Raw genomic sequence first — 57671 nt, 5'->3', positions numbered from 1 at the left:
AAGTCCTGCAAGGATTGTATCTTGTCCTGCTGTTTGCGGTTTGTCACCGCCTGCTCGTAAGCCTTTTGCTTGTCGGCTATAATCCCGTCCTCTGCGGGCAAGGGTATGTCGGCATTGAAGCCGCCCACGCTTTCCACATTCACGTCCTCTTTGCCGGAGGGTGCGAATATCAGGTACATGCACCCTGCAAAGGCAAGGAACATCAGCGGGAAGACTATCATTTTCCTGCGCTGCTGCACCTGCTGCGGGGTAAGTTCCCGTTTGGGTTTATCTTCCTTTTTCGGCTTCCCGTCCGCCTGCGGTACGGTCGTGCCGTTCTCATTCTTCTGTACTTCTTCCATATTGCGGTCTGTTTAACGGGTTGATACTTTGGGTTGTGTCATTGCCGTGCAACGGCAGTTGTCTGATGTGTTCTATTTGCAGCCTTTGCCCGTCCCGTTTCCCGATATTGTAGATTGATGAAACGGTGATGTAGATAGACAAGCCGCCGAAAAAGAAGAACATCAGGAGGATAACCGCCAGCCTTTTGCCCGGCGTAATCCGTCCGCACATTCGGCGCAGGCGGTCGTCCGCCCAGTCCCGCACCTTTTCGATGTGGTTTCGTTTTCTCTCCATAAGGCTATCTTTTAATGGTCTGCAAATCCTTGTTCTCGGTAATGGTGAACGCTTCGATGATGAAGCCGTGCGGGTTGTTGTCGCTTCGTGTGGCGTTAAGCAACCGGCACGAGGTCACAAGGCTTCGCACTGTCAGGCTGCTTTCCCGGACAATCAACTGGCGGGCATACGTGTTCACCTTGTAGGGGTACTGGTCGAAGTCGCACTTCACGCTGTCAATCTCCACCGTCTGCGTGACGTTTCCGGAAATCACCCGGTTGTAGTAGCCCTTTTCCGCCAAGTCCTTGTAATAGTTGAAAGCGGTCTTGTCGGCGAGAAACAACGAGCGTTTGATGTTGCTTTCGATAGCCCCCTTTTCGGGTGATAAGGTGAAGAAAAGTTCGTGGAAACGCCGCACGTGCGACTTCGCTTCCACGGGTCTGTTCTGCGCCATGTCCTGCGAGAGTGCCAGCATCAGGCTTTTGCCGTTGTCGAGGACGTATATCTTCTGCCGCTGCTTTTCGGCGAAGCTGTACGAGTTCCACACGGCAAAGCCCGTCACCAGTGCGCACAGGCAGATGAATACCAGCGCAAAGAGCCTGATTTGCCGGAAACTCGTTTCGATGTTCGTTAATGACTTAAATTCCATATACTAAATATTGATGTTGGTTATTTGAGTAGTTTCCCGGTTACTTTCCCGCTTGCCGCACCGACCGCAGCCCCGGCGATTGAACCAGCCCGTGCCACGTTGCGGTTATAGGCAGACGTACCGCCAGCCGACACTATCCAGCTTGCCACCGTTGGAATGGTGAAGTAGCCCACGATGCCGATAATCATAAAGATTATATACACGGTGCTGCTCCCGTCCGGGATGAAATCCGGGTCTGAAAGCTGCTCGATGTCTTTTTGGAGCATCAGGGTTTGTATGCGTGCCAGCACGCTGCTGAACAAGTCCGACACGGGCAGCCACAGGAAAATGGAGATATAGCGTGAAATCCACCGGGTCAGCGTGCTTTGGAAACCGTCATAGACGGAAATCGCAAACGCCAGCGGACCCAGTATGCTTAACACGATTAGGAAGAACGTGCGCAGCGTGTCTATAATCAGCCCCGCCGCCTGAAAGAGCATTTCCAATAACTCCCTGAACCAGTCCCGGACGGACTTCTTTATATTATAAGCCGTCCTGTCCATGTACATGCCCGTCATAGTCACCATGTCGGAGGGCGACCAGCCCAGTTCTTCCAGTTGTCGGTCAAATTCCTCGTCCGATGCGAGGTAAGCCGTTTCGGGGCTTCGCATCAGGGCTTCATATTCCAGTCGGTCTTTCTGCGCCCGGTACTCGTTCATGTCGAAAGTCTGCGTTTCCATAAGCTGGTTGCACCCTTTTACCACTGGCGACAGCACCGTGTTGATAGTCCCCAGCACGAACGTGGGAAAGAACATGATGCACAGCCCCAACGCAAAGGGACGCAGGAGCGGGTACACGTCTATGGGTTCGGCACGTGCGAGCGACTGCCACACTTTGGCGGCTACATAGAACAAAGCTCCCAGCCCGGCTATCCCTTTGGCTACCCCCGTCATGTTGCTGCACAAGGGCATCATTTCATCGTACAGCACCCGCAACACTTGGTGCAGGTTGTCAAAATCCACCGTTGCTAATAACATAGGCATACCGATTTATATGTTACCAGTAGCGTTCATCCGCCGAGCCGTAGAGAGCCAGCACCCGGTCGGTGTCGTTCTTCTTCTTCGCCCGCAGGTAGGACACGGATATGTTCTTTCGGGTGTAGTAGTTCACGAGGTTGCGGTAGTTGAGCAGGCTTTTATAGGCGTTGTTGATTACCGCCAGCCTTTCGGCATCCGTCAGCGACATGCCCGTCACGTTCACTACATTCTTCAAGTCCTGCAACACGTCCGCACTTTCGGAGAGCAGCTTGGCGTACCCGGCTGAAATGGCGGTGAGTTCATCCGGCGTGTAGTTCGGATCTGCCAGCATGTTCTGATAGTTTCGCACGTAGATTTCGGATATTTCCGCCACCAGTTCAATGGACTTCTTCACCTTGATGCCGCCCTTGACAACATCGTGTACCGCTTTGAGTGCATCGTAATAGACTTTTCCCTGCTGGAAAATCTTCTGCGCTTCCATGAAGCCGTCCAGCGTGTTTTTGGCTGTGGTGGAAGTCTGCACTATCTGCTTGGTGGTGTTGATGATGCCCTGCGCCAAGTTGCCGGGGTCTGACACCACCCACTGTGCGGATGCCTTGCCGATGAAGCAAAGGCACACCGCCATAAGGAGAATTGTTCTTTTCATTATCTTTTGTTTTCAGGGTTTGTAACTCGTTTGTATTCGCCGCCGGGCATGAGCGTTATCCGGTCGGTCTTTTTGTCATAGGTGAACTGTATGCGGAAGCCCGTTTCGATGAACAGGCAGCCGTTCCGTTCTGTTACCGGGTAAGCCGTTTCCAGTATTCTGCCCCTGACATTCGCTTTCCGGGTGACGGTGTATCTGCCGCCCGTTTCCGAGAGTGTGAAAGCCGGGTGTCCCCTGACGTGTACCCAATAGCCCTGCATCCTTTCCAGCTCCTTGCTTCCGCTGTCCTCGCAGCCCGCCAGCAGGCAGGCGGACAATAGCGTGTATATCAGATTGTCAATCCATTTCATGTTCCTAATTTTTAAGTTGTTGATGATTGGGGATTTCTTTTGCTTTCTGCAAGCCGCTTGATAGCCAGTTCAAGGTTGCCGCCCAGCTTGTCGGCGAGGGCGAACAGTTCCATTTTCTCGCTTTCCTCGGTCGTGTACGTGTAATATTCTTCCAACGAAACTTCCGTGGCATATACCGCCGATTGTGTGCCGCCCAGCGAGAAGAACACTTCCTTGTACTTCCGTCCGGGGTGGTTCGCCATGTTGATAGACAATATCTGCGAACGCTCCTTGTCGGTCAGTCCCAAGAGGTTCTATATGCTGTCAAACTTGTTGAGATATTTTCGCTGGTCTAACAAAATCTTGCAGTCCGAGTTATTGATGATACTTTCTTTCACGATAGGGGAAGAAATAATATCCTCTACCTCTTGCGTGACTACAATCGCTTCCCCGAAATACTTTCGGACTGTTTTGTAGAGGTAGCGGATATAGTCCGCCATGTTCGCCGATGCAATCGCTTTCCACGCTTCTTCAATTAGTATTAACTTCCTTATCCCCTTTAACTTGCGCATTTTGTTTATAAAGGCTTCCATGATGATGATAGTCGTTATCGGGAATAAAATCTTGTGGTCTTTGATATTGTCCAATTCAAAGACAATGAAGCGTTTATGCAGCAAATCCAGCTCCTTGTCGGAGTTCAGCAGGTAGTCGTACTCACCGCCACGATAGTACGGTTCAAGCACGTTCAGGAAATTGTCAATGTCAAAATCCTTTTCCCTGACATTCTTCCGTTCAAGCTGTCGGCGGTATTCGTCCCGGACAAACTCGTAGAACGTGTTGAAGCAGGGTGTTACCGACCTGTCGCCCGTGATACGTTCGATATAGGCACTTACCGCATTGGACAACGCCACTTCTTCCGACCGTTTGGGGGCTTCATCGTCCCGCTTCCACAGGGTGAGTATCAGGGTCTTGATACTCTCTTTCTTCTCGATGTCAAATACCCCGTCCTCGACATAGAACGGGTTGAACGCTATCGGGTTCTCGTTGGTGTAGGTGAAATAAATCCCGTCCTCGCCGTGCGTGCGGTTGTGGATAAGCCGGGACAGCCCCAAGTAACTGTTACCCGTATCGACCAGCAGCACGTGCGCACCCTGTTCGTAATACTGGCGCACCATGTGGTTGGTAAAGAAGGACTTACCCGACCCGCTCGGTCCAAGTATGAACTTGTTTCTGTTGGTCGTGATGCCTTTCTTCATGGGCAAATCCGATATGTCGATGTGCAGCGGGCGACCGCTTACCCTGTCCACCATTTTGATGCCGAACGGCGAAAGCGAACTCTTGTAGTTCGTTTCTTCCACGAACAGGCAGAGAGCCTGCCCCAAGAACGTGTAGAAACTTTCCTCTGCGGGGAAGTCGGCTTCGTTGCCGGGTATGCCCGCCCAAAAGAGCGTGGGCGTGTCGGTGGTGTTGTGGCGTGGCTTGCACTCCATTAATGCAAGCTGGCTTCCCACATCGTTGCGTATGCGTTTGAGTTCTTCCCGGTCATTGCTCCATGCCATGACGTTGCAGTGGCAACGCACCGAGATAAGCCCCTTGCTGTGCGCTTCGTTCAGGTACTCGTCTATCCACTCCTTGTTCACTTGGTTGGCACGGGAGTAGCGGGAGAGCGATTGCATATTCCGGGCGGTCTGCTCGAAGTTCTTCAGGTTTTCGGCGTGGTCGTCTATGAAGATGAACTGGTTATAGACGTGGTTACACGACAACAGCACGCCCACCGGGGCGGCAAAACTTAACCTGCAATCGCTCCGGTCAGTGGACAGTTTCTCAAATCGGCAGTCCGTCCCGACCTTTCCGGGCAAATCTTCCACGTCCGAAAGCGTGTGCAGGCACAGTATATCGTCCCCGACCCGCATTTCTTCCGGGTACAGCCCGATGTCTTTCAGGCAGGTGGTATCTGTCTGCGAGAGCGAGAAGTATTTCTCGATGATGCCCGCCTTTCCGTCCTGCCCGGTGATTTCCGATGCCGCCAGCCGGGTAAGGGTGACAAAACCGCTGTCGTTCATAATCCTTTCAAACTGCCCGACCGCTTCGATGAACTTTGCCGCCGCTTCCTTGTCGGCTATCTCCTGCGGAACAATCCTTCCCCGGCAAAGGGTGGAGAAGTCGCTCTGTCGGCGGCTTCTCTCCCTTGTCGTTTTCGTCAGGAACAGGTAGCAGTAATGGTTCAGGAACGGGCGTTCATTGAAGTGCCGTTCAAAGGAGCGGCTTAAAAAACTAAGCTCGTCCCTTTCCGTGTCGGGCTGGTAGTTCTCCTTGATGAAGAAGTCCTGCTTGTGTACTATGGAGTAGTCGGGCAGCACCTTGATTGCCTTATACCATGCCGAATGTATGGCTTCGTACTCGGCACTGGTGACGGTGAACAGTTCGGGCAGTTCCACCCTGAAAGCCACCGTTATGTCCGCATCCTTTGAAATGATGCAACCGTTCTCCACCGCCAAAAGTGGAAATTTCCTTTCCAGCGTGGTAGCCTTTAACATATTCCTCATGTTCTTTCTTCCTTTCTTCTTTTGTAGTTGAACAGCCGGGGTATCTCCTTTCGGCTAATAATGAAGCGTGGGTGTCTTTTGCGTGCGGCAGCTTTCATCAGCCCGTGCGTGCCGTACTTGGCGTTGAGCCGGAACGTCTGCCACACGAGCAGCAGCGAAGCCGACACGATGAAACCGATACATAGCCACTGGTTCACGCCTGCCATGAACAGGACGATGAACACCACGAAGACGGCGAGCAAGCCGCCGCAAAAGATAAAGAGGTACTGGCTTTTCAGCCCCTTGAACTCCACTGGCTTCCCGATACCCCTGTTTACCGGATATTCAGACATTGCCGCCTTTTTAGAGGAAGAACGAACGCAGGATAGTGGCGGCGACAATCAGGAAGATGCACGCCCCGAACCAACTGGCGGCAGTCTTTGAGGTATCGGGGTCGCCGCTTGAAAACTTGTTATATACTTTTACCCCGCCAATCAAGCCGCAGACCGCCCCGATTGCGTACACCAGTTTTGTTCCGGGGTCAAAATACCCGGTGATTAGGTTCGTGGCTTCGGTGATGCCCGCCTGCCCGTTTCCTTGTGCGTAGGCACTTACCACGGCGGCAAGTATAGCCGCCGACAAGAAGATTTTCTTTCTCATTGTGATTTGTTTTTAATACCGGGCGGCGGGTGGATAGTCCGCCTTTCCCGGCTGGTGAATAATTTGAAATTTTAGTGGTCGGGGATAGTCCCGTTTGTCTGTTTGTTTTCAGGTTGCCAATCAACCGTAATCCCGTTGTTTCATGCTGTCAGGCTTATAATTATTATATTATAGGAAATCGTTCATGTCGAACGCTTCGTGTTCCTCGCTTGTATCGACAGTTCCGGCAGGGACAGCAGCCGCAGCCAGTTCCGCTTCGTTGCGTCCCAGCAGTTCCGCCACCTTTGCCAGCCCGCCGTTGATGTTCTCCACCACCGCATCGTAGAGGTTCGTCCCCTCAATGCTTGCCAGTGTCCCGGCGGTTTGCCGTTTCTCCGCTTCGGTGGGGTTGTCGGCGTTCGCCGTGCGTACCGCTTCGCCCAGTTCATCGAAGCTCACGCCCGTAGCCCGCCCGGTATCATCGTCACCGTCCATGTACCCGGCTATTTCCTCGTCCTCGTAGTCGGGTTCGTCATTCTCGTAACCGGGCGTTTCTTCCGCTTCGGCTGCTGTTTCCGGAATGTTTTCTTCCGGCTGTCCGTCAGCCTGCGGCGCAAAAATAGTATCATTTTCAGCCGCTTGCGGGAGGTGTCCCGATTTGTCCTGCGCTGTCCCGATTAGTCCGCCCTTGTATCGGCTTTCACCTATCAGCGTGTAGCCTGAAACCCCGTTTCGTGGGAGTGGCGCATCATCCGTTCTGCCCGTTGATGTCCGGCTGTCCGTGTAGCGATACCACAGCCATAGGGCGATATAGTACACCAAAAGCCCGGTAAGTATGCAATAGATTATCATAGTCAGACAGGCTTTTGGAAGTGGCTTTCGTACAGGGTGTTTATCTCGTCTTGGTACTGCTCGAAGTGCCGCAGCAGAATGTTTTCCACGTAGCTGCTTACCGTCACCTTGCGCCCGCCTATCACCGTCACGATACGCATCAGCTTCTCGTGCGTGGTACGGCTCACGTACAAGGGCTGTCGGTCTGCCAGTTCCACTTTCTGAAAGTAAGTTTCCTGGTAGTCGCCCGAACCGCCCTTGCGCCTGCGGGGTGTCGGTTTCTCTACTTGCACCGTTTCTGTTTGTGTTTCTTGCGGTACATCATTCGTCTTATTATTATCTTGTTTACTGGGAACACCCTGCGAGATAAGCTCTTTCATGAAATCCTCGTCTATCTTCGGCATCCCGCCGCTTTGCTTTGCCATATCATTTTAATTTGATGTAGTACACTATTTCGGTTATCAGTTCTTCCAAGTTGCTTCCCCTTACCAGCGAGCGGCTGGCGGGAAAGAGCGTGGAGCGGAACACTGCCTTTTTATCCGCCACCAGTTCCTTTTTGTAGCGTTTGGTATCGGGGATAAAGGTTTTCATCAGCGGCAGTTCCAGTTCCTTAATGGTCTTGTCGTAGGCGGTGTAAAGGTCTGTTTTCTCCCTACCGTCCACCATGTTCCAAAAGAGGTACAGCCCGGCAAGTCGGCAGGCTTCATTCCTTACCAATAGCTTTTGGATAGCCATTGCGAACGACAGGCTGCTTTCCAGCACCACCTTGTCGGCGGAAATGGGTGTGAAAATGTAGTCCATGCCTGCAAGGGAGTTTATCACGCCCTCGCTGTTCACCGTGCCGGGCAGGTCGAAAAACACAATATCCGGCACGTGTCCGGCGGCTATATGTTCGTCAGCCGTTGCAATCGCCTTTTCAGGTGAACTGCACAATACCGGGTAGGCTTTCTTCCCCAGTCGGGTAAACTGTTCATACGCCATTCGCTTGTAATCTTCATCCGCCCCGACCTGCTCGGCATCCCGCTTTCGCATCCCGGCAATGGAGTGTTGCGGGTAGTCGCAATCGACCACCGCCACATCGTAGCCTTTGAGGTAGTAGAGGTAACTCGCCGCCAGCACGGTAAAGGTGGTTTTGCCGACTCCGCCCTTTTGGGTGGAAAAGGCGACATAAAGGGGTGTTTTCTCGTTTTCCATATTGCTTTCGTTCATTATTGGTTGATAGATTTATTTATTGCTTTCAATCAATCCAGCCATATAGCTTTCTTTGTTTCCATATTGCAATCTTGAAATATTGAAAGACTGTTTTATTTCAATCTTGTTTTCCAGCTTTCATTCTTTCTTGAAATATTGAAATCCTGCAATCACGTTTTCTTGAAATCCTGCTTTCTATCCTGCTTTCTTGCTTGAAATATGGCTTTCAACCTTGAAATCTTCTGCAAATAAAAGGAGAAAAAACGTTCGTTTTTAGATGTGTCCCGATTTGTCCTGCGCTGTCCCGATTTGTCCACCAACCGCCTATTTTACAGCATTATAAATCACCGTTACTTTGCAGCGGAGTAACGAACCGCAGGGGGCAAAGGTGTAAAACCGGGCTGGTGAACGGCAGGGCTTGCCGTTCCACGCTAACCCCAATCCGTCCGTGACGGATTTCGATTTTCGTCAGAAAATAGCAAGGTGTGTTTTGTATGCTACAAAACCGTTTTCCGTGCCTGAAAACGCCTTGCCCCTTGCGGGGGTAAAAATCACTCCGAAGTCGTAATTTTTTAATTGAAAGAAGCATGGAAACAAGAAAACCTAACAAGGGCGGTCGCCCCGCCCTCGCAGACCCGGCGAAGCATCGCCATGTCCTTTACCTGAACGACCGGGAGAATGCCCGCTTCCTCTCGCAATGGGAGCAGTCGGGCGTTACGAGCAAGTCCCGTTTCATCGCCGCCCGGCTGTTCGGCGAGCCGTTCCGGGTGGTGAAAGTGGACAAATCGGCAGTAGAATATTGCGCCCGGCTGACCGAATTTTACGCCCAGTTCCGGGCGGTTGCAGTCAATTACAACCAAGTCGTAAAGGCGTTGCACAGCAACTTTTCGGAGAAAAAGGCACTGGCTTTTCTCTATAAACTGGAGAAAGCGACCACCGAACTGGCGATGTTGAACCGTCAGGTTATCGACCTGACAAACGAGTGCAGGGAACTATGGTTGCCAAAATAAGCACGGGCGGCAATATGTTCGGCGCACTGGCTTACAACCAAAACAAGGTGGACAGCGGGGAAGCAAAGGTGCTTTTCTCCAACCGGATGCTGTTGAGCGAGGACGGGAATTTCTCTATCGGCGAGTGTATGCGCAGCTTTGAAATGCAGATGCCCGTCCAGCTATCCACCAAGAAGCCGATACTTCATATTTCCATAAACCCGCACCCGGAAGACGTGCTGACCGACCAGCTGCTTTCCGACATTGCCAAAGAGTATATGCGGAAATTGGGCTATGGCGACCAGCCCTATTTGGTGTACAAGCATACCGACATCGACCGCCACCACATCCACATCGTGGGGTTGCGAGTGGACGAGAACGGCAAGCCGCTGAATGACAGGTTCGAGCATCGGCGCAGCAAGCAAATCACCCGTGAGCTGGAAAAGAAATACGGGCTGCACCCGGCAGAGCGAAAGGAACGTGCCGAACGCCCGGAACTTAAAAAGGTGGACTATGCCGCCGGGGACGTGAAGCACCAAATCGGCAATACCGTGAAAGCGGCTTGCTATGGCTACCGCTTCCAGTCGTTCGGGGAGTACAAGGCTTTGCTTGCCGCTTACAACGTGTGCGCCGAGGAAGTCAAGGGTGAAGTGAACGGCAAGCCCTATCAGGGCATTGTCTATTCCGCCATGAACGACAAGGGAGAAAAGGCGGGCAACCCGGTAAAGGCTTCCCGCATCGGCAAGTCGGTGGGTTATGAAGCGGTGCAGCGCAGAATGGAGAAATCGGGCGAAGCAATCAGGAACGGGAAACTGAAAGAGCGCACCCGGAAGATTGTAGCCACTGCCATGCAGACTACCCGCAGCCGCAAGGAACTGGAACAACAGCTAAAGAAGCAGGGCATTGACGTGGTATTCCGTCAGAATGACAGCGGGCGCATCTATGGCGTTACGTTCATCGACGACGACAGCCGGGTGGTGCTGAACGGTTCACGCTTGGGCAAGGAGTATTCGGCGAACGTGTTCAACGAACGTTTTTCGGGCGAAACCGGAAAGATGCACCAGCCCGAAGTGTCAGCACCGCAGCAAGACCAGCCCACGCATCAGGAACAACCGGGCTTCACGCCGAAATCCGACATCGTTTCGGGCATGGCTTCCGTGCTGGGTGCTTTCGGCGGTTTGCTGGGCGGCGGTGCATCTGGCGGTGACGAGCCGCAGGACACCGCCCGCCAAAAGAGAAAGAAGAAAAAGAAGCGCACAAGGCGCATTGACTAACTTAAAAACATACAATTATGCAGCAAGAGGATGATTTGAGAGGGCTTGCAAGGGTCATGGACTTTATGCGGGCTGTCAGTATTCTATTCGTGGGAATAAACGTGTACTGGTTCTGTTACTCCACCCTGAAAGAATGGGGAGTGACGTTTGAAGTGATAGACAAGATACTGTGGAACTTCCAGCGCACCACCGGGCTGTTCTCGTCCGTCCTTTGGACGAAACTTTTTGCGGTGGTGTTCCTCGCCCTGTCGTGCATCGGCACTAAGGGCGTGAAAGAGGAAAAGATAACGTGGGCGAAGATACATTGCAGCCTTGTGGCGGGTGTCGTGTTGTTTTTCCTGAACTGGTGGCTGCTGGAACTTCCGCTGCCACATACGGCGGACACTGTGTTTTATATCGCCACGCTATCGGCGGGCTATATCTGTATGCTCATGGCGGGTACATGGATGTCCCGGTTGTTGAAGAACAACCTAATGGATGATGTCTTTAATACAGAGAACGAGAGTTTCATGCAGGAAACAAGGCTTATCGAGAACGAGTATTCGGTAAATCTGCCTACCCGGTTCTACTATAAGAAGAAATGGAATAACGGCTGGATAAATGTTGTGAACCCGTTCCGTGCCAGCCTTGTGTTGGGTACGCCGGGCAGCGGCAAATCGTATGCAGTGGTAAATAGTTACATAAAACAGCAAATCGAGAAAGGTTTTGCGCTCTACTGCTATGATTATAAGTTTCCCGATTTATCGGAAATCACTTATAATCATTTGCTTAACCACTTGGACGGGTATAAGGTAAAGCCCAAATTCTACATTATCAATTTTGACGACCCACGCAAGAGCCACCGATGCAACCCGATAAACGCCAGTTTCATGTCGGACATTGCGGATGCCTACGAAGCAAGCTACACGATAATGCTTAACCTCAATCGAAGTTGGATAAGCAAGCAGGGCGACTTCTTCGTGGAAAGCCCGATTATCCTGCTTGCAGCCATTATTTGGTACTTGCGCATTTATCAGGGCGGCAGGTATTGCACGTTCCCGCACGCCATAGAGTTGTTGAACAAGAAATACGCCGATGTTTTCACGATTTTGCGCAGTTATCCCGAACTGGAAAACTATCTTTCCCCGTTCGTGGATGCTTGGGAAAGTTCGGCAGTTGAACAGTTGCAGGGGCAGATTGCCAGTGCGAAAATCCCGCTTTCAAGGATGATTTCACCCGCCCTTTACTGGGTAATGACGGGCGATGATTTTTCACTTGACATCAACAACCCGAAAGAGCCTAAAATCTTGGTTGTCGGTAACAATCCTGACCGCCAAAATATCTACTCGGCGGCACTGGGATTATATAATTCCCGTATCGTGAAGCTGATAAACAAGAAAGGTCAGCTTAAAAGTTCGGTGATAATAGATGAATTACCGACTATATATTTTCGTGGGCTTGATAATTTGATTGCCACCGCCCGAAGCAACAAGGTTGCGGTTCTGTTGGGCTTTCAGGATTACAGCCAGCTTACCCGTGACTATGGGGACAAGGAAAGCCGTGTAATCCAAAATACGGTGGGCAACGTGTTCAGCGGTCAGGTAGTCGGTGAAACGGCAAAAATACTGTCCGAGCGTTTCGGAAAGGTGTTGCAGAAACGGCAGAGCATGACAATCAACCAGCGGGAAAAATCCACCTCGATAAGCACCCAAATGGACAGCCTGATACCCGCCAGCAAAATATCCAACCTCACGCAAGGTATGTTCGTGGGTGCTGTGGCGGACAACTTCGATGAACGGATAGAGCAGAAGATTTTCCACTGTGAAATCGTGGTGGACAATGAAAAGGTGAAGCGGGAAACCGCCCGTTACGTGAAGTTGCCGCAGATAATCGACTTCACCGACAAGGACGGCAACGACCGGATGCAGGAGGAGATACAAGCCAACTATGACCGCATCCGTCAGGAAGTCCGGCAGATTGTCGAGGACGAGATAACCCGGATTAAGAACGACCCGGAGCTATGCCACCTTATAAAAGAGGAAGAATAACCGATATTCTTTCCTGACAGACAGTATTTTTACTAATTTTGCAGACAAAGAAATGATTATGAATGAAAACCAAAATACGGAATGGAAAGAAAGCTGGCGTGACGAGTATCTGAAATGGATATGCGGCTTTGCCAACGCCACAGGCGGCAAGATATATATAGGTATGAATGACAACGGTAAGGTAGTCGGCGTTGCCGATGCCGACAAACTGCTGGAGGATATACCGAACAAAGTGCGTGACGTGCTGGGTATCATCGTGGACGTGAACCTGCTGGAAGAAAACGGGCTGAAATATATCGAGATTGACGTACCGCCTTATTCCAATCCTATCAATTACAAAGGTCAGTACCACTATCGCAGCGGCAGCACGAAACAGGAGTTGAAAGGTGCGGCGTTGAACCGTTTTATCCTGCAACGTACTGGCAGGCATTGGGACGAGTTTCCCATAGAGTGGGCAGGCATAGAGGAACTTTCCCCCGGCGCATTGAACCGTTTCCGCAAGGAAGCGGCGAGAAGCGGGCGTGTGGACGAAGATGTGTTGAAAGATACTACCGAAAATTTGCTGCACGATTTGCGGCTGATTGACACCCAAACCAACCGTCCGACCCGTGCCGCCTTGCTGTTGTTCCACCCCGACCCGGAACGCTTTGTAACCGGGGCTTATATCAAGATAGGTTTCTTCCGGGATGATAAGGGTAACTTGGAGTTTCAGGACGAGGTTCACGGCTCTTTAATGGAGCAGGTGGATAAGGCAATGGATTTGATAAAGACCAAATACCTGATTTATCATATATCATACGAGGGAATTTCCCGGCGTGAAACACCGCAGTTCCCGGTGGAAGCTATCAGGGAGTCACTGATGAATTGTGTGGCACATAAAGACTATGCCAGTGCCGTACCCATTCAGATTAGCGTGTTCCCCGACCATATCACCTTTTGGAACGCCGGACAGTTACCGGAAAGCTGGACGACCGAAAAACTTTTTGAAAGCCACCCGTCCTCTCCCTATAACCCGCTAATCGCCAACGCCTTTTTCAGAAGCGGGGATATTGAAAGCTGGGGACGTGGCTACAAGCGTATCTTGGAAGCTGTCAGCGCATACAAGTTGTTGCCACCCAAACTTGAAATGTTAAGCGGTCTGATGATTACCTATTATACCGATATACGTTCGCAGCTATTGGCGCAGCGAGTGGATGAAAGGTATATACCCATTATTGAGTATGCCGCCCAAAATGGGAGTATAAATAATTCAGATGTGCAGAATTTGTTAAATACCAGTAAAACTACTGCTTATCGAATTTTGTCGCAACTGGATAACTGGCTGGAAATACAAGGAACAACAGGAAAAGGCACTCATTATACACTTAAAGGGTTCACAAAGGGTTCATAATTGAATGTTTTTGCTTTTATGAAATGCTGAACTTCCTGTTTAACAAGCATTTGAAAACCATTAAAAGGGTTCACAAAGGGTTCATCGAAAGAGAGTGATTGATTTCACTCTCTTTTTTATGCTTAATTTCGCAACCATTGGTTGAATATTTTATCTTAATTGCGTTTTTCTTGTTTTATAATCCAAGTTGAACCGTGTCGTGGGAAGAATGGTCTTTGCCATTTCTGTTTGCAATACGGTTTGTCTGATGTCGCCCAGTATGTCCGCCACCACCTTTCTGACACGTGGCGGGTAACTTTTCGCCAAAGATACGATTTTTTCCAGTTCCAGCAGGCTATACCCGTTGAAATATTGGCTCTTGACCCGGTTGTAGATGTCCTGCCCGGTTGTTCCGGGTATGCGCTTCATGTCCTTTATCGCATCGAGCAGCCGCAAGTACGGGACAAGGCTTTCATCCGGGTAGTCCATGCAGTAGGCTTTCACGCACTCTATATCCAAGTTCTTGAAACGGAAACGGCGAACCGGGTTAGGAGTGGCTATCGTTATGGTTGTGGCTACCTGTTCGGTCAGCCCCATTTTGTTATAGACGTAAGCACCCGTGATATAGCCGTTCAGTTTTTCAGTCAGATAGCGGAACTGTTCATCCTGATAGACAGGCAGCTTTCCCAGTCCCAGCACTGATTTCTTGGGACGATAGTACGCCCCCTTTTCAACCCGTACCAGTACCCCTTTGCGGCTCTGTTCGGAAAGTAGCACCGCAACATTGGCGGTCTTTTCCGTTTCAAACGACAAATCCCGGAACGTGAATATACGCCCGGTATCTATCCGTTCAATCTGCCCAAGTATCTCTTTCCTGAATGAAGCCATATTTATGTACTTTGTTTCTATGAAGCAAAGATAGTATATTATGTAATCACCTGAAAAAACATAACAAATATTTTGCCGAAGATGTTTTTTATTTCTCCAACTATTGGTTGGATATTTTTTTATTCACTCGGACAAATTGGGACAGTACCGGACAAATTCGGACAGTCCTTGCCGCCCGTCCAAATATAGCATATTTAGTCGCTACCTTTGGGCGGGACTATTCCCGTAACCACTAAAATTCCAATTATTTATGGCAAACAGAATGACCCCGCCCGCAGAGGGGCAGGAAAAAGACGTGCTGCTGGTCTTGGATAAACAGCAGGGAAAGGTGAGTGCCGTTAAGGGTATCGACAAGGACGGCAATTTGCAGACCGTGCCACCCACTACCGGACACGGCGGCGAGTTCATGCAGGTGGACAAGAACAGCGATGTGTTCAGCAACTTCATTTCCAACTTCTACCGCAAGTATCAGGACACTTCCGGGCTGGAACTGTTCAGCGTCAAGGCTTCCGAAGCGGAGCGGGACGCAAAGGCAATCGAGGACAACCACCGCAACCCTACACCGGAGGGTGACAAGCGGGCTGAAATGCTTCGAGTTCCGAAGCCCGACTTCCACGAGTTCAAGCAGGGCTACCGCTTCGACCCGTCAAAAATCGACTGGGAGAACCTGAAAAAAGTCGGCATCACCGCCGACACCCTGAAAAACACGAGGGACTTCGACCGGGTGATGCGTGGCTACAAGTCCCGCAACACTTACACTGTTTCGGGGACGGTGGGCGGCTTCTATCTCAAACCTACCGATGTCAAGATCTCTTTCTATCAGGCAAAGGACGGCACGGTAGTACCCAAGCTACACGGCGTGCAGCAGGACGAAAAACTGTTGCAACGCCCGTTCCATGAACACGAGTTCACCAAGCAGGAACAGGGCAACTTGCAAGGCACTGGCAACTTGGGCGGCATCGCTGAAATCAAAGACCCGAAAAGCGGCGAGCAAATCCCCGTGTTCGTCAGCCGGGACAGGTACACGCACGAACTGGAGTATATGCGGGCTGACAAGTGGAAATGCCCCGATACAATCTGTAACGTGCAAGTCAGCCCGGAACAGAAAGCCGCCTTTGAAGCCGGGCAAGCGGTGAAAATGGAAAACCTGCAATTCAGGGACGGCACGCAGCGCAGTGCCTATTTGCAGGTCAGTGCGGTGGAGCGTGGCTTGGAGTTCCTGCCCCGTGCCGCCGTCCAGTTCTTGCAGCAGTGGCAGCAGCCCGCAGAGCGGCAGGTCGCCGGGCTAAAGGACGGCAAGGGCGTTGAGTTCAACGGTCATGTACAGCCCGGCGCACAGGGCAAATCCCCCGACAAGGTGCAGCCGAAAGACGTTACCCCCACCGCCGAGAGCCGGACGCAGGTAGCGGTCAATTCGGGGGGCAAGACCAACGAAGCCACCAAGCAGGGCAAAGAGCCGTTGAAACAGGGTCAGGACAAGCCCACCGCCAAGCAGAAAGAGAAGCAGGAGAAAGCGCAGGACAAGAGCCTGAAAGCTGACAAGCCCAAGAAGTCCAGAGGAATGAAAATGTAATATCCACCATTAAAAAGTAAAGAATTATGATTGCATTGATAGCAGAGAAGCCCAGCGTGGCAAAGGACATCGCCCGCATCATCGGGGCGACCGGGCGTAATGACGGTTATCTTTCCGGTAACGGGTATATGGTGACATGGGCGTTCGGCCACTTAATCCAGCTTGCCATGCCGGAAGCCTACGGCGTGGCGAACTTCCGCAGGGAGAGCCTGCCCATACTGCCGCCCGATTTTCAATTAATCCCCCGTCAGGTGAAAGCGGAGAAAGGTTACAAGGCAGACCCCGGCGTGCTGAAACAGTTGAAAGTGATAAAGGAAGTGTTCGACCAGTGCGACCGGATTATTGTCGCCACCGATGCCGGGCGTGAGGGTGAGTTAATCTTCCGCTATATCTTCCATTACCTGAACTGCCGGAAACCATTTGTGCGCCTGTGGATAAGCAGCCTTACCGACAAGGCAATCCGTGAGGGGCTGGATAACTTGCAGCCGGGAGAGCGTTACGATAACCTCTATTTCTCTGCCAAGTCCCGCAGCGAAGCGGACTGGCTGATAGGGATAAACGCCACCCAAGCGTTGAGCGTTGCCGCCGGGCAGGGGGTGTTCTCGCTGGGCAGGGTGCAGACACCCACGCTCGTGATGATATGCAGCCGCTATTTGGAGAACAAGAATTTCGTACCCGCCAAGTTTTGGCAACTCAAAGCGGCGACTGCCAGCGGGGGAATAAATTTTACCGCCCAATCGACCGCCAAGTGGGAACAGCAGCCCGAAGCCATAGCCGCCCTGCAACGGGTAAAGGATGCCGGGCAACTTGTGGTTAAATCCGTTGAGAGGAAAGAAGCCTGCCAAGAACCGCCGCTTTTGTACGACCTTACCACGCTGCAAAAGGAAGCGAACACGAAGCTGAACTTCTCGGCTGACAAGACGCTTTCCATAGCGCAAAGCCTGTATGAAAAGAAAGTGATGTCCTACCCAAGAACCGGAAGCCGCTATATTCCGGAGGACGTTTTCGATGAAATGCCGGAACGTGTCGCCCTGCTGGGGCAATACTCCCGCTTTGCCGGGTATGCCGCCGGGCTGGACGGCACACCCCTGAACCGCCGCAGCGTGAATGACGGCAAAGTGACCGACCACCACGCCTTAATCATTACCGAGAACCTGCCCGGCGAACTTTCCAAAGACGAGCGGGCGGTTTACGAGCTGGTAGCCGGGCGTATGCTGGAAGCCTTTTCGGGCAAGTGCGTGAAAGACGTTACCACCGCCTTGCTGTCAGGGGGAGATACCGACTTCACGGTGAAAGGGTCTGTGATGAAAGAAGCCGGGTGGCGTGCCGTGTTCGGCGAGCAGGAAACGGGCGGGGATGAAGAAGCCGCCAGCCTGCCGCCACTCCAAGAGGGAGAATGTTTGCCACTCTCCGGCGTGGATCTGCTCGAAAAGCAGACCAAGCCGAAACCGCTGCACACGGAAAGCAGCCTGTTGGCGGCAATGGAGAACGCAGGCAGGGAACTGGAAGATGCCGAACTGAAAGCCAGCCTGAAAGATGCCGGGATAGGCACGCCCGCCACCCGTGCGGCGATTATCGAAACGCTGTTCGCCCGCCAGTACATCGTGCGTGAGAAGAAGAACCTTGTGCCTACCGACAAGGGGCTTGCCGTTTATGGGATTGTCAAGGACAAGAAGATTGCCGATGTCGAAATGACGGGCATGTGGGAAACCGCCCTTGCCAAGATAGAAGCGGGCAGCATGGATGCCGACACGTTCCGGAAGGGCATCGAGGTGTACGCAACGCAAATCACCGCAGAACTGCTATCGGTGCAGCTATCTGTCGCTACTGGTGAAACCTGCCCCTGCCCGAAATGCGGCAGCGGGCGCATCCTGTTCTACCCGAAAGTGGCGAAGTGTTCCAACGTGGACTGCACGCTTACCATATTCCGCAACAAGTGCGACAAACAGCTTTCCGACAAGCAGATTGTCGAGCTGGTGACGAAACACAAGACCGGGCTAATCAAGGGCTTCAAGGGCAAGAACGGCAAGGCTTTCGATGCTTCGCTGGTACTGGACGAGCAGTTCAATGTCGGTTTTTCATTCCCCGAAAAGAAAGCGAAACCGAAGAAATAGCCTATCTTTGCCGCTGAAATTTCATTGTGATAGGTTTTACAGCTTATAATAATTGAAATTTTAGTGGTTGCGCCCGGAGGGAAACCGGGCGCATTTTTTATATGTTCCCGCCAAACAGGTAGGTCGAACAGACCACCCCGTTATCCAGCACCCTGCTTTCCGAGAGCTTCCACAGCGAGCCGGATGTTTCCCCGACAAAACCGATGCCTTTGCCCGCCATGACCGGGACGGTGTAGATTGTCAGGCTGTCCAGCAGTCCGGCTTTAATCAATGAAGTAAGCAGCTTGCCGCCACCCACCACCAGCATGTCGGTTTCCTGTTTCAGTTCATAAACCCTTTGCAGCGGTTCTTCGGTCAGGAACTCCACCCCGCAGTCCGGTGTAACGTTGGTGTCGTAGTGTGACACCACAAAAGACCGTTTGCTTTTGTGCGGCCACCCGCCCCAGTGTTCAAAGATGTAGTTGTAGGTGTTCGCCCCCATAAGCAGGCAGCTTGCGGCGGCGTGTTCCCTTGCCGCCAGTTCCTTGACCTCACGGGGCATCCAGTCCAGTTCATAGTCCGGCGTGGCGGTATGCCCGTCCAGCGATACGGCGATGTGCGCTTTGATTTGTTCCATATTATCAGGTATTAAAGTGATATAAATCCCTACTGTCTTGGCACGTTAGCCGCAACCCCAAAAAAGAAAGCGTGGCATGACGCTGTTTCGATGCGAGGTACTGGCATACCCAAATGTGGAAACAGTGCAGCCACGCTATGACAAACGCATAGCATATCCTGCGCTGAATATCCCCACATTTTGAAAAGTGCCAGTTTTCGCATCGGGACGTTCGGCGAACGTATATGTTATATATAAAGGCAATATTCCGGCAACCGCCGTCCAACTGCCGTTACTTTTCCGTGTAACTTCTGCAAAGTTAAGCAAATACCCTGAAAAATCACGTGCAAACAGAAAAAATCCTGCCGTGTTATCACAACAGGGCAGGACACAAGCACCTAAAAATACACAAGTTCAGCCCATACGCCTACGGGCAGCTTGCGTTCCTTTGAAGATGATATGAACCGATGACAAAACAGCTTTGGTTCGCCGTGTCTTTGGTGATGATGTCCCTTTCCCGCATGAAGCGGATATAGCTCTTTGCGGTGCGCTCCTTGATGTCCAATACCTGCTGCAACTGCTCGCAAAGGTCTATGTAGGTGATGCGTGTCTGCCGCCCGAAGATGTCACGTGCGACATTCACCAGTTCCCTTTCCTTGCGCTTCTCCTTTTCCTCACGGGGCTTCTCGCCCTTGTACACGTGCATCCCCGCTTCCTTGTCCCATGCAAAGAGCATCAAAGGAACGTCCAACGGGCTTCCGTCCCTTACTTTCAAGGCTTTCACGACCGACTGGGCGGGTTCTTCGTCTTTCTCTATCGAAAGGATTGTAGCCGCCTTACGCTGCAACTCACTACCCAAATGTCCCCGCAGTTTCAATCCGTTGGGGACGAAGTGCAGCACGCACAGAATACACGTGTTGTAGATACCCGCCAGCCGATAAAGTTCATCTATCACCGCCACGCTTTCCGCTTCATCGTTGGCACTCTTAACAAGGTCTGCGATGCCGTCAATGACGACCAACTGGATGCCGCCGTACTGGTAGTAGAACTTGTCCATGCTTTGTACAATGGCGTTCAGGCGTTCTTTGCGTGACATGCCGGTAAGACAAAACGCTTTCAGTTCATCGGGTTTGTCCGGCTGTTTGGCACGTGCCAGCAGGTTGCTTACATTCTTGAACAGTTGCACTTCCGACTGTTCGGTGTCGTAGAGCAAGACCGCCTTGTGTTTGCCGTTGGCGGTTATCTGTATGCCCAGCGTATCTACTTCCGCACCAGCCGGGCAGATGCAGCCCGCCACGATTGCGGCTATATAATTGCTCTTTCCCGTTCCCTCGCCCCCGGTGATGCCGAACAGGTTGCCTTGTGTCCCCAGCGGAACGTCACCCGCCGAAATAATCTCTTGCGCTTTGGCGGGCGGGTTGTTGAAATCTATTTCGCATGATTTAAGCATAATCAATGTGTCGCTATACAGGTTGTCTAAAAATTCGATAAACAGTTTCAGGAAATCTTCACGGGTGTTCCCGGCTTTGAAGTAGTCGGATATGTCCTTTTCCTCTTTCGTTCCCGGAAGCGGGAGCAGCAGGCGTTTCACTCCAAATTCTTCCAGTAGTTTTTCCTGTTTGCATGAACTTTCCCTGCCCGTCTTGTCCATGTCAAAGAGCAGGACGATGTGCTTGAACCGGAATGTCAGCCGATAAACCAGCGTGGGCGGTATTGTCACCGTTTCGCTGTTGAAGCAGATAGCGTGAAAACCGTGCGCCGCCAGCGAAAGCACGTCTTTCTCGCCGCCCGTGATGAATAGCGTGTCGCCTTTGGCTGGCAGTTGTTCCAGCCCGAAACAGTAGTTCTCACCGAAGCTGCCGCCGTAGAGGAAACGGGGCGTGGAGAACGGGCGGTACAGCTTGATGTGCTGTTTGCCCTTGTAGCCGTACATGGGTTCTGCCACCGATGAAGTGTAGGTGTACGGTTTGCCCTCTGCCGTTTCACTGTTGTATTCCCGGAGCGAACAGACCTTGTAACGTTCCAGCAGTTCGGGCGTGATGCCGTACTGTTGCCAGTACACCAGTTCGGCAAGCGGGAACTTCTGTTCCCGGAACTGGTAGGGCTTGACGGGCTTTTCGGGCGTTTCTTCGGGTTTGTCCGGCACTGCCCGGCAGACGGTTGCCGGGGGAACGGAAACCGGAATGCCGGAAGCCAGCCCCAAGCCCAAATCCCGGTCGATGATTTCCAGTATCTCCACGAAGTCAGCCGCCCGGTTGCAGTCCAGCCCCTTTAACTGCCCCACGAGGAAGAAACAGTCGCCGCTGTAACTGTCGTTGCCGAAGTCTTTCATCTTGTAGATACCGCCCCGGCGGTCGAAATAGATGTTGCAGGAAGCCTTGCTGTCCTCGTACAGCGGGTTAAGGAAGTTGCGACCTATGCGCCAATTGCCGGGCAGGTAGTGTTTGAACACCGCCAGCCCGTTACTTGTTCTTTCTAAGATTTCCTCTTTCCTTAGCATACAACTGGTGGTTGGTTATCAGGTTGTCGATGTTCTCCTTGTTGCTCCTTATCAGGCGTTCTTCCAGCATCCGGCGTATCTCGCTGACCTTGTAGAAGTAGCGTCCCCTGATGTTGGAATAGGCGATAGTTCCCGACACCCGCAGGCGTTGCAGGGTCTTTTCGCTTATTTTCAGGAACGTGCAGACCTCGTAGCTGTCCACCCACATGTCTTCCTCGCTTTGCCTTGCCGTTTCCATGTGGTTGAAGATGTAGTCGGCAATGGCGGTAATCTTGTTGTCCAGTTCCTTGTAGGCTTTGGACTCGAATGTTATTATTTCCATAACGGTAACTGATTGATTTGCCGCAAAGTTCGGGTGTCCTGAAAAATAAAACGCCACAGATGTACCCACCTGTGGCGAAATAAATTTTGTTAAAGCACGGTTGCCTAATCCTGCTCCCTCATGCGCATCAGCAACCTGTCTTTCAGGGTGGAGAGGAAGCCCGTTCGGTCTTTGGTCTTGGCTTTTAGTTCCATGTAGGTGTGGTAGAAGTCGCCGAGGTCGATGTCGAACACGTATTCAAAGTAGGCTACAATCTCCTTAATATCAACCGTCCCCTTGTTCAGACAGCCGCAGGCGTCCAGTGCGTAGATAAGTTCCACCAACGCCCTTTTCGTCCCCGTCCAGCGCAACACCTTTCCCATGAAGCCGTTCTTCACCCGCTTGCGTTGTTCCCGGCGTTCCAGCTCGTGCAGACGGTTGGTGAGGTATATTTCCAGCAGTTCGTTGGCTAAAATCTTGGCTACCTTGAAATCGTGACTGGTGCTGAACTGTGGGTCTGTTTCGTAATAGAAACTGTCCACGATGATTTGTATGTCAGGCTTCCCACGCATGAAATACTGCCTGTCCAAGTAGGTGGCTTTCGTTCGGTGGTACTGGTAGAACGCCAAGTTCCGCTGGAACGACTTTGAAATCCGGTCGGTTTCCGACAGCAGGTAGTCCCTTTGCACTTCCTCGCTGCCGCTGGGGAAGCGCACCTCTATCTTGTAAACGGTGTTGTAATAGATGATTTTGCTCGCTAAAAGCGGTTTCAGTTCCTTGAAGAAGTGTATTTCCTCTTCCGTGCTGGCGAACGGGTAGGAGATTATAAAGTTTTTGAGTTCGCCCAGTATCTCTTGCAGGTAGTCCACGCACAGGCGGCAGAGCGTCAGCGTGTCCGCTGCGGTGTCCTCGTATTCCTGTATCTGCCATTCCACTTTTTGAAGCAGTCCGGCGAAGTATGTTTCCAACGGTATCTTATGTTCCATAACCTTGTGCTTATCTTTTATGAAGCACAAAGTTACGGGCATAAAAAATCTGTTTTATTCTTGATTTTTCACATTACGTTCTTGTAACTGTGCATTTTCTTGTTTCCTGCGCTTTTCTGCGTATCTCGCCCGGTGTGTCCAGCAAGTAAGCCTTGCAGAAGTCGTTCAGGTTCGATGTCGATGCGAACCCCGTGGTGAACGCCACTTCCGTAAGCGTGAGGTTGGTGTTCTTCAGGTAGTGTTCCACGTCCTTTGCACGCTCCTTTATCACCCATTCCTTAGCCGTGTACCCGGTCATTTTCTTTACCTTCCGTCGGAACGAGCCGTATTCCATGCCGCATTTGTCCGCCAGTTGCTCGGCATCATAGACCATGTAGCCTTTCAGACGCACCATTTCGGTGAATGTCTGCCTGCCCAGCTCCGGCAGCATCCGTTCGGCGTGGCGCAGTTCCTTTTCCGTCACCAGCAGGCGGTTGTCCCTTACCGGGTTTCTCCGTAGCAGCATACCGTGTTGTACACGTTGCAGAGGTACTGCCGTCCCGGTCGCATCCAGTGGAGCGCATCGCAGTAGGCGGTCAGTTCGGGTATCTCGTCCCGCTTGCGGTGCTGTTCCGCCAGTTCGTCCAGTATGGCGTAATGGGTGGTGGACATACCCAGCAGGATAATGATTGCCTTGTAGTCCTTGTATGCCGCCAGTGTCGGCGTTTCCGGCAGGCTTTTGAGCGTGTCGCACACGTGGGCGCACAGCCGCACGTCCTTGCTGAACGGTTCAAGTTCCAAGTAGTTGTCCATTTTCCGGCTGTTGTGCAGCAGCCATGTTACCTTTTCGTCCAGTTCCTTGCAGGACGCTTCCAACTCCGCTTCGGGAGCGGGAAGCAATAATGATGTAATCCGTTGTTCCATATCTGAATAAATTGATTTGTTTTCTGTACGTTACCCGGTAGCCCATAGCCAAAACTTTTGGATTAGCCGCCAAACCACGTGATAAAGGAACATGGCGGCAAGCATAAGAAAACCTGCCCGCAGGAAATATTCTTCAATGCGCTGCCAAACGCTCGTTTTTCGTTCGGGCATCAGTATGTCCGCCACTTCCTCAAAGGTCTTGCAGGCGAAAATCGCTTGCCGGAACTCGTCTGCGCTGTTCCAGCATTCTTCCTTGAACCACCGTGTCTTGGGGTATCGTTCCGCTACCAGTTCTTGCAGTTTTCGTAGTGGGAACGGTTCGGGGTTGTCCCCGTACTCGTATTCAATGGAAATCACACGTCCCTGCATCCTGATACAATATCCGAATATCCCTTGCCACTTCACTTTGTGCGCCCCCTTTTCAACATATTTCGTCCCGGTTGCATCCACTACAATGTAGTTCTTCCGCTTCTTCAACAACTCGGTATTGGTCGTTGTGTACAGTTCTTCCTTGCGAAACACGTATATCATGTTGCCTTTGGGGGCAAAGCTGAATATCGGGTATTTAAGTCGGGCTTTCATTGTAAATAGTCTATTGTTTTATAAAAGCAAAATAAAACAGGGTAACACCTACCACAACCCCGAAAAAGATACAACCTGTAATAATGAAAGCCCAATCGGGGTAATGGAAATCAAGTTCTTCATAAGGAATGGCAGTTTTCTTTATACATCTGTTCCATACCCATATCAGAACTTTTCCAAATCTATTTACTGTGATAAGGTTACTCATATTGATTAATGGTTTAGCAGGGAACGGCTTGTCCGTTATCCTGCTTCGTTAACATCATATTTTATTCTCATTCCAGTGTACCATATCAATACACCATAATAACAAGGTCTTTTTGCGCTTCAACGGCTTCATCGAAAATGAAATTCAAGTCGTCCATTTCCTGCTCGTAATCATAATCTCCGATACCGTTACCCTCTTGTAGTGAGGTGTATTCCGTCCGCTTGCTCTCCAAATCTGAAACGGGTATGCTGATGATATAGGGAAAATCACTGCTCAATGGAATAGGGATGAATGTACTTTGGCTATCCAATTGCCAAAGGTTTTCCGCACAGTAGATTTGCGTTCCATAATGGTTGCAAATCTTTTCATATACATACCCGTACATGAAAGCAATTTCGGGATAACGGATTTCTCCGTTCACTATATCTGCCAACGCTGCATAAGCATCTTTATCCGTGTTCAGGCTATCGCTGAAATAATCGTTCAGAGTGTCAAGTTCCTGCTTCAACGCAACCTTTAATTGGTTTATAAGCTGATTATCACAAGTTCCATAAACAGACTTTACCTTATCGGCTTCTGTCAAATATGCACAAACAGAGTAACTCATACCTTTTCTTCATTTAATATTGTCATTCCAGTGTACCATGTCGTATGGATAGTAGGGCAACCCTTTCAGGCTGCTATCATCCAGCCCCAAGACCTTGACCAATGCACCGCTTTCAAAACACCAATAACCGTCATGGTTGATACCATATTTATGGTCGTCATGCCAAGATAAATCAGAATGTCCTCGATACCATTCTTTTTTGAGGTATTTTTCCAATCGTTTCACCGCTTCTGCTTTGTCTTGTTCAGCCAACTCTGTAACAGTGATAGCAATTCGATAGGGTGACGGATATAATACTTGGTTTGTTGTCCTTTCCCAATCAGGAAATCTGTATCTAATCAATGTATCATAAATATAGTCTTTAGCTTCTCTGTCTTTTATCAGTTGCACCAGACCATGTATAAGGTCGTCTTCGTAATCCAACATAATGCCTATTGACAGAAGCCACAACATTTCAATATAAAATCCGTTGTCCGTCCAAAATCTCGGCATTGTTTTGAGGGCTTTCACATAATTGTTTTTCAGCTTATCAATATCCTGTCCCATAGAATACTGTACTAATAAATAACGAAGCCTATAATTGAACAAAGAATCGTAACCTATATGTTTTCCTGAAAGATGCATTTGTTCATAATAACTAATATCTTCATCATACATTTTCAGTTGCTTCAAATACTGTTCTTCTGTAAAAAGTTTATCTCTTGTTTCCATTATGGTACACTGCTTTTTGATGTTAATGGTTTGACAAGGAGCTGCGTTTAGCAGCTAACTTGGCTTGTTATCAGTGATTTATTTTGTGATACCTGCACATGTAAATTTTAATCCTGTGATTGAATTTTGCTTCACAAAATCTACAAATTCATCTGTGCAATAATAATTGTTATTAAACAGACTATCCCGAAATATGATATATGAACCGATATTTCCTTTATTGAAAATACCATTATTATCCCTCATCATCTTCAAGATTTCTTCATTGCTCTTGGACTCTATATTTAAGGCATCGACTGTATTCAATACATTTATAAAATAATAACCTGAAGCGTTCCCGTCCACATTGACAGGTAAAACTTCTATTTGCCCTTTCAGCTTTTCAGAGAGTAATAAGGAAGTTCTTTTATTTACTATCAGACAACCGGAAAAATAACAAGATGCATCAAACTCCTCACTTCGTTTGTCTTTCTTTTTCCTTTTATCTCTAAACAGTTCCAGACTAAGCCCTTTCCACTCATTAATAAGTGATTGACCATTATAATCCCAAACGCCTTTATTTGACTCATCATCTTCCTTGAATACAAAGAACTTGTAATTATCAAAGTCTTGTCCAATTTCATATATATTCATAATGTTACACTATTTAATTACTGATAATGGTTCAGCAGGGAACGGCTTGCCGTTATCCTGCGTTGTTAATGGTATATTTATATTTTCCCTTTACTATAAAAAGCCTCTAAAACAAAGAGAAACAACGAAAGGAAAATGTATAATATAAGTATCAATAGATTATTCTTATTAGGCTTTTCATTAAACTTCTCTATGACAGCTTTATACCTTCTTTTCCAGCAGAAACGAATACATAAAAGAATGAATATCAGCCCTAAAGACACATTATACATTGTTCGCGTTGGATAAGGCAATATTTTATATTGTTCCAATACTCCCCATATTGTGTGAATATTACAATTCAGAAATACAGCGAGAATTAACAAAGCTGCATAAACCGCTATTTCGGAATAAGAACTGTATTTCCATAGCCTATAAAATTTGAAAAATAAATAATCTATCATACTTAATTACCATTAATGGGTTGGAAAGGAACACCGTTTAGGGGTTATCTTTCCTTGTTAATATTGTTTTGTTGGGTATTTCAATTTGGTATATACATAAATTTTCCTTTGTAAGAAAACGCACAAATAAAGTATATTACAAAAATCACTAATGTTAGCATGATACAAATCACATTCTTCTTTTTCTCATTCTTTTCCCGATAAATGCTTCTTCCTATCCTTGCTTTCTTTTCCGACCAAAACAAGAATCCATTAAAGCAATAAATCATTATTATAAAAATGAAATGTGAACAAGGATGCGCAATATACTTTAGAATTGAGTATTCAAGCATCATATTTGTATAAGCTCCCAATAAGCTATATATCATATATATGATAAAACTAAAACACACCACAGAAAATGCCTTATTCTGTTCTCTGTCTTTACCAAAGGAATCATAAATAAAGAAAATTGTGTAATACCAATACTTATACCAACTCATAACAGATTTAATATTAATGGCTTGACAAGGAGCTGCGTTCAGCAGCTAACTTGGCTTGTTAGTAATAATTCATTCCTCTTTCTGTTCATCCAAACATTCATTTACCCATTCTCTAAGTCCTTCATCAATATCTTTCTGCAATGTTTCTTCTAAAATATCTATGCCTTCTGATTTTTCGGAAGTGTCAAGAGAGTTTAAGAATCTGTTAAGCATCCATATATTATATTCAGTAGGCACTCTATGAATAGAAGCATATAAAAACGGAGCGTAAGTGCCATCATCAAATTTTTCCAAATAATGGACTACACGACCGGGATTGCCAAAGTTGAAATGTGGATGCCTTTCAAGCAATCTAAATAAAGGCTCAATTAAAGCATTATCCATTTCAGTTAAAACAGATTCTACCTCTTGCAAATCTTCTTCGGATTGAAGATTCATATTGTTGATTTTAGAAATAATCTCATTTACATTCATACTTCGTTTATGTTTATCAAGTTATTACTAATGGTTTGCAGCTTGCCGCCATTAGGCGGCACAGGTGTTTGTTAGCATCGTTTCTTAATCAAGTTCAGCACGAAAAAACAAATCCATAATCAATACATGGTTTTCACACGCTTCCTTGAATTGTAGAATAAAGCTTTTCAATGCCTCTTTATCTTTTGAGTAGGCACAAAACATACTACTTTCAGAATCAAAATCAATTTTATCCGATAATTCTGGTACTTGTTCTTCCACAAAGACACGAGCTAAGGACTCCCAGTCATAGCCGTTCCCCTCAAAGCCCTCGTCCTCTCTTGCTTCGAAGATTTCAGCTTTGTATTCTCCAACATTCAGACATACTGAAGCTGTCGATTCATGATCAACCCAAAAGAAAGGTTGAATTTTCATTTCAAAATCTTTAGTGTCCATATTGTTCCAATTCTTTAAATAGTTCATCACCATTGGCTTTTATACCGTCCCTGAATTTGGTAGGAATTTTATTTCCCACACGCTCAAACCAGTCATTAAACGTCTTTTTCCATTCTTGAACTTTGTCTTTTTTGATACTCAAATTTGCATCGATTGGAAATCTTTTTGCAAGCATAATTAGTATTTCAATGTGTGCTAAAAGAGCTTGTGTTGGTTTGTTGGCTGTTTTTAACCATTCTGCATTTTCTTCAATTTGTTTTATAGCCAAATTAAAGTAGCGTGCATTTGCCATATCGGCCATTTCATTACCATCTGGTGCTGTACTAAATATCTTTTTCATTACATTTCAATTTATTCTTCGATGCTAATGGTTAGAAAGGAGCATCGTCAGATGCTATCTTTCGTTGTTATAAACTTAATTGTTCTTGCTCACTTACATTTTCGTTTATTAGTCTGCACATATATTCTTGCAGGCAATAATTATATATTTCAGCAGTAAGTAATGATTTTATATATTCCACATTTTCATATATGTATTTCATTTTATAAGCTAATATTTCAAAGGGCATATCTTCGTTATTATATGTAGCCATTATCTGCCATAAATTTGAAATCGTTTGGCTTATGTCATTATCTTGGTACTGTTTATTGGCTTCCATATTCTGATATTTATAGATGTAATATTCTGTGTATGCTGGTATGCGGTATGTTTCATGTGCAAAGCCAGTTCCGCCCCCGGCAATACATCTCAACATATCATTTACACAATAGAATATTTTGTTTAATGTCTTACGTTCACAACGATAGTGTTTCCTATTATTGGCATTAAACTGTGCATACCATATACAATATAAGTCAAATCCAGTTTCTCCATAGAAATAACCTTGCAATGAAGTATATTGTTGGCGGTATAATGTATCGGGATAAACCGCTGCCGAATTTGCAAACAATCTTTCCGCATCTTCTTCTATATAGCGGTACTCTTTTTTACTTTGTTTACGGAATTTATCAATATTGAGTATATCATCTTGTATGTTACGTTCACACAGAGTTTTACTACAAGAGCAACCCATTACCACGAAAATGGCAAGAACAAATAGTACTATGTTTGCAATGCGATACATATTGTTTATAATGGCTTGACAAGAAGCTGCGTTTAGCAGCTATCTTGGCTCGTTAGTAATAATTCATTCCTCTTTCTGTTCATCCAAACATTCATTCACCCATTCTCTAAGTCCTTCATCAATATCTTTCTGCGATGTTTCTTCTAAAATCACTATACCTTCTGATTTTTCGGAAGTATCAAGAGAGTTTAAGAATCTGTTGAGCATCCATATATTATATTCAGTAGGCACTCGACGAATAGAAGCATATAAGAACGGAGTGTAAGTGTCATCATCAAATTTTTCCAAATAATGGACTACACGACCGGGATTGCCAAAGTTGAAATGTGGATGCCTTTCAAGCAATCTAAATAAAGGCTCGATTAAAGCATTATCCATTTCAGTTAAAACAGATTCTACCTCTTGCAAATCTCCTTCGGATTGAAGATTCATATTGTTGATTTTAGAAATAATCTCATTTACATTCATACTCCGTTTATCTTTATCAAGTTATTACTAATGTTATTTATAACCGCACCTTATGGTGTCGTTCCTACACTTCTATAACTGCACCTCACGAATTATCCAGTGTATCAAGAGGATTAGGGATTTTTGCTTTATGGGCACTTGACACATGAAGATAAATGGTTGTGGTCTTGATGTCGTTGTGTCCCAGCAATTCCTGTATCGTGTGCAGGTCTGTTCCCTGTTCCAGCAAGTGTGTGGCAAAGGAGTGGCGTAGCATGTGTACGTGTACACGGTGTTTGATGCCTGCACGATGTGCGGCTTCTTTCAGCACTTTCACCAATGCACTTGCCGAATATTGCTCTCCGGGTGTTTCGCCCTCAAACAACCATTTTTGTGGACGATATTCCCGAAAGTAGTGCCGTAGTTCTTCCAGCAACTTGGGCGAAAGGAGCGAATAACGGCATTTCTTCCCCTTGCCCATGATACGAACCGACATTGTTTCACTGTTGATGTCCTGCGGGGTCAGGTTAAGCAATTCGCTTCTTCTAAGTCCGGCAGAGTAAACCAACGAAATCATGCAGTGATGCTTGATGTTGGAAATTTGTGCAAGGATGCGCTTAATTTCATTCTTGCTCAACACTTCGGGCAGGCTCTTGTACTCTTTGGCACGGGTGATACCGCCATAGTATTGCCGTTTGCCGCCTTTCACCTGCTCGTAATAGAACTTGATAGCATTGATGCGCATATTCTGTTGCGACACCGAAATCTTCTTCTCGTTCACAAGATAGAGTATGTACTTGTTGATGTCCGGCACTTTCAGGCGGTCGATGTTCCGTCCCTTGTGATATTCCATGAAATCGCTGAAATAAGCACGGTATGTTTTGACGGTCGAGGGGCTGTAACGCTTTTGTTCCAGCAGTTCGAGATAGCCTTTCGGCAGTGTGTATTCCCTTTTGGGCTTGGGATGCCGCACGTAAACCCGGCTGTAATCAATATAGGCGTGGGGCGAATAGCGGTCGTAAAAATCCGGCAGGCTGAAAGCGGCTGACGCTATGTATGCAGAGCCGTTACCAGCCATTTCCATGCCCGTGTCTTGGGCGAGCAGCAGGGCGACAGCCTGACTGTTCGCATATTCTATCCGTATGTAATCCGCACCGTCCCTTGTTTCTTTGTGTAGCACGATGCTTCCTCTTTGTTTCTGAACCTTATCCATGTCGCTGAATTTTGCTTCGCTCCAAAGATAAGATAAAAATACCATTATTTGAACATCTGTTCAAAAATAATCGAGGTTAAAAAAACAAAAGAGTATCAGGCTTTAAGCAGCGAATAGATATGGCGAAAATTTTCTGCCAGTTCGTCCACGTTCAAACCGTTTAGAAATGCTTGTTCGTATGACAGCCCTAAAAACATTTGCCGGAACATGATAGCCGTTTTCTTCACGTCCGTGTTGCTCCTGATTTCCCCGCTTTCTTTTGCCTTCTGTATGACTTTCTCCCATAGGTCATAGTCTTGTCGGTAGATTTTCTCAATTTTCTGCCTGATGCCCGGATAGTACATACGCACTTGTGACAGAAAGTGAAAGTAGTAGAAGTTAGGACTACAATCATGCGGGCTACTATTATCACCAATCAGTTCAACAATCCTTTTCATGGAAGCGGCTACCCCCGCCACGTATTGCCCGATGAACTCCGCCAACGTATCGGCAGGAGCGGCAAACTTGTTTTCCGGTTCGTGCATTTGCAACACGTATTTGTCCGCCACAGCCATGAATAAATCCAGCTTGTGCGGAAAATAATAAACGATACCCGTTTTTGTCACCCCGCAGGCTTTGGCAAGCGTGATGATGCTTGCTTTCTCGTAGTTCATCCTGACAAATACGCCGAACGCTTTATCTATTACTTCTTCACGGTTAGTTATTATCATACACGTTTGTTTTTAATCGGTTACGAAGATACGGATTTTGTTTTAAGCATTTGTACCCCAGTGCTTTTTTTTAGTGCAAGGTGCAAGTATATATTTATATATATAGCTTGCACCTTGCACTAATCGCAGAATATTTATTATCAATGATTTGCGTATTTCAAAAGAAAGACTTATCTTTGAACCCGAAAGTTAGGCAGACAAACAGAGGTCAAAGTTGGACAAGCCCAACGTCTGAAAATCGTTACTGTTTCGTTACCTATTTGAAATTTTGAAAGCAAAGTAGCTGAAATATAAGCAGTTAGAGTTATAGGTTCAAAACCCTGTCTCTCCGCAAACTTATCGAATGGTAAGTGGATAAAAAGCCTACAAGTTCACAACTTGTAGGCTTTTTACTATTTATACTTTTTATTTCCAGAACACCTGAGTGAATAAAAAGGTATGATAATGCTACCATTTTATAATCAGACATTGCCGTATTGATGGAAATTATATTATTTTGACCGGTAGAAAATAAGCTATGAGACTCACAGACCCTAAATGCAAATACATTTTTGCCTTCATTCTTTTATTGGGGGGCTTCTTATGTGGGTATAATTCCAAACAGTGGTATGTCACAAATCATCGGATTAAAAAAAACATTTCTCTTATTTATTCTTGTTCAAAAGATAAAATCGGGCATGGACGCTTTGAAGAACTTGTAAAACAAGAGTTTAAAGCGCAGGGTATAGAGCCTGTGTTTGATGAATTTTACCTTGATTGTGACCGTTTCGACCAGAAAGTAGAAATGGAACATATGGGTAATTATCTTGAAATTCTGAAAACTAAGCCGATAGATCTTATTTTAGCGGTAGGGGACCAAGCTGCTTTTTCTTTGTTATCGACCCGTCATCGCCTTCTCTATTCTATTCCTGTGGTAGCCTGCAACGTGCATTTCCCTGATGAAAATCTTATAAAAGAGTACGAATCCAGAAAGGTATATGTGTTGAGAGATACTCCGGACTTTAAACGCAATATGGATTTTATAAAGTCTTTGCAACCCCATGTAAATATGGAGATTGTTTATAATATTGATTTAACTGCTCTTGGGCATAAATCTTTTGACTTGCTGAATCGGGTTATCGACAGAAAGAATGTGCAGATTTGGGGGCATAAGTCAGCGTTTTCTATGGAGTATGAATACAAGGAAATGAGAGAAATGATAGAGTATTACAGTCTGATGCCTGCTGTCGCAAATCATAATTCAGAAAAGGAGGAACTGACTGTGAGCCTCTGCCCTTTCCGGTACATAAAAGGTGCTTCTTTGCTTGTTATGATGGAAAATTCGAAATGTGAGCAAGAGAGGAAGGCATTCTTACTTGATAAATTTGATCTGGTATCGCTTCCGATAGTAAATGCTCTGAATATACCTTCTTTCAGTTGTGTACGCGAGGGATTTGGAGATGGGAGTAAAATTGTAGGTGGTTATATGGCTACTGAAGAGATCTCTGCACAAGCTGTTACCGGTTTATCCGTCCGGCTAATGAATAAAGAGAAAATAGGTATGCCTAAGATAAGGGATCTGGAGAAAGAGTATGTGCTGGATTGGAGTGTCTTTTCGTCCTATAATGGTTATGATATTGGAAATGTGGCAAAGGATGTGCGTATTATTAATTATCCGTTCTATGACCATTACCGAAAGGAGGTTTATTTATTGGGTGTGCTATTTATTCTTGCATTCATTTTCATATCAATCAGCCTGTTGCGTACACGCCGACGTTCTCTGATAGAACGTAAGAACTTACAAATATTGGAAGAAGCACACAAACGGTTGACTCTTTCTGCCGACGGAGGGCAGATTTCATTATGGAATATGCAGGGAGATGACATTGAGTTTGATGATAATTATACGCGTCTGACAGGTATGGGAAAAAGGAGGGTTAAGAGAAGTACCTTTTTAGAGTATGTACATCCCGATGATTCTCAGTTATTGAGTTCTTTTTACGGAGCACTTTACAAATCTCCGGGCATGCAAATACAACGGGCACGTTTTTGTTTTGATGAAACGGAAGAATATCAATGGTACGAATTGCGCTGCCGGAGTCTGAAAGATGTAGAAGGCGAGATGATGCTGGCAGGTATCATGCAGAATATTCAGGAGGCGGTAGAACGTGAGCATCAGTTGATTCTGGCTAAACAAATGGCTGAGAAAGCTGAATTGAAACAATCTTTCCTTAATAATATGAGTCATGAAATTCGTACCCCGCTCAATGCAATTGTCGGATTTACGAATGTGTTGATAGGCGAAGGTTCCGAAGAGATAGATCCGGATGAAAAGGCAAGTATGCTTGATATCATCAATCATAATAATGAATTGCTTTTGAAGCTTATTAATGATGTGCTGGAAATATCCCGTCTGGACTCCGGAAGTCTGGATTTCGAAATAAAGGAATGGGATATGACAGAGATTATGAAAGAGATTTATCTGACGTATCAGCCGTTAATTCAGCCTTCCTTGCAGTTTCATCTTGAATTGGGTAATCCGGTTCCTTTACTTGTGCATATTGATCGTTTCCGTTTTACTCAGGTTATCTCCAACTTTTTGAATAATGCAAATAAGTTTACTCAAAATGGTCATATAACATTGGGATGCAAAGTGGACGAAGAACATCATGAAGTTTGTATATATGTAAAAGATACCGGTAAGGGAATCGATGAAAAGGAACTTATGATGATTTTTGACCGTTTTTATAAAACAGACGAATTTGAACAGGGAAGCGGTCTCGGACTTGCTATTTCTAAAGTTATTATCGAGCGATTGTCAGGGCGTATAGAAGTGCATTCAGAGAAGGGGAAAGGCAGCTGTTTTGCAGTGATTTTATCATTGGTGGATGTACGGAAGGATCATTTGGATGAGCTTTTATAAAGTGTCGTGGCGGGTGATCCGCTTGATCTGATTCAGCGGGGTCGGTTTCATGATAGTGTACCCTCTGTACTTACATAAAAATCCCCCTCTGTCCTTTGAGGCAGAGAGGGATTTCAACTTATTATTTTCTCAATGTTTATTTACGGAAAGGCGGTTTTACTACCACAGCTTTCAGCTTACGGCCACGCATATCGATGCATATCTCCGTACCGACCTTGCTATATTCAGGCTTTACATACCCCATGCCAATACCGATTTTACGGGTTGGAGACATTGTGCCTGAAGTCACAATCCCGATCTTATCACCTTCAGCTGTTACCAGTTCGTAACCATGTCGGGGAATACCACGGTCGATCATTTCAAAACCTACCAGTTTGCGGACTGTGCCCTCAGCCTTCTGTTTTTCAAGCATTGGGCGATTTGTAAAGTTCTTGCCATCCACGAATTTAGTAATCCAACCAAGTCCGGCTTCAATAGGAGAGGTAGTGTCATCCAGATCATTGCCATACAGGCAAAATCCCATTTCAAGTCGAAGTGTGTCACGTGCGCCAAGTCCTATCGGCTTAATGCCAAACTCGGCTCCTGCTTCGAAAACGGCATTCCAGATCTTTATGGCAGCATCAGGATAGAAATAAAGTTCAAATCCACCGGCTCCGGTATATCCCGTGTTAGAAATAATCACATTTTTCTCACCGGCAAACTCACCAACCTTAAATGTATAATAAGGAATATCGGAAAGGTTAATGTCTGTCAACTTTTGCAGAGCTTGAATAGCTTTCGGACCTTGTACGGCGAGTTGCGCCATATTATCAGAAGAATTTTCCAGTTCGGCTCCTTCTGTATTGTGAGAGACGCACCAATTCCAGTCTTTCTCTATGTTTGAAGCGTTGACAACCAATAAATACTTTTCCGGTTCATATTGATAGACCAGCAGGTCATCAACAATACCGCCGTCTTCATTCGGAAAACAGGTATATTGAATTTTGCCCGGCACCAAAGCTGCCACGTTATTTGAGGTCACTTTCTGCAAAAAAGCCAATGCATGAGGCCCTTTCACCCAAAATTCACCCATGTGGGAGACATCGAAAACACCGACACTATTACAGACAGTAAGGTGTTCGTCAATGATACCGGTGTATTCAATAGGCATGTTATATCCTGCAAACTCGTGCATCTTAGCACCAAGTGCGATATGTTTCTCGGTAAATGGAGTGGTTTTCATGAAATGAGAATTTAAGAATTATATAAATAATGATTATTTAGAAGCTACAAGTTCAGCAATCTTCACAATGACTTTCATTGCCTTTTCCATGTTCTGGATCGGAACAAATTCATAGCGGCCGTGGAAGTTCAGCCCACCTGCAAAGATGTTAGGACAGGGTAAACCTTTGAATGACAATTGGGCTCCATCCGTTCCTCCACGAATTGGTTTCACATTCGGCTTCACGCCTACAGCCTCCATTGCGGCAAAAGCAGTATCGATAATATGCATCACAGGCTCAATCTTTTCTCGCATATTATAGTATTGGTCACGCAACTCAAGAGTGGCGGTACCTTTACCAAACTCTGCGTTGATCTTGTTTACCAGATGCTCTATTTCTTTCTTGCGATCTTCAAATTTATTGCGATCATGGTCACGAATGATATAGGATACAGTACTCTGCTCTACATCCCCCTGGATACCGATAAGATGATAGAATCCTTCGTATCCGGAAGTATGTTCCGGAGTTTCATGCCGGGGAAGCATGGTGATGAATTGGTTGGCTATGCGAATAGAGTTAATCATTTTATGTTTCGCATAGCCCGGATGTACATTACGTCCCTTAAAAATGATTTTGGCAGCAGCGGCATTAAAGTTTTCAAACTCCAATTCCCCGACTTCTCCTCCGTCCATCGTATAAGCCCATTCACATCCGAATTTCTGAACATCAAACTTATGGGCACCTTCACCTATTTCTTCATCCGGATTGAAACCGATCCGGATTTTGCCATGTTTAATTTCGGGATGTTCTTGCAGATAGACAACGGCTGATACAATCTCGGCAATACCTGCTTTGTCGTCTGCTCCTAATAAGGTTTTACCATTGGTGACAATCAGATCTTCTCCTTTGTGATCAAGCAATTCGGGAAATTGAGCCGGTGAAAGCACAATGTTTTCTTCGGCACAGAGTACAATATCCGAACCATCATATTTTTCTACAATGCGTGGAGTTACATTTTTTCCACTCATGTCGGGACTCGTATCCATATGTGCTATGAAACCGATAACAGGTAATTCCTTGTCTGTATTGGCCGGCAATGTTGCAAAAAGATAACCGTTTTCATCCAATGTTATATCTTCTAACCCCAAAGACTCTAATTCGGACTTTAGATATTCGGCAAATACCATCTGTCCCGGAGTACTGGGAGTAAGTCTTGTCAGTTCGTCCGACTGTGTGTCAAAGCTTACATACTTTAAAAAACGTTCTACTAAATTCATATCATTAAGAATTAATAATTTGCTAATCTATTATTTTTCACGCCTGTAAAGGTAAAAAAAGAGCCGTGAACTGCCAAGCAATTCACGGCTCTTTTTAATACATTATTCTATATTTAATCACTAATAGCTACTTAGAAACAGCTGGAGCCATCGAAACAATGGGTGCAGACCTTACATTTTGGCAGTCCGATAGCTTCAATTAGTGTTTCAATCGTATTGAATTTGAGGGAAGAAAGTCCAAAACGCTCAGCAATAATACTTACCATTTTTTCATATTCCGGTGAACCGGTAGTAGCATATTTATCCAGGTTTTTGTTTTCATCTCCTTCCAAGTCTTTTATTATTTGTCTGGTGATCAGTTCCATATCTGATTTTGAAGCAGTAAACCCAATAAAGGGACAGCCATAAATCAGCGGTGGACATCCAATACGCATATGTACTTCTTTTGCACCATAATCAAAAAGTATTTTCACATTATCGCGCAACTGCGTACCGCGTACAATGGAGTCGTCACAAAAGATGATACGCTTGTCCTGAAGCATTGCACGGTTAGGTATTAATTTCATCTTTGCCACCAGAGAACGTAATTCCTGCTTACTCGGAGTAAAACTACGAGGCCAGGTGGGAGTATATTTAGTAATGGCTCTATGATAAGGAATCCCTTTCCCTTCTGCATAACCTAACGCCTGTCCAATACCCGAATCCGGGATTCCACAAACGCAATCGGCGTCAAAATTATCCTGTTCTCCCATTTTCATTCCGCTCGTGAAACGCACTTCCTCTACATTACGGCCTTCATAGCATGAATTGGGAAAGCCGTAATATACCCAAAGGAATGAACAAATCTGCATTTTATCGTTGGGCTTACGGAGTTGTTCTAAACGGTCCGCGTGCATACGGACAATCTCACCGGGACCCAAATAACGTTCTATTTCAAAATCAAGATTCGGAAAACTGTTGGATTCACTGGTAGCAGCATAAGCCCCCTCTTTTTTACCGATAATTATAGGAGTACGTCCCCATTTGTCACGTGCGGCAATCACTCCATCTTCTGTTAACAGAAGCATGGAACACGATCCCTTGATATGGTTATATACGTTTTCAATCCCTTCAACGAAGTTTCTTCCTTGAATAATCAATAAAGCAATAAGTTCAGTCTGATTGGTGTTACCCGAACTAAGTTCGGCAAAATGCATGTTTTGTGAGAGTAGTTCCTCTTCAAGTTCTTTGAGGTTGGTGATCTTTGCGACTGTAACAATGGCGAATCTGCCAAGATGTGAATTGATAATAATGGGTTGTGCGTCTGTATCACTGATAATGCCTATACCGGCATTTCCTTTAAATTTATCAAGTTCCTCCTCAAACTTAGTCCGGAAATATGAACTTTGTAAATTGTGGATCGAACGGATAAATCCTTGTTCTTCACTATATGTCGCCAGTCCTCCCCGTTTTGTTCCCAGGTGTGAGTTATAGTCTGTGCCGTAGAATAAATCGGTCACACAGCTCGTTTTCGAGACTGTTCCGAAAAAACCTCCCATATGATTCTTTTTTGATGTTGTTTTTAAAAAGATGGCGCAAAAGTACAAAAAAGATTCGTGTTGGCATAGGTTTCTATAAGAAATCAGTTTTTCAGGCGATCCTCCAGAAACGCCTGTAAAATACGGGCATGATTATAAACCGGTTCCTTAGAAGCATATAAAAGAGTGACTGTTTTATAAGGATGTATCCGGACTAAAAAATCAGCTACTTTATCGGAGGTTTCAAGCTCTTTCCGGTACATTGCCGCAAATTCTTCCCAATGTCCTGAGATATCTCCGTGAAACCATTTTCTCAAATCGGAAGAGGGAGTCAGTTCCTTCGCCCAATAATCATACTTTAAATATTCTTTTTTCATTCCACGAGGCCAAAGCCGGTCAACCAGTACACGATAGCCATCCTGTTCCGAAGGATCTTCATATACACGTTTAATTCTTATCTGATTCATATCAATGATCTTTTGATTATAATAACTTAATAGAAATAGAAAAAGTTTATGGAAGAAAGGACAAATCATAATACCTTAAGAAAATGTGAGTTTTAAAATATAAACATTGTAAGTACATCGTTCTTCAAGTGGAGATTGATAAGAGAAGTTATGAAAGATGAAAATCGGAACATAAGGAATTAACAAACCATTCATTTTGTTTGTAGAGCTTCATATTGGTATTATACCTATTTAATTATTATAATCTGCTGAGAAACAATTTTATGTGAATAGCTCTGCAAAGCGATCTAAACGCTCTTTTTCTATTCCAATTATAAATACCTATTTTACAAAGGTTTGCATTTAATTCAAAATTTACTTCCCAGAAATAGGCTTGCGGAAATTTGCAAGCTACAAAAATAAATTATATTTTTGCGGCTGTTTTTGCAAAACCGGTTTACATGAATCGGATCGATAAAACAATTATTGGCGAATAATTAACTATTAATGTTTAACCAAACCAATTTAAAATTTAGAAAAAATGAAGAAAAGTATTATTATGTTTGCATTAGCAGCATTGATGAGCACAAGCGTTTTCGCTCAAAACAATGATGCAGAACGCCTTCCGGGGTACAAAACAACTTTCGAAGGTAATGGATTTTGGAATAATTGGTATATGTCTTTAAACTTTGGTGCGCAGTCTCTCTTCGCTGAAAACTCTAAAGATGCAAAATTCAGAAACACTATAACTTTTATGCCGACTCTTTCGGTAGGTAAATGGTTCAACCCTTATTGGGGAGTTCGTTTGCAGGGTACAGGTGGCTCATTGCATGGATTTACATCTGGAGCTAATTCAATGTTACATTATCAATATGGTGCCGTTCATGCAGACTTTATGTTTGGACTGATCAATTTCTTCGCTCCTTATAAAGAAAATCGTCGTTTTGACATCGTTCCTTTTGCAGGTATCGGTGGAGCATTCATCCGCAAAGGTGACCAGTCATTTACAATCAATGCAGGTATTCAGGCACGCTACCGTATTTCAAAGCGTTTCGATATCAATGTTGAATACCAGGGAGCTATTTTAGACGACGATATGGTAGTTCGCGGCGGTTTCCCGAACGATGGAATCAGTGGGCTGACAGCCGGCGTTACTTTCCGTTTCGGAAAAACCGGTTTCAAGAAAGGTTACTCTTCACGTCAGTACAATGCAATTAAGAGCAACTATTCTGACTTAGAGGCAAACTATACTTCTTTGAAAAAAGAAAATGCTGCACAACAAGCCGAAATAGCTGAGTTGAAAGCACGTAAGCCGGAGGTTATCAAAGAAGAAACCGTAATCGATAATTCAGAAATCAAGGCTCTCCCAAGTACTATCACTTTCCCGTTCAACAGCAGTAAAATTGAACTCTCACAGGAAGTAAGTATCTTCAATATTGCTGAATTCTTAAAAGCAAATCCTGAAATCCGTGTTCGTCTGACTGGTTACGCCGACAAACGTGGTTCGGAACAAGCTAACAGAATTGTTTCTGAAAGACGTGCCAATGCAGTGACAGAGGTATTTGTCAATAAGTACGGAATTGCTAAAGATCGTATCACTACAGAATTCAAAGGTACCAGCACTAAATTTGAAAATGATGACTGGAACCGTGCAGTAGTTGTGGAATTGATTAAGTAATAACAATTATACTACCTTTTTTAAGAAGGCGCATTGATAGATCATATCAATGCGCTTTTATTTTTAATGGCCTTTTTTCAGCTCTGCCGCACATTCCGCGCAACATCCTTTTAATACATAATTTATGCTTCGTACGGCAAATCCTTCAGGCAAATCTACTACGGGGACATGAATGTTTTCAAGGCAGAAAGTCTTATGGCAATATTCACAGTAAAAGTGCGTATGCAAATCTTTCACGGCACAAGTACATTCACTGTCACAAACCGCATATTTTAAAGATCCTGTACCATCATCTACGCTATGTGCCAGATGTTGGGAAACAAACAGGGTAATCGTTCGGAATATGCTCGACTTATCCACAGTATCCAGTTTGTTCTCCAAATCAAGAAGTGAAACAGCTTGTTCCGCATCTATCATAGCTTTTAAAACCAGCATCCTTATGGCAGTAGGTTTTATTCCTCTCTGTTCTAATATCTTCAAACACAAATTTTCCATTCTCATTTAATCATTTTCTGTATACGAATAGCATTCACTATGGCAATCAATGTCACACCTACGTCTGCGAAAACTGCTTCCCATAAAGTCGCAATACCACTTGCTCCCAATACCATTACCAGCAATTTTACTCCAAATGCCAGCGATACATTCTGCCAGATGATGCGACGCGTACAACGTCCGACCTTTATGGCAGTCGCCACTTTCGAAGGTTGATCTGTCTGGATAACCACGTCTGCGGTTTCAATAGCGGCATCACTTCCTAACCCTCCCATCGCAATACCTACATCACTTAAGGCAAGTACCGGAGCATCATTCATTCCGTCACCGACAAAAGCAATCCGGTTATCTTTGTTTTCCTTCAGCTTTTCCATATGCTCTACCTTTCCTTCCGGTAGCAGATCACCATACGCCCGGGTAAGTCCCAGTTTGTTTGCAAAAATGCTAACAATACTCTGTTTATCACCTGACAAGATCTGAATATTCTTAATATTTAACTCTTTAAGTGATCTGACAGTATCTGCTGCATCGTCCTTTAACACATCGGACAATGTAATGTAACCTATATATTTATTTCCGACAGCACATACGACTGTTGTTTCCGTTATCGAAAGAATATACGCCGGAAACTCAATGGAATATTTCGACAACAATCTGGCGTTACCGACCAACACTTTTTCTCCGTCAACCTCAGTCATTAACCCATAACCTGCAACCTCTTCTATATTCTCAGCAGCAGTAAGGCCAATCTTTTTCTTTTCGGCATAACTAACAATAGCTTTGGCTATCGGATGAGTACTATTTTTCTCAACGGAAGCTATTATACGTATCAGTTCTTCTTTTGAAACGCCTGGAATAACTTCACAGGATTCCACTTCAAAAACTCCTTTAGTCAGAGTACCTGTTTTATCAAATACGACTGTATTGACACGGGTTATGGCATCCAGATAATTTCCACCTTTGAACAAAATACCTAAACGGGAGGCTGCTCCGATTCCTCCGAAATATCCTAATGGAATACTGATAACCAATGCACACGGACATGAAATCACCAGAAAAACCAATGCCTTATACAGCCAATCATTAAAAACAAATCCGAATAACGGGTTTATGAATGAATAGATATATGGGATCAGCACAATCAAAAAGGCAAGGCCGATAACAATAGGGGTATATATACGGGCGAATTTTCTAATAAACAATTCGGCCGGTGCTTTACGTTCAGAAGCGTCCTCTACAAGTTCCAGAATACGAGCCAATGCGCTTTTATCAAAAGGCTTTGTCACCTTCATCCGGATCACTTTGTTTGTAACAATCATACCGGCAAGTACCTCCTCACCCTTGCGAATATCTCGTGGAACACTCTCTCCGGTAAGGGCCGCTGTGTTGAATGCTGCTATTTCGTTAAGCATAATTCCATCCAACGGTACACGTTCACCGGCTTTTATTTCGATAATTTCGTTTATAAAGACTGACTTCGGATTGACTGTAACGATCTCATTCCCTCTCACTACCATTGCCTTTTCGGGTCTGACATCCAACAAGGCACTGATATTACGTTTAGCCTTGTCTATTGCTCGATCCTGAAATAATTCACCAACTGAATAGAACAACATGACAGCAACTCCTTCCGGATATTCCCCGATATAAAAAGCGCCTAATGTTGCGACTGACATCAACGTAAACTCACTGAAGTAATCTTTCTGGAGAATACTTTCCCATGCTTCCTTTATCACAGGTAAGCCGACAGGCAGATAGGCCAATACATACCAAACCAAAGAAACTGTATTTTCCTTGAAAAAAGCAATATCCAGTTGATTCATTATACCGCCTGCTACCAACATCACCAATGAAAGCATTACTTTCCAATATTCGCCTATGAAGCCATTTGCTTCCTGGCAATTTCTGACCCGCATATTTGCATTCGTTTCACATTTGCATTGTCCCATAATCATGTTTATTATTAGGTTTATGATACAAAGGTAGCGGATTGCAGGTGCAACAAAGTTGCAAAAACTCAACCGGAAAAGTTTCGAAGGCATTTCGGAATCCGGGAAGGTACTTTTTTACATCAAAACAGGTGCAAGGAATTTAACCAGAAAATATCCCCCGGCAATCAGCCATAGATACAACAGGGAAGCAAGTATAAATGGTTTGGCACCAGCTTTTTTGAATTTGTCAATGCTGGTTTCGGCTCCCAATGCAGTCATCGCCATGGTAAGCAAAAAAGTATCCAGATTATTGATGAAAGTGATCAACCCTTGTGGCAGTAAATCAAAAGAATTAAAACCGATAACTGCCAGAAAACCGATGGCAAACCATGGAATGGATATGTCTTTCATGCGGCCGCCTTGTCCGCCTGTTTTCACTGCTGCCCTGGATACCATGAAACTGGTGATCAACAGTACCGGAACCAGCATCATTACGCGGATCATTTTCACGATAATGGCAACATCGGAAATTTCTTTTCCCATCGCATTTCCCGCACCTACCGTATGTGCAACTTCGTGTAACGTAGCACCGGTAAAGATTCCCATTTCGTTGGGCGACAACATAAAAGTTCCGTTTCTATATAATATAGGATAGATAAACATTGACAGAGTACCAAAAATAACTACGGTGGACACAGCTACCGCAGTTTTGTATGGCTTGGTCTGGATGGTCGATTCAGCCCCTAAAATAGCGGCTGCACCACAAATGCCGCTACCAATGGAAGTCAGTAGTGCGACCCCACGGTCCATCTTAAGCATACGTCCAATTAAGATACCTCCGAGAATAGTTGTAGCTACTACAATGGCATCGATAAATATGGCAGGTAGCCCCACTGCCAGCACATCCTGAAAAGTCAATTTAAAACCATAAAGAATAATGCCTATCCGTAAGATACGTTTTGAGCAGAACTGAATACCCGGTACCCATGTTTCCGGAAGATTGTTTCTGAGGCTATTGGCATATAGCATACCTAAAATAATACCTACGATCATCGGACTGAAAGAGAGTCTTTTTATGAACTCCATGTCGCCTATGTAAAAGGCTGCACATGAAAACAGGGCTATTAACAAGACCCCGTGAAGCATACTGTTTCTTTTTTCGCTTAACATAAATGAATTTATTTATAGTGTTTTTATTAGTACACCACAAAGTAAGCACTTTAAATCGGGACGCAAGCAATTAAAAAATTTATACCCCATAACTTATCGTTATTTCTGTTCTTGAAAATATGTTCCGGTTTTGTTATTATAAAAAAGCCCCATCCAAAGTATAATCTATACGCTTGGGATGGAGCTTGATTTCAGGAAAAGTCAGTCAGACTGATCACTATCCTTTTATTTTTCTGCAGGCATTGCCGGTGTTGTGGGCCAATATGGATTTTGGTACAGCGGAGATAAATGGACGGATGTATGGTCAGAAGCTGTCAACAGGAATTGTTTAATTGGCAATGGTTGTAAATAATGGGCCATATGCCAGATATAACCATCCTTATATAAGTTCCCGGATCCCATATTTTTCTGATAAGGCCGGAGATACTCACTTAAACTGGCGTTTGATACATTTGCCGATGAACTACCGTCAGCAACCAACTGACCGGCATCATACCATTGTTCCATCGGAGTGTTCCAAAGATGGATTCCCTCCACATGATACGGTTCCACCATCATCTGCTCCAATGCTCTCCACCGTATTAGATCCATCCAGCGTAATCCTTCAGCCATTAATTCACTGCGACGCTCCCGACGCATGTTATACAAAACAGGGTCAGTCAATAATGATCCGGCAGAGTATGCGCCCCAATCCAGCTTCTCTTTTTCCATATTGGTGGATGCGATAGTCACTTGAGGGTCAATAGCGGTTCCATTGAAGCCGGCTGCTGTACGAACGGTTTTCCAATACTCCAATATCTTTCCTGAAGCTATATTCTTCGTCAACTGATACTCAGCTTCCATATAGTTCAAAAAAGCTTCTGTTGCACGAAATACTATTGATCCGGTATAGCCGGTTCCGTTACCACACAGCTTTTTATCGAATGTACCACCTTTGCGAATTGCATATCCTGTACTATAGCCTTTTTCTTCGTTTGTCGATAATATGACCGGATAGGGTTCATACTCCATTCCCATTTCCTCTTCAGCATCCATATTCTTAAATAAATTTTTCTGGTTCGGTTCTTTCAGGAATATGTGTAAACGGGGATCTGCATTTTCTCTGACTGATGCCAAGGTTTTGTCATCATAAGAAAAATCATCATGGGATGCATAAACAGGCTTGCCGTCCTTCATGACAAAGCCTTCTACCATACTGCGGGTTAAACCGGTACCATAGTTGCCATGTTGAACCGAAACCTCGATGTTATTCACAATACTCAGTCCTTTGCTGTATTCACGCCAAAGCAAAACGTCAGGGTATCCGGACATGTCGATATTGCCAAACATGCTGAAATAAGGATTGTCAGGATCCGTTTCCGATTGAGGCACCATTCCTGTATTTTGAGTTAATTGTCCTTTGTACTTATCAGCAACAGTTTCTGCACTTTTTGCTGCAACTGTAAAGAAGTAGGTTATTTCATTATCGATATTACCCGAAGGATATTCGTAGTTGGCATTATACTCTTTATCTTTACCGGGCCAACCTTCACCGTTCGGTACAAAGGCAATTCCTTTAAAATAGTGCAACCATGAGCCCTCAAACAATCCTACACGCGATTTTAATAAAAGAGCTACATCCGGAGACAGGCGATTGCGACGGTCATCAAAATTGTCGCTCATATAAATTAGTGCACTGTCTAAATCTGCAAGAATGAAACGGGCCACTTCATTGCGTGGGCTACGTTTGTTGGCCTCTACCAGGATTGTTTCATCATCCGGCATAGCTTCTTTCAAGATTGGTAAATCTCCCCACTTTTGAAGCATATCAAAATATGCGTAAGCGCGGAAAAAGTAAATCTCGCCAATATATTGACGAATATTGCGCTCTGAGCCGGAAATTCCTCCTTGATTATAATAACCTAATATTGTATTCAAGGAATAATTGATATTGCGGATATTGCTCCATGACCAGTTGCCGTTGGTTTGCCCAACCTTCCACTGATCTGTTGCATATCTGCCGTCTGCGGAAAAAGTTGCCTGATTGTCTGTGTGAACATCGTAGGCAAAAGTTCCATAATTCCCGCCATGAGAGGGCAATACATCTGTATACAGTTTATTGGCTATGGCCTGAACCTGGCTTTCTGTTTGATAATAATCTTCCGGAACTACATAAGAAGGAGGTTGCTTATCTAAAAAATCTTCACAGGCAACAACCGAGGTAGCAAGTAATGCTACAGATACAAAACGTAGAATATTTAATTTCATTGTTATCTTCCATTAAAATGTTACACTTAATCCACATGACAGAGTTCTCGACAACGGATAACCGTTACCTCCCGAACCACCGGAGATTGTTTCCGGATCAAATTGATCGACCAAGCTTGTCCCGGTCCACAAATTTTCTCCGGAGAAGTATATACGTAAATTCTGGACTCCATAACGAGAAGTCAGTCTGGTAGGGAATGTATATCCCAACTGTAAGTTTTTCAGACGAATATAAGCAGCGCTCTGTAAATAGCGGGTCTGTGTCTGTAGATTCTTATTGCTATATAGTGGGCGAGGTAAATAGGAATTAAGATTAGGACTCTGATAGCCCTCCTGAACCGACCATGTATCATCATTACGGAAGTAATCACTTACACTTTCAATTCCGGTAGCATGCCACATTCCGCTATTGCTTGCACCAAACAGATAAGTACTTCCTTGCCAGAAGTCGCGTTTCATAACCCCTTGGAAGAACATACGGAGATCAAAGCCTTTCCAGGAAGCATTCAGATCAAGACCAAACAGATAACGGGGAGTTGTATTACCTATAACAGTCCAGTCCCCCGTATCATTCAGTGTTCCCGAACCACCGGAAATCTTACCATCACCGTTTATATCTGCATACATAATATCTCCTGCCTTCCAGTCCGAACCCAATGCGCTCTGTCCACCGTTAGGCATTGTTGCTAAATGGGCCTGCATTTCTTCATCTGTCTTTGCAAGTCCCACTGTAGTATATCCCCATATCTCATTGGTATAGCGTCCTTCAATATACGTACTGACTGCTTTAGTCGGATTATTCGGATATCGTGTGATTTTCGTACGGGCATCCGAGACGTTAAATTTCGCGCCATACGTAAAACCATTATTCAAGCGGTCATTCCAACCGATTGAAAGTTCCCATCCGGAGGTTCTCAAGTCTGTATTGTTGGTAATCGGTACACCTGTACCCAGCAGAGCCGGTAGTTCGGGAGCGTTGCCAACCATATTTTTTGTATCGCGGATATACCAGTCGAATGATCCGGTCAAACGATTATTGAATACTCCCCAATCCAATCCTAAATTATAACTCTCAATTGTCTCCCAGGTTAATGAAGCCGAAACAAGTCCCGGAGCCGAAGCGGTATTGGGTTTATTGCCATTCATCAGCCATGCGCCATTCGAAGAACCCACCGACATGGTTTGATAAGTCTGGTACCAGTTCGTTGTATTTTGGTTTCCCAATAAACCGTAGGAAGCGCGAAACTTAAGAATATTGACAATATTGTTCAAAGGTTCAAAGAAGTGTTCACGCGCAACATTCCATCCCAAAGAGAAAGAAGGAAAGGTTTTCCACTGGTTGCCTTTGCGGAAACGTGATGTGCCATCTGCACGGAGATTTGCTTCGAGCAGATACTTTCCGTCATAACTATAATTGATACGTCCGAAAAATCCGGCTGTAGCCCAGTCATTGCGGGATCCATTGACAGATGGGGTTATGGGATTTCCGTCGTAATCGAGCCCGTTAGTCAAGTCTACCTGAGGTTTATTCGGAAACATAATACCGTCACGTTGCAGACCGAATTGAGTTTGTTTCAGATTTTCAGCCTGGAAGCCACCCATTACATGAAGATCATGCTTTTGGTTGAATTGGTGTGTGTATTCGGTATATATATTGAAATTATAATAATTCTCTTTATAATAATCTTCGTGTACATTCGAATATTTGTCGCAAGCATAGGCATTGCCTTCCACATCATGGTTGTAAAGCACTTGTTTATCCCAGTAGTTATTGGCCGACTTGATACGGTAATTGAAATCCACGTGTGTAATCCAGTCTTTTACCGGTTCGAAAGTAAAACTCACTTGATGATACATGTTATCCGTTTGAATCTTACCGGTTCCTCCTTCCGCTAATCCCAATATGGGAGAAGGGGCATAAAAATAGTAACCGTTGGGATCATACAAAGGTAAAACAGGCCAACCTTGACGAGCCATGTCCGAATATAGAGAGTTAGTCATTGTTGCGGGGCGTTTGTAATCTTCCCGGGTAAATCGCATTGTATAGTCAAACTTGAGCCATTTAGTCAGTTCGGAACCAATCTTTGCAGTGCCATTGTAGCGAGATAATCCCTCTTCTCCCAGATTCATAAAACCACCTTGGTCCAGATAATTGAATGAAGCATAATAATTCAACTTCTTAGTGCCTCCATTGACACTAAAGTTATGTTCTTGTGAGAAGGTCCACTTTTTAAAAATCATATCATAATAATCAATATCATCTACCCCGGTCACATAGCCATCTTGCCAGTATCCGTTATCACCGGCCAAGAGGGAGTACAAGATAGTCCCATCGTCAGTGATACGTTGTGCAGGTCCGTAAGGTTTGGCATTGTGATAGGCAACAATCTTTTTCATACGATCATTTGTAATGTAGGTTCCACCTCCTCCATTGGTATTGGTGTCATTGATCCAACTGGCAAAGTCAACCGAATTCATCATATGGTTCATATTAATCGGGTTTCCCCAGCGGAAACTATTATTATAGTTTACCTGGGTTTTGCCTTCCGTGCTTCCTGATTTGGTTGTGATCAAGATTACACCGAATGGTGCACGTGAACCATATATTGATGATGCAGCCGCATCCTTCAAAACAGAAATATTGGCAATGTCCTGAGGATTAATGGAATTAAGATCACCTTCCATTCCATCAACTAAAACCAAAGGTTCACCGCTGGTTCCCTGTCCGATAGTGGTAGTACCGCGAACATTTACACTTGGTTTATCTTCCAGGCTACCGTTCGTCTGTGTGATTCGTAGTCCCGGAACCATACCTTGCAATGCTTGTGCCGCATTGGTCACCGGACGTTCTTTCAACTCTTTGGCTGAAACAACGCTGACGGACCCTGTCAGGTTTACCTTTTTCTGGGTACCGAATCCCACAACCACGACTTCATCCAAAACCTCCGAATCTTCTTTCAAAGTAATATTATACGATTTTCCCGGAGACGTTTTTATTTCCTGAGACTTATAGCCGATATATGAAATTACGACTATCACACCATCCGGGACAGACAGAGAAAAGTCCCCCTCTAAATTTGTCACGACTCCATTAGTGGTTCCCTTTTCTACGACGCTGGCTCCAATAACCGGCTCTCCATTGGCGTCCGTCACTTTGCCGGAAATTGTATTTTTCCGCTGAAAAGTCTCTTTTACTACAACATTAGGCTTGCCCGATGTTGCAAAGACAGCCGAGGGAGCAAACCCGGCAGACAGCAATAAAGCCAATAGTAACTTACAATTGTTTTTCACTTTCATGTTTTTCATGTTTTTAATTTTCCAATCACATAAAATTAACGTTAACTAAATAAATGTCATTAAATTAAGTATATCAAGTTTGGCCAAAAATGATTATATCTCCGAATCTAACGCAGTTCCTTTCTTCTATACGGGTTATTTCGAATTCCTATCGAACATGTCTTTTATTTCCTCAAAGTTTTCAATGATTGTAGGATCGAAATCTGTGCTATTCATGTATTTCAGTAATGAAACAAGCATTTGTTTTGCTACCGGTCTGTTCTCTAAATCAGATTGCAAATCGAAAGTGGCTAATACCAATTTGCCTCCATGCACTTTGCCTTCATACAAAGAAGCCAGACGGCGATTATTAGTAAAGTTATCGACCATTTCTACAATAGGGGTCCCTCCCTGTATACTATCTGTTATCATGGTTTTGGAGTTCTTATTTAAATCCCACCATTGCCAATCGGTGTGCATGTCTGTCGGAAAATCAGCCAATGCTTTATGAGCCGGATTACATAATACTCCCATTGTCCCGGCCTGATTCGGAAAATGTACCGGGCTCCAGAATACAGGTACGAATTTGCCTTCGATACCTTTCATCTTTTTCCAATCCGGATTGAAAAGGACTTTTTGCCCTTCATTCAGCCATGCCATGGCCTGATCATAATTACGGGTATATTTCACATTACCCCATTCTACTTTTTCTCCTTCAGGATAAACCCATATGTTCCATCTGTTTACATAATCTGTTCCGATTACTTTTACACACACTTCCAGTTTTGAAGCATTCTGTATGTCTGTCAAGGGTACCGATATCTCACCCAATTTTCCATTATAACCAAATTTCAATTCTCCTACTTGTATTTCACCATGCTTTACAGAACGTCCTTTATCCAGAATATCCCAATGCAGTGTTTTGTTTGTCAGAATATCGTTTCCGTAATTGCATAACTCGATCTTAGCTTGAAACATTTCATCGTTTTTATATATTGCTTTAGGAAAGCGCAATAACGGCACCACCGGTGAACAAAACTCCCGGAAGGCTTTACCGTCGATAATTCCTTTACTTTCCCAGAAGGCATTCAATAGTCCGACGAGTGCTGTTCCTTGTCCCGGAAAGTCATGTAAATCAAGTAATTGAAAACCACTGATTCCATCAGTTTTCAATGCACGCTCAATTTCTTCTTTATATAAGATTGCGGCTAACTTTCCGGAAGCCATTAAATAATCGGGTGCTTTATCAAGTAATTTCTTTTTTTCAAGATCATTCTTCACAGCCATAAAATTTAAGGGTTTCAGAACTCCGGTATATTTGGAAATCTCGGTTAAATCCGGATAAACCGAATATTGGCCTATTTCGTGCGTAATTAGAGGGACCTGTATACCTGCAACCGACTCACTGTAATCTTTATCGAATGTAGGGGATAGTTGATTGAAAACTCCCTGTCCCCGTACCCAGCCTTTATTGGTCCACTGCGTGACAAAGAAATCATCGTTTGATTCCGGCCATCCGCCATGTCCGCCTTCGAACGTAAACGAAGTTGTTACGTATAAGTGTCTGTTATCCTTTGCTTTCAATTCGTCTAACATTACAGACAGAATGGTGAAATCTCCCTGCAATTCGTTTCCCAGGCTCCAAAGGCAAAAAGAGGGGTGATTGCCGTAATTTTTGATAATCCGGTCTGCTTCTTCTCTTAAAAAGCGTACGGCACTTGAATCCTGCCCAATTGTAAGTACCCATGCAGGAAGTTCAACCTGTAAATAAAATCCCATTTCATCTGCTGCTTCAAAAGCTGCTTCGGGAGGGCACCAGGAATGAAAACGGAGATGATTCAGCCCATATTCTTTGGCTGCGGCATATACTTTTTGCCAGCCTTCTTTATTCATTGGAGGAGTTCCGGTTAATGGGAATATGCAACACTCCAATGTACCTCTTAAGAACAAAGGTTTATTGTTCATCAACATTTTATCACCGTTTGTTTCCAATTGGCGCATACCGAAATCTTCTTTTATTTCTGATACTCTTCCATTGGCCTCCAATGTGACCGTAGCCTGATACATTTCAGGAGTAAATTCATTCCATAATATCGGGTTATCTCCCATGTTGTAAAGCAACTCAACCGATGAGGCTCCGGCTTTCACATCCATCTTTTTTACCTGCTCTTCAAGTTGTTGAGAGCCGTTTCTTGCAGATACTTTCATCGAAAGCAATGCATGTTCTGCGGCAGGTGTATTGTTTGAAAACGAAATAACGGCTTTTACCTGTTTGTTTTTTACATCGGGATATAGTTGTACGCTTTCTAAACGTATTTTTTCCATGGCCCGGACAGTCATATCTCCTAAAATACCATTCCATTTAATTTGTGTATGATCTGTATATGCATGTGCCATACCATTGGAGATATCATAACGCTTGCGATTATCGACGCGTATGGTCAGAATATGCTTTTTACCGCATGTCATATAAGGAGTCAGATTGTAGCGGTGTGGCGTGCTTAAGCTTTCTTCATGTCCTTCGACTTTCTTATTATCTACCCAAACCTGAGTATCCCACAAGGCTCGTTCCAAATCCAGAAACAGCTCTTTATCATTCCATTGGGCAGGGACCGAGATCTCTCTTGAGTACCATGCAACTCCTACGTAATTGTGCAAACGTGTGAGATATAATAACTGGGGTTTTGACAGTGCAGGTTCCAAGGCATTGGGGGTTCCAAGTCCGGCATCGTCAGTTGTACCCGGTAACTGCATGGACGTTTCAAACAGGTTGCCTTGCCATGATTCTTTTATTCCAACATCTGTACTGTCCAGCCTGACAGTCCACTCTCCGGAAATATCCAACTGTTTCTTTTCAGAAGAACATGATGTCGACAGAATAATGATCAATAAAGAAAATAGTAGTTTTTTCATATTATTACATTTTAAATATTACAAATAGCTGATCTTTCAACATTGCAAAATAGCTAAGAAAATATAACCTTGAAAATGTAAGAAAGGACTGTTATGATGTATAAAATCTCTAATTTTAAGTGATTATATCATTGATTATCTTTAGAAATACCCTAATAACCAGTGTTTTTAGATTAATTCAATAAAAAGAGTCGAAAAATATCTCGTTTTATAATAAAGATGTATATTTGCAAAAAGAGTGTAACTATGGAACGCAAAAAAGAAGGATTTACCAATCAAAGAGCGATTGTTCTTCCTGAAGCTATAAAAAAAATATTGGTCGGCAACGAGCTGACTAATTTGTTGTATGTAACGGATATCGGGTATTATCCACATGCCACCGGACACTATCGAGCCAGAAGATATGGTTCGCAACAGCACATTCTTATATATTGCACTGAGGGAGAGGGCTGGTATAGCATTCACGGTCAAAGACAGAAAGTATGCAAAGACCAATTCTTCATTATCGAAGCGGGCTTGCCACACATTTACGCCGCTTCAGAAAACAGTCCATGGAGTATATATTGGTTGCATTTCACCGGAGAAAAAAGTCATTTGTTTAATTCATTCTACAACAAACTGCATAAAATAGATGAATCTCCCAACGCACGTATTAAAGATCGGATGCAGTTGTTCGAAGAAATTTACCAGAATCTGGAAATGGGATATAGTATTGAAAACCTGGAATACACTACACTGTGTCTATGGCATTTTATAGCTTCCTTCAAGTTTGTTTCACAGTTTAGAGAAATTAATCGGGCCAAACAAGGAGATGTCACTCAGGAAGCGATCAGTTATATGAGAAAGAATATCGAAAAGAAACTCTCGCTGGATGATATAGCCGGCAGTGTCAACTACTCATCTTCGCATTTCGGACAAGTGTTTTTAAAGAAGTCCGGATACACTCCTTTAAATTACTTCAATCAATTGAAAATACAAAAGGCCTGTCAGTTACTTGACTTTTCAGACTTGAAAATAAAAGAAATAGCAGAACAACTTGGCTTTTATGATCAATACCATTTCTCTAAAGTATTCTATAAGCAGATAGGCGAGACACCAAGCAGTTACAAAAAAAGGAATAAAGGATAAAAAAAGAAAATGCAAAAGTGCAGCTGATAAATGTAGGAAAGTAGTACTTAAAGTTTGTTTATAAGGCAAATTGAGTGTATCTTAGCAGGCAAGATGTATATCTTAGCGGCCAAGATGCAAATCTTAGCTGCTAAGATGCACATCTTGCGACGCAAGATGAACTTATCGCCTAAGGGAGGCCATTTACTGAAGTAGCCGGAGCGACTTTGTCCGGCATACTTGGCAAGTTTTTACCTTTACTTCCGACAAGCCCACTCTTTATCGGTTTTCTCTATTCACCTTTTAAAAACATTGCAAGCTATGGCTGAATATCAAATGCAAGAACTGACTCTTCCCAATGAGGAAGACAAGAAAATTCTTTTCCCGCGCATGAAACTGTCCGGGCAAGTAGACTTAAATTACATTGCTTCACACATTAATTATGCAAGTTCTTTTACCCCGGGGAATATCATCGGACTGACGAAGGCTTTGGCGCAGGCCATTGCCTATGAAATGGGGCAGGGACATTCAGTGAAAATCGACGGACTGGGTATCTTTACTCCTTCACTGGGGTTACGTGACGGAGCTGAGCGTGAGAGTGGTGAGAAAGGTGGTAAAAAACGTAATGCCATGAGCATCTGTGTAAAGAATATCAATTTTCGTGCTGACAAACAACTGATCATTGAAACAGGAGACCACTGTATGCTGGAGCGTTCGGAATGGAAGTTCAGGCACTCTTCGCAATTCTACTCAGAGCAGGAACGGCTCAAGATGGCACAAGACTATCTGGCTGTGAATCATTTTATGAAAGTGGCGGATTATTGTCGCTTGACGGGGTTGTTGCGTGACAAGGCTGCACGGGAGTTGAAACGCTGGACCAAACAACCTGAAACAGGTATTGATTATCGGGGACAGGGCTCGCATAAGATATACATGGTCCGTTCCAACTTATGAGTGTGTCCTTACAAAAAAGATAATCAGTGCATACGCATCGCGTTGCCGGGACATATCGGTATTTTTGCGGAAGAAACCTGATTCCGACTCGTCTTAAAATGACTTCATGTTATTATTGTGTGAAGTTGTTTTAGGGCAAGTAAGATACCGGACACCATTGATTGCGGATATGTATCGGACAGATTTTAAATGATCTGCTTTCTTTATAATATGCATCCGCTCTTTTCTTCTCTGTTTACGAAATATTTTTATCTCTAAATAATCACTATTTACATCCATATAAACTCTCGTATTTGCATTATATTCCATATTCTGCGTTTATTGATTTCTTTGAATTAATATATATTTGTATTTTTGATTCACTTTTATATCACAATGAAAAGAATGATTATATTGATCAAGAAGTGAAGTTTTTACTCTCTATGAAATAATAATGTAATTAAATAGTGATAGATGTATCACTGTTTTCAGTGACAAAAATGTATTTAATATCGTTTTATGGTGGCAAATAGTGAAGCGAATAATACGTGATTGATAAATTTTGAAATATTTTTTCTGTTAAGTATTTGAAATGATAAATCTATGCGCTATATTTGCTGTTACACTAAAAGATACTAAATGAAGAATTGCTCTTATTGAAATAATGTTAACTGTACGGCTAACGCTATTGGATCCGTTAAATAAGAATTCAATAAGAGAAAGAAAAGATATATTTGATAATAAAATTTTATAGGGGTATTACACTTACATAACAAATTACTTTATTATAGGTACAAGAATATTGGGGGGAGATGCGAGGATATTACAGTAAGTCAATTGACATTATTATTGCTCAAATATCAGTTGAAAAACGAGATTTATACAGGATAAGCTGCATTGGATGTTTTGTTCACTGAATAATAACCGGAATTGACGTTAATATAAAAGTTCTATATATGAAAAAAATATATCTGTTATTATCATTTCTTTCTGCATTCTTTTTGCTCTCGGCTTGCTCAGATGATACTGAGCAATGTTTATATTCTCCTAAAGTATTTGATACCGGTAATTTATTGAGTAATAAAGTAAAAGAGGAATTCTTGAATTTTGATTATCCTGCTGGAATTGTTCCGGTTCTTTTTGCGGCAGATAGCATAGAGCCCATTAAAATGGGTGCTTATGCTGACGAATGTTTTGATGCTCTTGTGGATTCAATATCTGAATCAAAAGATTTTAAACGTAGGGGAATGCTGGTACTTGTGTCCAGGAATCCGGAGCTGATTCAAATTCGTTTGGGGAGTCGGTATCGGGTTTATTGTAATATGACTGGCGCAACTTCCGGAGTCGATTACTTAAACTTGCAGAAACAAATACGGGAAAAAGGTATAGAAGAAACTCTTCCGTTGTTTTTACAAAATACATCAGTTCGCATTCAAGAGTTGAATGCTTTACCTTCGTATAAAAAATATCGAATAAATTCTGCCGTATCGGCTATTTCTACTTGCCTGGAATACATAGGAACTCCCTCGGAGAACTTTTATGGAAAATGTGTTTTAACTCCTATTCTGAAGACAACGTCATTGGGGTACTATGTTTTTAAATCTTGGCTGCTGACCTTCATGTTTGTATGTCTGATAATGCTTTTGTGTCGTTGGGCATTGTTTTTAGTAGTGAAGCGTTTATTGCAGAAACATGTTATAGGCCTTATTTGGTCTCAAAAGATTATCAATTGGGGATTAGGATTGTTGTTTTCTATTTCAGCAGCGGCTTCGGCTATTATTTTATCCAGCGGACGTATGGAAGATGCGATCGCATTACAGGCCATCGGAGTTCCTTTTATAGAAAATTTTCAGATAGCGGCTGCCGATTATGTGTTGAAAACATCTTTTGTGGCTGCGTTCTTTTTTGTGTTGATGTATGCTTTGAAACGTAATATAGTATCAGATATATTTTTATATAGCCTCTTGGAACCAGAGAAGCAACAGGCTATTTATCATAATTTGAGTGATGCTCAAAAGACTACTTTGGTTATAGGGCATGAAGCGGATCTCAGCAAAGTTGAAGAAAGTTCTGAACCATATTCCGAATTATTCACTTCTCGTGTTTCCCAACGGGAAACCATGACTATTGTTTCGTTGGCGATGGCAGCTTTATTTTTGATTCCGCGTCCATTGATAATTATGGGCATTGCTTTAACCATTTATCCTTTGGCCGGACAATGTGCGAAGATCTATCATGTTGTAAGTAATAATACACTTCCTGAACAAATAAAAAGAGATAGGAGGACATCGTTAATAACTAATTTGCTTATCATTTTTATTATAGCTTTTATTACTGTTTTGATGGGATTGTTTTTTAATCCTATGCCGGATAAAAAAGAGATTGATTTAAATGAGGCAAGAACCGAACTGGTCACATCGGATAGGCTTGAGGGGAATTATACCGTTAGTAAATCTATTGCCGGACAAGTTCAGGTATCCAGTGGAATTATAAAAAAAATAAAAAATGGTGCGTTTCAATTATTGATAACCGGCAAGTCTTCACCTAAAGTGTACAAACTTGGTTTTGA

49 protein-coding genes and 2 pseudogenes (2 of these 51 cut by a window edge) are annotated in these 57671 nt (G+C 44.5%); 11 read left to right on the top strand and 40 right to left on the bottom strand.

Annotated features, from left to right (window positions below):
- From traM to ISX59_RS04205, 12 genes and pseudogenes are all read right to left on the bottom strand, one after another.
- Positions 1–341, bottom strand: the 5' end (the start) of a protein-coding gene (gene traM / locus ISX59_RS04260) for a conjugative transposon protein TraM (RefSeq protein ID WP_117600396.1). Its footprint begins 991 nt before the window's first position; 341 of the gene's 1332 nt are visible here — the first part of the coding sequence; the start codon lies at positions 339–341; its stop codon lies off the left edge, out of view.
- Entirely contained in the window at positions 319–615 is a 297-nt protein-coding gene (locus ISX59_RS04255) for a TraL conjugative transposon family protein (protein ID WP_007845742.1), read from the bottom strand. The genes traM and ISX59_RS04255 overlap by 23 nt, the downstream gene beginning before the upstream one ends.
- A gap of 4 nt (positions 616–619) precedes the next feature.
- Complete coding sequence (gene traK, locus ISX59_RS04250) at positions 620–1243, bottom strand: conjugative transposon protein TraK (RefSeq protein WP_004308760.1); 624 nt, start codon at positions 1241–1243, stop codon at positions 620–622.
- Positions 1244–1263: 20 nt separating this feature from the next.
- Entirely contained in the window at positions 1264–2259 is a 996-nt protein-coding gene (gene traJ / locus ISX59_RS04245) for a conjugative transposon protein TraJ (RefSeq protein ID WP_220575693.1), read from the bottom strand.
- A gap of 19 nt (positions 2260–2278) precedes the next feature.
- Complete coding sequence (locus tag ISX59_RS04240; protein ID WP_032543308.1) at positions 2279–2905, bottom strand: DUF4141 domain-containing protein; 627 nt, start codon at positions 2903–2905, stop codon at positions 2279–2281.
- Entirely contained in the window at positions 2905–3255 is a 351-nt protein-coding gene (locus tag ISX59_RS04235) for a DUF3876 domain-containing protein (RefSeq protein ID WP_004326111.1), read from the bottom strand. Before ISX59_RS04235 ends, ISX59_RS04240 begins: the two co-directional genes overlap by 1 nt.
- 11 nt (positions 3256–3266) lie before the next feature.
- Positions 3267–5780: pseudogene (locus ISX59_RS04230) on the bottom strand (TraG family conjugative transposon ATPase).
- Positions 5777–6112 (bottom strand): DUF4133 domain-containing protein, encoded by a 336-nt coding sequence (locus tag ISX59_RS04225; RefSeq protein ID WP_220575692.1) that lies wholly within the window; start codon positions 6110–6112, stop codon positions 5777–5779. Before ISX59_RS04225 ends, ISX59_RS04230 begins: the two are co-directional and overlap by 4 nt.
- Before the next feature lie 10 nt (positions 6113–6122).
- On the bottom strand, positions 6123–6419 hold the full coding sequence (locus tag ISX59_RS04220) for a DUF4134 domain-containing protein (protein ID WP_004308755.1): 297 nt from the start codon (positions 6417–6419) through the stop codon (positions 6123–6125).
- Positions 6420–6587: 168 nt separating this feature from the next.
- Positions 6588–7250 carry a hypothetical protein gene (locus tag ISX59_RS04215; protein ID WP_202194701.1) on the bottom strand — a complete coding sequence of 221 codons (663 nt, stop codon included), beginning with the start codon at positions 7248–7250 and terminating at the stop codon, positions 6588–6590.
- Positions 7251–7252: 2 nt separating this feature from the next.
- Positions 7253–7654, bottom strand: coding sequence for a DUF3408 domain-containing protein (locus ISX59_RS04210; RefSeq protein WP_055295403.1), 402 nt, complete (start codon positions 7652–7654; stop codon positions 7253–7255).
- Between the two features lies 1 nt (position 7655).
- Positions 7656–8438 (bottom strand): ParA family protein, encoded by a 783-nt coding sequence (locus tag ISX59_RS04205; protein ID WP_055295405.1) that lies wholly within the window; start codon positions 8436–8438, stop codon positions 7656–7658.
- Between the two features lie 569 nt (positions 8439–9007).
- On the opposite strand from ISX59_RS04205, the gene mobA reads away from it, so the two are divergent.
- From mobA to ISX59_RS04185, 4 genes are read left to right on the top strand one after another with little or no spacing between them, the layout of a single operon-like run.
- Positions 9008–9430 carry a conjugal transfer protein MobA gene (mobA, locus tag ISX59_RS04200; protein WP_055295407.1) on the top strand — a complete coding sequence of 141 codons (423 nt, stop codon included), beginning with the start codon at positions 9008–9010 and terminating at the stop codon, positions 9428–9430.
- The gene (gene mobB / locus ISX59_RS04195) at positions 9415–10683 is read left to right on the top strand and encodes a conjugal transfer protein MobB (RefSeq protein WP_220575691.1); all 1269 of its coding nucleotides are present in this window, start codon (positions 9415–9417) and stop codon (positions 10681–10683) included. The genes mobA and mobB overlap by 16 nt, the downstream gene beginning before the upstream one ends.
- 17 nt (positions 10684–10700) lie before the next feature.
- Positions 10701–12710, top strand: a complete 2010-nt coding sequence (gene mobC, locus ISX59_RS04190) for a conjugal transfer protein MobC (RefSeq protein WP_055295410.1) — start codon at positions 10701–10703, stop codon at positions 12708–12710.
- A gap of 58 nt (positions 12711–12768) precedes the next feature.
- Positions 12769–14100: an ATP-binding protein gene (locus ISX59_RS04185; protein WP_055295518.1), complete on the top strand. Its 1332-nt coding sequence runs from the start codon at positions 12769–12771 to the stop codon at positions 14098–14100.
- 150 nt (positions 14101–14250) lie between these two features.
- Here ISX59_RS04185 and ISX59_RS04180 read toward each other — a convergent pair whose 3' ends face one another.
- Positions 14251–14967, bottom strand: a complete 717-nt coding sequence (locus ISX59_RS04180) for a DUF6088 family protein (RefSeq protein WP_055295412.1) — start codon at positions 14965–14967, stop codon at positions 14251–14253.
- Between the two features lie 250 nt (positions 14968–15217).
- Between ISX59_RS04180 and ISX59_RS04175 the strand changes: the two genes are divergently transcribed.
- Together ISX59_RS04175 and topB are read left to right on the top strand one after the other, a co-directional pair.
- Positions 15218–16540: a DUF4099 domain-containing protein gene (locus tag ISX59_RS04175; protein WP_055295414.1), complete on the top strand. Its 1323-nt coding sequence runs from the start codon at positions 15218–15220 to the stop codon at positions 16538–16540.
- Positions 16541–16566: 26 nt separating this feature from the next.
- Entirely contained in the window at positions 16567–18654 is a 2088-nt protein-coding gene (gene topB, locus ISX59_RS04170; protein ID WP_055295415.1) for a type IA DNA topoisomerase, read from the top strand.
- 97 nt (positions 18655–18751) lie between these two features.
- On the opposite strand, the gene ISX59_RS04165 is transcribed toward topB, so the two are convergent.
- From ISX59_RS04165 to ISX59_RS04085, 17 genes and pseudogenes are all read right to left on the bottom strand, one after another.
- Positions 18752–19270 (bottom strand): dihydrofolate reductase family protein, encoded by a 519-nt coding sequence (locus ISX59_RS04165; RefSeq protein ID WP_004326099.1) that lies wholly within the window; start codon positions 19268–19270, stop codon positions 18752–18754.
- Positions 19271–19676: 406 nt separating this feature from the next.
- Positions 19677–21749, bottom strand: coding sequence for a bifunctional DNA primase/helicase (locus tag ISX59_RS04160; RefSeq protein ID WP_007845710.1), 2073 nt, complete (start codon positions 21747–21749; stop codon positions 19677–19679).
- Positions 21712–22140 carry a helix-turn-helix domain-containing protein gene (locus ISX59_RS04155; protein WP_007845709.1) on the bottom strand — a complete coding sequence of 143 codons (429 nt, stop codon included), beginning with the start codon at positions 22138–22140 and terminating at the stop codon, positions 21712–21714. The genes ISX59_RS04160 and ISX59_RS04155 overlap by 38 nt, the downstream gene beginning before the upstream one ends.
- A gap of 35 nt (positions 22141–22175) precedes the next feature.
- The gene (locus ISX59_RS04150; protein WP_004326095.1) at positions 22176–23078 is read right to left on the bottom strand and encodes an RteC domain-containing protein; all 903 of its coding nucleotides are present in this window, start codon (positions 23076–23078) and stop codon (positions 22176–22178) included.
- 31 nt (positions 23079–23109) lie between these two features.
- A pseudogene (locus ISX59_RS04145) lies at positions 23110–23939 on the bottom strand (helix-turn-helix domain-containing protein).
- 30 nt (positions 23940–23969) lie between these two features.
- Positions 23970–24521, bottom strand: a complete 552-nt coding sequence (locus ISX59_RS04140) for a hypothetical protein (protein ID WP_004326093.1) — start codon at positions 24519–24521, stop codon at positions 23970–23972.
- A 10-nt stretch (positions 24522–24531) separates the two neighbouring features.
- Positions 24532–24729, bottom strand: coding sequence for a hypothetical protein (locus tag ISX59_RS04135; protein ID WP_055295418.1), 198 nt, complete (start codon positions 24727–24729; stop codon positions 24532–24534).
- Positions 24730–24814: 85 nt separating this feature from the next.
- On the bottom strand, positions 24815–25336 hold the full coding sequence (locus ISX59_RS04130; RefSeq protein ID WP_007480238.1) for a hypothetical protein: 522 nt from the start codon (positions 25334–25336) through the stop codon (positions 24815–24817).
- 9 nt (positions 25337–25345) lie between these two features.
- Positions 25346–26047: a PoNe immunity protein domain-containing protein gene (locus ISX59_RS04125; protein WP_007480240.1), complete on the bottom strand. Its 702-nt coding sequence runs from the start codon at positions 26045–26047 to the stop codon at positions 25346–25348.
- Between the two features lie 78 nt (positions 26048–26125).
- On the bottom strand, positions 26126–26680 hold the full coding sequence (locus tag ISX59_RS04120) for an imm11 family protein (protein WP_055295420.1): 555 nt from the start codon (positions 26678–26680) through the stop codon (positions 26126–26128).
- Between the two features lie 994 nt (positions 26681–27674).
- Positions 27675–28079 (bottom strand): hypothetical protein, encoded by a 405-nt coding sequence (locus ISX59_RS04115; protein WP_027202915.1) that lies wholly within the window; start codon positions 28077–28079, stop codon positions 27675–27677.
- Between the two features lie 84 nt (positions 28080–28163).
- Positions 28164–28541, bottom strand: coding sequence for an immunity 51 family protein (locus tag ISX59_RS04110; RefSeq protein ID WP_220399570.1), 378 nt, complete (start codon positions 28539–28541; stop codon positions 28164–28166).
- Positions 28504–28854, bottom strand: a complete 351-nt coding sequence (locus tag ISX59_RS04105) for a hypothetical protein (RefSeq protein WP_074784350.1) — start codon at positions 28852–28854, stop codon at positions 28504–28506. Before ISX59_RS04105 ends, ISX59_RS04110 begins: the two co-directional genes overlap by 38 nt.
- Positions 28855–28921: 67 nt before the next feature.
- On the bottom strand, positions 28922–29638 hold the full coding sequence (locus tag ISX59_RS04100; RefSeq protein ID WP_016662390.1) for a hypothetical protein: 717 nt from the start codon (positions 29636–29638) through the stop codon (positions 28922–28924).
- A 63-nt stretch (positions 29639–29701) separates the two neighbouring features.
- Positions 29702–30106: a hypothetical protein gene (locus tag ISX59_RS04095; RefSeq protein WP_124076232.1), complete on the bottom strand. Its 405-nt coding sequence runs from the start codon at positions 30104–30106 to the stop codon at positions 29702–29704.
- A gap of 85 nt (positions 30107–30191) precedes the next feature.
- Positions 30192–31298, bottom strand: coding sequence for a site-specific integrase (locus tag ISX59_RS04090; RefSeq protein WP_055295521.1), 1107 nt, complete (start codon positions 31296–31298; stop codon positions 30192–30194).
- A 95-nt stretch (positions 31299–31393) separates the two neighbouring features.
- Positions 31394–32008: a TetR/AcrR family transcriptional regulator gene (locus ISX59_RS04085; RefSeq protein WP_005924132.1), complete on the bottom strand. Its 615-nt coding sequence runs from the start codon at positions 32006–32008 to the stop codon at positions 31394–31396.
- Positions 32009–32525: 517 nt separating this feature from the next.
- On the opposite strand from ISX59_RS04085, the gene ISX59_RS04080 reads away from it, so the two are divergent.
- Positions 32526–34910, top strand: a complete 2385-nt coding sequence (locus tag ISX59_RS04080; RefSeq protein ID WP_220575690.1) for a HAMP domain-containing sensor histidine kinase — start codon at positions 32526–32528, stop codon at positions 34908–34910.
- A gap of 136 nt (positions 34911–35046) precedes the next feature.
- Here the strand turns inward: ISX59_RS04080 and gcvT are convergent, their stop codons facing one another.
- The 4 genes from gcvT to ISX59_RS04060 all read right to left on the bottom strand — a co-directional run bounded on the left by gcvT (position 35047) and on the right by ISX59_RS04060 (position 39373).
- Positions 35047–36132 (bottom strand): glycine cleavage system aminomethyltransferase GcvT, encoded by a 1086-nt coding sequence (gene gcvT, locus ISX59_RS04075; protein ID WP_022011869.1) that lies wholly within the window; start codon positions 36130–36132, stop codon positions 35047–35049.
- Between the two features lie 33 nt (positions 36133–36165).
- Positions 36166–37389 carry a peptidase T gene (pepT, locus tag ISX59_RS04070; RefSeq protein WP_022011868.1) on the bottom strand — a complete coding sequence of 408 codons (1224 nt, stop codon included), beginning with the start codon at positions 37387–37389 and terminating at the stop codon, positions 36166–36168.
- Between the two features lie 131 nt (positions 37390–37520).
- Positions 37521–38927: an amidophosphoribosyltransferase gene (locus ISX59_RS04065; RefSeq protein WP_005809713.1), complete on the bottom strand. Its 1407-nt coding sequence runs from the start codon at positions 38925–38927 to the stop codon at positions 37521–37523.
- Between the two features lie 83 nt (positions 38928–39010).
- Complete coding sequence (locus tag ISX59_RS04060; RefSeq protein ID WP_032540694.1) at positions 39011–39373, bottom strand: DUF488 domain-containing protein; 363 nt, start codon at positions 39371–39373, stop codon at positions 39011–39013.
- Between the two features lie 520 nt (positions 39374–39893).
- On the opposite strand from ISX59_RS04060, the gene ISX59_RS04055 reads away from it, so the two are divergent.
- A complete protein-coding gene (locus ISX59_RS04055) occupies positions 39894–41030 on the top strand; it encodes an OmpA family protein (RefSeq protein ID WP_005775986.1) in 1137 nt (378 codons plus the stop codon).
- A 63-nt stretch (positions 41031–41093) separates the two neighbouring features.
- On the opposite strand, the gene ISX59_RS04050 is transcribed toward ISX59_RS04055, so the two are convergent.
- The 6 genes from ISX59_RS04050 to ISX59_RS04025 form a co-directional block, all read right to left on the bottom strand.
- The gene (locus ISX59_RS04050; protein WP_005809711.1) at positions 41094–41525 is read right to left on the bottom strand and encodes a Fur family transcriptional regulator; all 432 of its coding nucleotides are present in this window, start codon (positions 41523–41525) and stop codon (positions 41094–41096) included.
- A gap of 2 nt (positions 41526–41527) precedes the next feature.
- On the bottom strand, positions 41528–43474 hold the full coding sequence (locus ISX59_RS04045) for a heavy metal translocating P-type ATPase (RefSeq protein WP_220575689.1): 1947 nt from the start codon (positions 43472–43474) through the stop codon (positions 41528–41530).
- 117 nt (positions 43475–43591) lie between these two features.
- Positions 43592–44626, bottom strand: a complete 1035-nt coding sequence (locus ISX59_RS04040) for a YeiH family protein (RefSeq protein WP_005809709.1) — start codon at positions 44624–44626, stop codon at positions 43592–43594.
- Positions 44627–44851: 225 nt separating this feature from the next.
- Positions 44852–46873 (bottom strand): RagB/SusD family nutrient uptake outer membrane protein, encoded by a 2022-nt coding sequence (locus ISX59_RS04035; protein ID WP_220575688.1) that lies wholly within the window; start codon positions 46871–46873, stop codon positions 44852–44854.
- A 12-nt stretch (positions 46874–46885) separates the two neighbouring features.
- Positions 46886–50170, bottom strand: a complete 3285-nt coding sequence (locus ISX59_RS04030) for a SusC/RagA family TonB-linked outer membrane protein (RefSeq protein ID WP_370633229.1) — start codon at positions 50168–50170, stop codon at positions 46886–46888.
- 135 nt (positions 50171–50305) lie between these two features.
- On the bottom strand, positions 50306–53062 hold the full coding sequence (locus ISX59_RS04025; RefSeq protein ID WP_220575686.1) for a sugar-binding domain-containing protein: 2757 nt from the start codon (positions 53060–53062) through the stop codon (positions 50306–50308).
- Positions 53063–53308: 246 nt separating this feature from the next.
- Here ISX59_RS04025 and ISX59_RS04020 point away from each other — a divergent pair, with 246 nt between their 5' ends.
- From ISX59_RS04020 to ISX59_RS04010, 3 genes are all read left to right on the top strand, one after another.
- Entirely contained in the window at positions 53309–54190 is an 882-nt protein-coding gene (locus tag ISX59_RS04020) for an AraC family transcriptional regulator (RefSeq protein WP_005775995.1), read from the top strand.
- A gap of 300 nt (positions 54191–54490) precedes the next feature.
- Positions 54491–55123 carry an HU family DNA-binding protein gene (locus ISX59_RS04015; protein ID WP_005818897.1) on the top strand — a complete coding sequence of 211 codons (633 nt, stop codon included), beginning with the start codon at positions 54491–54493 and terminating at the stop codon, positions 55121–55123.
- Positions 55124–56058: 935 nt separating this feature from the next.
- Positions 56059–57671, top strand: partial view of a hypothetical protein gene (locus ISX59_RS04010; protein WP_165016057.1) — the 5' portion only. The gene runs 127 nt beyond the window's last position; only the first 1613 of its 1740 coding nucleotides appear in the window; its start codon is at positions 56059–56061; its stop codon lies off the right edge, out of view.

The organism is Bacteroides sp. FSHCM14E1 (genome assembly GCF_019633785.1).
In the GTDB taxonomy this organism is placed as follows: domain Bacteria; phylum Bacteroidota; class Bacteroidia; order Bacteroidales; family Bacteroidaceae; genus Bacteroides; species Bacteroides hominis.
The sequence above is the reverse complement of the archived record's forward strand: the minus strand, read 5'-3'. Positions and strand labels throughout refer to the sequence as shown.

What these genes read in the sequence shown, in the direction of transcription:
- ISX59_RS04125 (WP_007480240.1), bottom strand. Translation starts at nt 26,047, where the DNA reads ATGGAAACAAGAGATAAACTTTTTACAGAAGAACAGTATTTGAAGCAA.
- ISX59_RS04050 (WP_005809711.1), bottom strand. Translation starts at nt 41,525, where the DNA reads ATGGAAAATTTGTGTTTGAAGATATTAGAACAGAGAGGAATAAAACCT.
- ISX59_RS04095 (WP_124076232.1), bottom strand. Translation starts at nt 30,106, where the DNA reads ATGAATGTAAATGAGATTATTTCTAAAATCAACAATATGAATCTTCAA.
- ISX59_RS04140 (WP_004326093.1), bottom strand. Translation starts at nt 24,521, where the DNA reads ATGAAAGCCCGACTTAAATACCCGATATTCAGCTTTGCCCCCAAAGGC.
- ISX59_RS04060 (WP_032540694.1), bottom strand. Translation starts at nt 39,373, where the DNA reads ATGAATCAGATAAGAATTAAACGTGTATATGAAGATCCTTCGGAACAG.
- ISX59_RS04255 (WP_007845742.1), bottom strand. Translation starts at nt 615, where the DNA reads ATGGAGAGAAAACGAAACCACATCGAAAAGGTGCGGGACTGGGCGGAC.
- ISX59_RS04205 (WP_055295405.1), bottom strand. Translation starts at nt 8,438, where the DNA reads ATGAACGAAAGCAATATGGAAAACGAGAAAACACCCCTTTATGTCGCC.
- ISX59_RS04235 (WP_004326111.1), bottom strand. Translation starts at nt 3,255, where the DNA reads ATGAAATGGATTGACAATCTGATATACACGCTATTGTCCGCCTGCCTG.
- ISX59_RS04180 (WP_055295412.1), bottom strand. Translation starts at nt 14,967, where the DNA reads ATGGCTTCATTCAGGAAAGAGATACTTGGGCAGATTGAACGGATAGAT.
- ISX59_RS04025 (WP_220575686.1), bottom strand. Translation starts at nt 53,062, where the DNA reads ATGAAAAAACTACTATTTTCTTTATTGATCATTATTCTGTCGACATCA.
- ISX59_RS04100 (WP_016662390.1), bottom strand. Translation starts at nt 29,638, where the DNA reads ATGTATCGCATTGCAAACATAGTACTATTTGTTCTTGCCATTTTCGTG.
- ISX59_RS04115 (WP_027202915.1), bottom strand. Translation starts at nt 28,079, where the DNA reads ATGAATGTAAATGAGATTATTTCTAAAATCAACAATATGAATCTTCAA.
- ISX59_RS04015 (WP_005818897.1), top strand. Translation starts at nt 54,491, where the DNA reads ATGGCTGAATATCAAATGCAAGAACTGACTCTTCCCAATGAGGAAGAC.
- ISX59_RS04130 (WP_007480238.1), bottom strand. Translation starts at nt 25,336, where the DNA reads ATGAGTTACTCTGTTTGTGCATATTTGACAGAAGCCGATAAGGTAAAG.
- ISX59_RS04030 (WP_370633229.1), bottom strand. Translation starts at nt 50,170, where the DNA reads ATGAAAGTGAAAAACAATTGTAAGTTACTATTGGCTTTATTGCTGTCT.
- ISX59_RS04020 (WP_005775995.1), top strand. Translation starts at nt 53,309, where the DNA reads ATGGAACGCAAAAAAGAAGGATTTACCAATCAAAGAGCGATTGTTCTT.
- ISX59_RS04080 (WP_220575690.1), top strand. Translation starts at nt 32,526, where the DNA reads ATGAGACTCACAGACCCTAAATGCAAATACATTTTTGCCTTCATTCTT.
- ISX59_RS04160 (WP_007845710.1), bottom strand. Translation starts at nt 21,749, where the DNA reads ATGCTAAGGAAAGAGGAAATCTTAGAAAGAACAAGTAACGGGCTGGCG.
- gcvT (WP_022011869.1), bottom strand. Translation starts at nt 36,132, where the DNA reads ATGAAAACCACTCCATTTACCGAGAAACATATCGCACTTGGTGCTAAG.
- ISX59_RS04215 (WP_202194701.1), bottom strand. Translation starts at nt 7,250, where the DNA reads ATGATAATCTATTGCATACTTACCGGGCTTTTGGTGTACTATATCGCC.
- ISX59_RS04085 (WP_005924132.1), bottom strand. Translation starts at nt 32,008, where the DNA reads ATGATAATAACTAACCGTGAAGAAGTAATAGATAAAGCGTTCGGCGTA.
- ISX59_RS04175 (WP_055295414.1), top strand. Translation starts at nt 15,218, where the DNA reads ATGGCAAACAGAATGACCCCGCCCGCAGAGGGGCAGGAAAAAGACGTG.
- ISX59_RS04045 (WP_220575689.1), bottom strand. Translation starts at nt 43,474, where the DNA reads ATGGGACAATGCAAATGTGAAACGAATGCAAATATGCGGGTCAGAAAT.
- topB (WP_055295415.1), top strand. Translation starts at nt 16,567, where the DNA reads ATGATTGCATTGATAGCAGAGAAGCCCAGCGTGGCAAAGGACATCGCC.
- ISX59_RS04150 (WP_004326095.1), bottom strand. Translation starts at nt 23,078, where the DNA reads ATGCCCGTAACTTTGTGCTTCATAAAAGATAAGCACAAGGTTATGGAA.
- ISX59_RS04120 (WP_055295420.1), bottom strand. Translation starts at nt 26,680, where the DNA reads ATGAATATATATGAAATTGGACAAGACTTTGATAATTACAAGTTCTTT.
- mobA (WP_055295407.1), top strand. Translation starts at nt 9,008, where the DNA reads ATGGAAACAAGAAAACCTAACAAGGGCGGTCGCCCCGCCCTCGCAGAC.
- ISX59_RS04090 (WP_055295521.1), bottom strand. Translation starts at nt 31,298, where the DNA reads ATGGATAAGGTTCAGAAACAAAGAGGAAGCATCGTGCTACACAAAGAA.
- pepT (WP_022011868.1), bottom strand. Translation starts at nt 37,389, where the DNA reads ATGAATTTAGTAGAACGTTTTTTAAAGTATGTAAGCTTTGACACACAG.
- ISX59_RS04040 (WP_005809709.1), bottom strand. Translation starts at nt 44,626, where the DNA reads ATGTTAAGCGAAAAAAGAAACAGTATGCTTCACGGGGTCTTGTTAATA.
- ISX59_RS04110 (WP_220399570.1), bottom strand. Translation starts at nt 28,541, where the DNA reads ATGAACTATTTAAAGAATTGGAACAATATGGACACTAAAGATTTTGAA.
- ISX59_RS04210 (WP_055295403.1), bottom strand. Translation starts at nt 7,654, where the DNA reads ATGGCAAAGCAAAGCGGCGGGATGCCGAAGATAGACGAGGATTTCATG.
- ISX59_RS04220 (WP_004308755.1), bottom strand. Translation starts at nt 6,419, where the DNA reads ATGAGAAAGAAAATCTTCTTGTCGGCGGCTATACTTGCCGCCGTGGTA.
- traK (WP_004308760.1), bottom strand. Translation starts at nt 1,243, where the DNA reads ATGGAATTTAAGTCATTAACGAACATCGAAACGAGTTTCCGGCAAATC.
- traJ (WP_220575693.1), bottom strand. Translation starts at nt 2,259, where the DNA reads ATGTTATTAGCAACGGTGGATTTTGACAACCTGCACCAAGTGTTGCGG.
- ISX59_RS04240 (WP_032543308.1), bottom strand. Translation starts at nt 2,905, where the DNA reads ATGAAAAGAACAATTCTCCTTATGGCGGTGTGCCTTTGCTTCATCGGC.
- mobC (WP_055295410.1), top strand. Translation starts at nt 10,701, where the DNA reads ATGCAGCAAGAGGATGATTTGAGAGGGCTTGCAAGGGTCATGGACTTT.
- mobB (WP_220575691.1), top strand. Translation starts at nt 9,415, where the DNA reads ATGGTTGCCAAAATAAGCACGGGCGGCAATATGTTCGGCGCACTGGCT.
- ISX59_RS04035 (WP_220575688.1), bottom strand. Translation starts at nt 46,873, where the DNA reads ATGAAATTAAATATTCTACGTTTTGTATCTGTAGCATTACTTGCTACC.
- ISX59_RS04165 (WP_004326099.1), bottom strand. Translation starts at nt 19,270, where the DNA reads ATGGAACAAATCAAAGCGCACATCGCCGTATCGCTGGACGGGCATACC.
- ISX59_RS04225 (WP_220575692.1), bottom strand. Translation starts at nt 6,112, where the DNA reads ATGTCTGAATATCCGGTAAACAGGGGTATCGGGAAGCCAGTGGAGTTC.
- ISX59_RS04105 (WP_074784350.1), bottom strand. Translation starts at nt 28,854, where the DNA reads ATGAAAAAGATATTTAGTACAGCACCAGATGGTAATGAAATGGCCGAT.
- ISX59_RS04055 (WP_005775986.1), top strand. Translation starts at nt 39,894, where the DNA reads ATGAAGAAAAGTATTATTATGTTTGCATTAGCAGCATTGATGAGCACA.
- ISX59_RS04135 (WP_055295418.1), bottom strand. Translation starts at nt 24,729, where the DNA reads ATGAGTAACCTTATCACAGTAAATAGATTTGGAAAAGTTCTGATATGG.
- ISX59_RS04185 (WP_055295518.1), top strand. Translation starts at nt 12,769, where the DNA reads ATGAATGAAAACCAAAATACGGAATGGAAAGAAAGCTGGCGTGACGAG.
- ISX59_RS04065 (WP_005809713.1), bottom strand. Translation starts at nt 38,927, where the DNA reads ATGGGAGGTTTTTTCGGAACAGTCTCGAAAACGAGCTGTGTGACCGAT.